Source organism: Streptomyces sp. NPDC002793, assembly GCF_040295485.1.
GTDB lineage: Bacteria > Actinomycetota > Actinomycetes > Streptomycetales > Streptomycetaceae > Streptomyces.
Genome location: NZ_JBEOVL010000023.1, coordinates 1 through 57,671, shown reverse-complemented (window position 1 = coordinate 57,671; position 57,671 = coordinate 1). Strand labels below are relative to the sequence as shown.

The following is a 57,671-nucleotide window of genomic DNA, read 5'->3' as shown; positions in this document are numbered from 1 at the left end:
ATGAACTGCTTGGCGGTGGGGAGGGCTTCGACGGGGTAGCCGACGGAGGTGGCGAGGTCGCCGTCGTTGGCCTCACCGGAGGCGCTGATGAAGGCGGGGTCGTAGATGCCGTCGCCGCCCATGGTGGGGATCTTGGCGCCGGTCTTCTTGATCTGGTCGGAGAGGAGGCCGCCCTCGGGGTACTGGCCGCCGTAGTAGACGGAGTCGGCGCCGGAGCTCTTGACCTTGTCGGCGGTGCTGGAGAAGTCGGTCTCCTTGACGGTGACGTGGTCGGTGCCGACGACCTTGCCGCCGAGGCGCTCGAATTCCGCGGAGAAGATCGCGGCGAGGCCGGCGCCGTAGGTCTGCTTGTCGTCGACGACGTAGACCTTCTTCTTCTTGGCGTCGTTGTAGAGGTACTGGGCGGCGAATTTGCCCTGGACGACGTCGGTGGCGCAGGTGCGGAAGTAGGTCTTGAAGACGCGCTTGGATTCGCCCTTGCCCCAGTTGTCGCCCTGGCTGAGGGCGGGGTTGGTGTTGGCGGGGGAGACCTGGGTGAGGTCGGCCTTCTCGAAGACGCCCTGCATGGACTGGGCGACGCCCGAGTTCAGGGGGCCGACGGCTCCGAGGACGTCCTTGTTGCCGACGAGCTTGGTGGCGTTGGCCTGTCCGGAGGCGGGGACGGCCTGGTCGTCGAGGGCTTCGATCTTGAATTCGATGCCGGGGACTTCGTTGTTCTTGTTCGCGGTTTTGGCCGCGAGGTCCACGGAGTTCTTGATGCCCTGGCCGAGCGCGGAGAGGGAGCCGGTGAGCGGGGCGTCGACGCCGATGACGACGGTGGTCTTGGCGCCGCTGTCGCTGTCGCCGCTCTTGCCGTTGTCGTCGCGTGATCCGCAGGCGGTGAGGGTGAGTGCACCGGTGGTGAGCACGGTGGTGAGTATGAGCAAAGAACGGTGTCGCACGAAAGGTCCTTTCCCTGGCGCGGCCTCCTCTGCTGAGGTGCCGTGACGTTCGCCGGGCCGTGCTGGTCGATACAGGGCCGTGCAGCAGAGGCGCCCGGCGGCGCGGTGACTGGCCGTGACTCTATGGGCAGGTGGGGGGGTGCGGGACGGGTCCGCTGATGATGTGACTGTCTTGTTATGCCATGGGGAACGCTTGGTGGTCGCTGTGTGGACATGTACGGCTTTTCGGCGGGTGCCGAAAAGACCGCATGGTGAGAACGCGCAGCTCTGCTAAGGGGCTTGGGGTGATCTTGGTGCTGTCGGGTGGCTGGGGGTGCAAGGGGTGCGGGGGAGGTCCGCCCGGTGTGCGGGGCCGGGGTGTGCGGCGTTTTTCGTGTATTGCACACATATTACGGAGTGTTACATCTGCGAGAAGTGTTTGAGGCGTCGTGGGGTCGCGTAGCTGTTGAAGCGGGTCTTTGAACGGGCTTGCGAGTCGGGAGTGTTGACCGTGCGTATTCGGCAACTTCCCGGAAATCTCCCGGATATGGGTCTGCCCGGTCCGGAATGCGGTGCGCGTTCCGGGCCGGGCAGTGAGGTGTCGGGGCGGGGCGGGGCGGGGCGGGGCGGTCAGTCGGCGGCGGGGCCGGGTGCGTCGCGGAGCAGGCAGGTGAGGCGGGCGGTGCAGACCCGCTTGTCCTGTTCGTCGGTGATGACGATCTCGTAGGTGGCGGTGGAGCGGCCGCGGTGGACGGGGGTGGCGACGCCGGTGACGAGGCCGTTGCGGACGCCGCGGTGGTGGGTGCAGTTCAGGTCGACGCCCACGGCGAGCTTGCCGGCGCCGCCGTGGAGCATGGAGCCGACGGAGCCGAGGGTTTCGGCGAGGACGGCCGAGGCGCCGCCGTGGAGCAGTCCGTAGGGCTGGGTGTTGCCTTCGACGGGCATGGTGCCGACGACGCGTTCGGCGGATGCCTCGACGACGGTGACGCCCATGCGCTCGCCGAGGTGTCCGGCGGAGAAGAGTGCGGGGAGGTCGACGCCGAGTGCCGCGTACTCGTCGATGATCTCCTGGGGGAACGTGGGTGCGGTGTGCTCGCCCATCGGGTCCGGCTCCGATCGTGTGCGGTCGTTGGTGTGTGCTGTTCCTATCAGACGGCTGAGCGTTCGCTTAGTGGATTCAGGTGGTCTCGAAGCGGACGACGACCGATTTGCTGGTCGGGGTGTTGCTGGTGTCCGCGGTGGCGTCGAGGGGGACGAGCACGTTGGTCTCCGGGTAGTACGCGGCGGCGCAGCCGCGGGCGGTGGGGTAGTGGACGACGCGGAAGCCGGGGGCGCGGCGTTCGACGCCGTCCTTCCATTCGCTGACGAGGTCGGTGTAGGCGCCGTCGGCGAGGCCGAGGGCGCGGGCGTCGTCGGGGTTGACCATGACGATGCGGCGGCCGCCCTTGATGCCGCGGTAGCGGTCGTCGAGGCCGTAGATGGTGGTGTTGTACTGGTCGTGGGAGCGCAGGGTCTGCAGGAGCAGCCGGCCTTCGGGGAGTTCGGGGTATTCGACGGGTGCGGCGGTGAAGTTGGCCTTGCCCGTGGTGGTGGGGAAGCGGCGTTCGTCGCGGGGGCCGTGGGGGAGGCTGAAGCCGCCGGGCCGGGCGACGCGGGTGTTGAAGTCCTCGAAGCCCGGGATGACGCGGGAGATGCGGTCGCGGATGGTGCCGTAGTCCTTCTCGAAGTCCTCCCAGGGGGTGGTGGAGGCGGGGCCGAGGGTGGCGCGGGCCAGGCGGGCGACGATCGCGGGTTCGGAGAGCAGGTGGGGGCTCGCGGGGGTGAGGTTGCCGCGTGAGGAGTGGACGAGGCCCATGGAGTCCTCGACGGTGACGAACTGTTTCTGTCCGGCCTGGACGTCCTTGTCGGTGCGGCCGAGGGTGGGGAGGATCAGGGCGCGGGTGCCGGTGACGGCGTGGGAGCGGTTGAGTTTGGTCGAGACGTGGACGGTGAGGCGGGCGCGGCGCATGGCTGCCTCGGTGACGTCCGTGTCGGGGGTGGCGCCGACGAAGTTGCCGCCCATGGCGAAGAAGACCTTGGCCTCGCCGTCGCGGAGTGCCTGGATGGCCCGTACGACGTCGTAGCCGTGGTGCCGGGGTGAGGTGATGCCGAATTCCTGGTCGAGGGCGTCGAGGAATTCGGTGGAGGGCCGTTCGAAGATGCCCATGGTGCGGTCGCCCTGGACGTTGGAGTGGCCGCGGACGGGGCAGACGCCGGCGCCGGGGCGGCCGATGTTGCCGCGCAGGAGGAGGAGGTTGACCACTTCGCGGATGGTGGGCACGGAGTGCTTGTGCTGGGTGAGGCCCATGGCCCAGCAGACGATGGTGCGTTCCGAGGCGAGGACCATGGCGAGCGCCTGCTCGATGGTGTCGCGGTCGAGGCCGGTGGCGGTGAGGGTCTCGTCCCAGTCGGCGGCGCGGGCGGCCTGGGCGAATTCTTCGTAGCCGTGGGTGTGTTCGGCGACGAAGTCGGTGTCGACGGCTCCGTCGGCCTCGATGATCATTTTGTTGAGGAGGCGGAAGAGCGCCTGGTCGCCGCCGATGCGGATCTGGAGGAAGAGGTCGGTGAGGGCGGCGCCCTTGAGCATGCCGCGGGCGGTCTGGGGGTTCTTGAACCGTTCCAGGCCGGCTTCGGGCAGCGGGTTCACCGAGATGATCTTCGCTCCGGCGGCCTTGGCCTGTTCGAGGGCGGAGAGCATCCGGGGGTGGTTGGTGCCGGGGTTCTGTCCGGCGACGATGATCAGGTCGGCCTGGTGGAGGTCTTCGAGGCTGACGCTGCCCTTGCCGATCCCGATGGTTTCGGTGAGGGCGGAGCCGGACGACTCGTGGCACATGTTGGAGCAGTCGGGCAGGTTGTTGGTCCCGTACTCGCGGGCGAAGAGCTGGAGGAGGAACGCGGCCTCGTTGCTGGTGCGGCCGGAGGTGTAGAAGAGCGCCTCGTCGGGGGAGGAGAGCGCGGTCAGTTCCTCGGCGATGATCTCGAGGGCGCGGTCCCAGGCCACCGGCTCGTACCGGTCGGCGCCCTCGGGCAGGTACATGGGCTGCGTGATGCGTCCCTGCTGGCCGAGCCAGTAGCCGCTGCGGGTGGCGAGGTCGGCGACGGGGTGGGCGGCGAAGAAGTCGGGGGTGACGCGGCGCAGGGTGGCTTCCTCGGCGACGGCCTTGGCGCCGTTCTCGCAGAATTCGGCGGCGTGGCGCTTGTCGCCCTCGGGCCAGGCGCAGCCGGGGCAGTCGAAGCCGTCCTTCTGGTTGACCTTGAGGAGGGTCTGCGCGGTGCGTCGCACGCCCATCTGCTGCTGGGCGATGCGCAGGGTGTGGGCGACGGCCGGCAGGCCGGCGGCGGCGTGCTGGACCGCGTCGATCTGCGGCGCGTCCTGGACCGGGTCACCGGTCGGGGGCTTGGTGGCCATGGTGCTCCCCTTCGAGCCTTCGGTCGCCTCCGCGCGCGTGGGGGCCGCGCGCGTCGCGTCCGTGTGTGGTGTGGCGTTCCGCGGTGTCTGCTGACGCCTTCACTGTCTTTCGATCCTGTCATGCACGTGGGGCGGGGTGTCCGGCGGGAAGGGGAGGGCGGGGTTCCGGTCGGGGGTGCGGGTGCGGGGGCCCGGTCGGTGGCCGGTCCGGATTGTCAGTGGTCCGTGGCAGGATCGGGGGCGTGGCTGAGACGGCATCGAAGAAGACGGCAGACAACCGACCGCGCCTGCTCCTGATGGACGGGCACTCCCTGGCGTACCGGGCGTTCTTCGCCCTGCCCGCGGAGAATTTCACGACGGCGACGGGGCAGCCGACGAATGCCGTGTACGGCTTCATGTCGATGCTGGCGAACACGCTGCGCGACGAGGCGCCCACGCATTTCGCGGTCGCGTTCGACGTGTCCCGTAAGACGTGGCGGGCGAAGGAGTTCCCGGAGTACAAGGCGAACCGTTCGAAGACCCCCGACGAGTTCAAGGGGCAGGTCGAGCTGATCGGCGAGCTCCTGGACGCGATGCACGCGGACAGGTTCGCGGTGGACGGGTTCGAGGCGGACGACGTGATCGCGACGCTGGCCACGCAGGCCGAGGCGGCGGGCTTCGAGGTGCTGATCGTCACGGGTGACCGGGATTCGTTCCAGCTGATCACGGACAACGTGACGGTGCTGTACCCGACGAAGGGTGTTTCGGAGCTGACGCGTTTCACCCCGGAGAAGGTCCAGGAGAAGTACGGGCTCACGCCTGGGCAGTATCCGGACTTCGCGGCGCTGCGCGGTGACCCGTCGGACAACCTTCCGGGTATCCCGGGTGTGGGTGAGAAGACGGCGGCGAAGTGGATCAACCAGTTCGGTTCGTTCGCGGAGCTGGTCGAGCGGGCCGACGAGGTCAAGGGCAAGGCCGGCCAGAATTTCCGGGACCACCTGGACGCGGTGAAGATGAACCGTGTGCTGACCGAGATGGTCCGTGACGTGGAGCTGCCGAAGGTTCCGGCGGAGCTGGAGCGTGCTCCGTACGACCGCACGGCGGTCACGGGGGTGCTGGACGTCCTGGAGATCCGTAATCCGAGTCTGCGTGAGCGGCTGCTCGCCGTCGACCCGGGTGCGGAGGAGGCCGGTCCGCCGGAGCCGGCGGCGGGTGTCGAGCTGGACGGCGCGGTGCTGGGGCAGGGCGAGGTCGCTCCGTGGCTGGAGGCGCATGGCGGGCAGCCGCTCGGTCTGATGAGCGTCGACACCTGGTCGCTGGGTTCCGGGTCGGTCACCGAGATCGCGCTCGCCGCGGCCGACGGAGCCGCGGCCTGGCTGGATCCGGCCGAGCTCGACGAGGCCGACGAGCAGGCGTTCGCCGCCTGGCTCGCGGACGCCGGCCGGCCCAAGGTCCTGCACAACGCCAAGAACGTGCTGCGGGTCTTCCCGGAGCACGGCTGGCGGCCGGCCGGCATCACCATGGACACCGCGCTGGCCGCGTATCTCGTCAAGCCGGGGCGGCGTTCCTTCGCCCTGGACGCCCTGGCGGTGGAGTACCTCGGCCGTGAGCTGGCTCCGGCGCCCTCGGCCGACGGGCAGCTGGCCTTCGGCGCGGACGACCGTGCGGAGGCCGACGCCCTGATGGCGCAGGCCCGTGCGGTGCTGGATCTCGGGGACGCGTTCACGACGCGCCTGAAGGAGGTCGGGGCGACCGGGCTGCTGCACGACATGGAGCTGCCCACCTCGATCATGCTGGCCCGTCTGGAGCGGCACGGCATCGCCGCGGACCGGTCCCATCTGGAGGACATGGAGCAGCAGTTCGCCGGTGCGGTGCAGCAGGCGGTGAAGGAGGCGCACGCCTCGGTGGGCCGTGAGTTCAACCTCGGTTCGCCCAAGCAGCTCCAGGAAGTGCTCTTCGGTGAGCTGGCCCTGCCGAAGACGAAGAAGACGAAGACGGGTTACACGACCGACGCGGACGCGCTGGCCTGGCTGGCGGGGCAGACCGAGCACGAGCTGCCGGTCATCATGCTGCGCCACCGGGAGCAGGCGAAGCTGCGGGTGACGGTCGAGGGCCTGGTGAAGACGATCGGTGCGGACGGCCGCATCCACACCACGTTCAATCAGACGGTCGCGGCGACGGGGCGGCTCTCCTCCACCGACCCCAACCTGCAGAACATTCCCGTCCGTACGGACGAGGGACGGGCGATCCGCCGGGGCTTCGTCGTCGGTGAGGGCTTCGAGACGCTGATGACGGCCGACTACAGCCAGATCGAGCTGCGGGTGATGGCCCACCTCTCCGAGGACGCCGGTCTGATCGAGGCGTTCACCTCGGGGGAGGACCTGCACACGACGGTCGCCTCGCAGGTGTTCGGTGTCGAGAAGTCGGCTGTCGACGCGGAGATGCGGCGCAAGATCAAGGCGATGTCGTACGGGCTGGCGTACGGGCTGTCCGCGTTCGGCCTCTCCCAGCAGCTGAACATCGACGCCGGTGAGGCGCGTGGGCTGATGGACACGTACTTCCTCCGGTTCGGCGGGGTGCGTGACTATCTGCACCGTGTCGTGGAGGAAGCCAGGTCCACCGGGTACACGGAGACGGTCTTCGGCCGTCGCCGTTACCTTCCGGACCTGAACAGCGACAACCGTCAGCGGCGTGAGACGGCCGAGCGGATGGCGCTGAACGCCCCGATCCAGGGGACGGCGGCCGACATCGTGAAGGTCGCGATGCTGCATGTGGACCGGGCGCTGACGGAGGCGGAGCTGACGTCGCGGATGCTGCTGCAGGTCCATGACGAAATCGTTCTGGAGATCGCGAAGGGTGAGCGGGAGCAGGTCGAGGAGATCCTGCGCCGGGAGATGTCCACGGCGGTCGAGCTCCGTGCGCCGCTGGACGTCTCGGTCGGTGTCGGCGCGGACTGGGAGACGGCCGCGCACTGACGGCCGTCCCGGCGACGGAGAGCGGGGCGGCCGTCAGCCCGGCGGTGGGTCCGGCCGGGTCGGAGAGCCACGCTCAGGCGGCGTCCTGGCCTGCCGGGCGGGTCCGTGCGGCGTCCGCACGGGGCTCGTCCGGCGGCCGGACCCCGGACGGTTTCCGCAGCAGCCGCATCCAGGCCCCGTACAGCACCAGTCCGGCCGCCAGGCCCGCCCCGGCGCCGAAGCACGCGGTCGGGATGATGTCGAGGGGTGTGTCGACGCGCCCGAAGTGGGCGTACCAGCGGGCGCACCGGTGGGCGACGCCCAGCAGGACGCACAGCACGAGGAACGCCCCGGCCCACCGGCGTTCGGCCCGGCCCAGCAGTGGCACGGATCCGGGTGCCGAGGTCGCTCCGGTGTGCCGTAGACCGGTGTACGTGAACCAGGCCAGGAGGAGCAGGGCCACGGCCGAACTGCCGTACTGCACGATCTGGAACACCGGGTGGCCGGCGACGGTCCGGTCCAGGACGGGGAAGAGTGCGGTGCCCCACCGGTCGTGGTGCGTGAAGGCGTCCCACACCACATGGGTGCCCGAGCCGATGACGGCGGACAGGACGAACCACAGGACCTCGGGGAGCGAGGGGCCGCCGGGTTCCCGGCGCCGTCCCCGGACGAAGGTGTGCACGCGCCCCTGCGCGGTCCTCGGCAGCAGCGCGACGAGCGGTTCGCGCAGCATCAGCCAGAGCGCCACCAGGGCGCCGGTGACGAGGACGTCCACGGTGAACACCCCCCACAGGGAGTGGGTCACCTCGCCGAACTCCATGGCCCCGGGGACGGCCGTGTCCGCGTAGTAGGTCAGGTCGGGGGCGAACGACCCGGCTACGAGCGCGGAGGCGACGAGGGAGCCACGGCCGGTCCCGGACCTGCGGATTCCCGGGAGGACCGCTGCGGCATGGCTGAGGGTGAAGGGCATGGCGGCAAGTATGCGTGAGCCCGCGTCACCGTCCTGGAACTCCTCGGTGACTTGACGGCAGGGAAGCTGAGAAATGGGTGAGAACCGGTCGGGGACCAGTGTTCGGGCGGCGGGAGTTGTCGTAGGGTCGCCTGAGTCCTCGCGCGGGGAGCGCGGGCAGCCGTCGACGGGGAGGAACCAGATCGTATGGCAGCGCAATTCGGCCGCAGACTGCGCAGGGGGGCCACCACCACCGCGGTGGCGGCGGCTGCCGTGGCGGCGCTCTCCGCCTCCCAGGCTCCCGCCGCACCCCACCCCGACGGTGCCACGGGTGACCGGTCCGCAGCCGGTGCGACACCGCCCGGCGACCGTGCGGCCACCGGCAACTCGCCGTACTACACGGACCTTCCGCCGCTCACCACGCCCGGTGCGCCCGGTGCGTCCGTGGACCTGCCGGCGACCGGCAGCGCGGAAGCGGGCATACCCGCCTCGATCCTGGCCGCCTACAAGAAGGCGGAGCAGGAGATCGCGGTCACCGACGCCGCGTGCCGTCTGCCGTGGCAACTGCTCGCCGCGATCGGCAAGGTCGAGTCGGGCCAGGCCCGCGGCGGCAAGGTCGACGCGAACGGCACCACCCTCTCCCCGATCCTCGGCCCGGCGCTCAACGGCCAGGGCTTCGCGCTCATCAAGGACTCCGACGGCGGGGCGTACGACGGGGACTCGACCCACGACCGCGCCGTCGGCCCCATGCAGTTCATCCCGCAGACCTGGGCCGCCTGGGGCCAGGACGGCAACGGCGACGGACGCAAGGATCCCAACAACATCTACGACGCGGCGCTGGCCGCCGGGCGCTACCTCTGCGCCGGCCCCCGCGACCTGACGCTCGCCACGGACCTCGACCGGGCGGTGCTGAGCTACAACCACTCGACGGAGTACCTGCGCACGGTGCGCTCCTGGTTCGACTACTACAAGCGCGGCACCCACGAGGTCCCGGACGGCACGGGTGTCCTCCCGGTGGACACGAGCACCTCCTCCCCGTCCCCGTCCACGCCGACGCCGACGCCGACGCCCCCTGCCTCGTCCGCCCCGCCGAGCGGCGGTACGACCCCGAGCCCCGGGCCGCAGGAGACGAAGCCCGGCGGCGGCAGCACCCCGAGCCCCGACCCCACACCTCCCCCCACGACGAAGCCGCCGACCACCACGCCGACCCCGCCCGCTGCCTTCGGCAGCCTCGAGAACGCCGGCACCGGCACCCTCGGCGCCACGGCCGGCGAGGCGTTCGGCGAGCGCGTCAGGGTCCGGGCGCGGAACACGCTCGGCGCACCCCTCGCCAAGGCGCCGGTCACGTTCGCCGTCGTCGGTGACACGGACGCCCGTTTCACCGGCGGGAAGCGCATCGTGATCCTGACCACCGGGTCCGACGGCACCGTCACCGCCCCCGTGCTGACAGCCGGCGAGCGGACGGGATCCTTCAAGGTGACGGCCGTAGCCGGCACCACCGAGCAGCGCACCCTCACCTACACGGCGAACGTCACCGCCCGGGTCGCGGACACCCTCGTACGGACCGACGACAAGGTCCTGACGGCCGCCCCCGGAACCGAGTTCGCCGACCGGGTCGCGGTCAGGACGGCGTACAAGGGCACAGGGGTGGCGGACACCGCCGTCACCGCCACGATGATCACCGATGCGGAGACGCCCGCCACGAACGACAAGGGTCCGTACTTCGAGGACGCGGACGGCAACCCCGTCCGCACCCTGGACCTGACGACCGGCCCGGGTGGGCTCCTGGTGCTCCCGAAGATCCACGCCGACGACACGGCGGGCACCTACCGGCTGCGGCTCACCATCGCGAGCGGCGCCACGCTGACCGTCGAGCTGAAGGTCGAGGCACCCGCGGCCTGACCCGCACGGAGGGCGTCCGGCCGTGGGCCGGACGCCCGGCCCGTCAGTCCCGGCGCAGCCGCGCCGAGGTGAAGCGGGTCGCCGCCGTCGTCGTCGGGTCCTCGGGCCAGGGGTGCTTCGGGTAGCGGCCGCGCAGTTCCGCCCGTACGCCCCGGTACCCGTCCCGCCAGAACGACGCCAGGTCCGCCGTCACGGCAGCCGGGCGCCCGGCGGGGGACAGCAGATGGACCAGGACGGGCACCCCGGCCACCCGGGGCGTCTCGCCCAGCCCGAAGAGCTCCTGGAGCTTCACCGCGAGGACGGGCTGCTCGCCGCCGTACTCCACCCGGATCCTGGACCCGCTCGGCACCTCGATCCGCTCCGGGGCGAGCTCGTCCAGCCGGGCGGCGTCGCCCGTCGCCCACGGCAGCAGCCGCCGCAGCGCCTGCCCCGCATCGATCCGCGCCAGGTCCGAGCGCCGCCCGGCCCGTGACAGCTCGGGCTCCAGCCATTCTCCGGCGCACTCCAGCAGCGCCCCGTCCGACACGTCGGGCCACGGCGCCCCCAGCACCCGGTGCAGGAACGCGAGGCGCAGCCGCAGCTGCTCACTGTCCCGCGTCCACCGCAGCAGCCCCGGACCCTCGCGGCGCAGCCCTTCCAGCAGCGCTCCGCGCACCAGTTCCGCGGCGGGCCGGCGCAGTGCCCGCACCGACAGTTCGACGGCGCCGAGGCGTTCCACCGAACGCGCCACCACGTCGCCGTCGGCCCAGCGGACCTCCTCGCCGGAGAACCGCAGGTGTCCGGCGGCCAGCCGCGCCGTGCCCTCGTCGACGACGGCCGCCAGCCGCACCCGGGCCGAGGCGGCGTGGGAGGGCCGGTCGGCGACCGCGACGGCGATCCACGGTGCGCTGCGCAGCCGGGAGCCGTCCCGCAGCTCCGCGCCCGTGCCCGACACCATGAGGAACGCCCCCTCGCCCCGGGCCCGTGCCACCCGCTCGGGGAAGGCCAGTGCCGCCACCAGCCCCACGGCGGCGTCGTCCGGGCCGGTGTCCCGGTCGGTGGCGGAGCCGCCCAGGGACTGGGTGAGCCGCCGCACCTCCTGGCGCCAGCGGGCCGCGTAACCGTCCGCGCCGCGCCGTGCCGTGCGCAGGGCGTGCGCCAGGTCGTCCCCGTACTCCCGGGGCGGTTCCTCACTGAGCAGCGCGACCACCTCCGCGGCGCGGCGCCCGCCGACCTCGCCCGCGCCGTCGAGGAGGGCACGGGCGAGACGGGGGTGCAGGCCGAGCCGGGACATCCGTACGCCCCGGCTCGTCGCGCGGCCCGTGGCGTCCACCGCGCCGACCGCCGTCAGCACCTCCCGTGCCGCGCCCATGGCGCCGGCGGGCGGCGGGTCCAGGAGTGCGAGCCCGGTGGCGTCCGGTTCGCCCCAGCACGCCGCCTGCAGTGCGAACGCCGCGAGGTCGGCCACCTTGATCTCGGGGGAGGGGAACGCGGCGAGCCGCCCGTCCTCGGCCTGCTCCCAGCACCGGTACACGGCGCCCGGGGCCTCCCGCCCCGCGCGGCCCGCGCGCTGGCGTCCGGCTGCCCGGGACGCCCGTACGGTCGTGAGGGCGCCCAGCCCGCGCGCGTGGTCGGTGCGCGGCTCCCTTGCGAGGCCGGAATCCACGACGACCCGGACCCCGGGCACCGTCAGGGACGACTCCGCCACGGACGTCGCCAGCACCACCCGACGCCCGCCCGACGGCCCCGCCAGCACCGCGTCCTGCACCGCCGCCGGGGCGCGCCCGTGCACCTGGAGCACCTCGGCGTCCACGCCCGCGAGCTGTCCCGCCACCCGGCCGATCTCCCCGACACCGGGCAGGAAGCACAGGACGTCGCCGTCCCGCTCGGCGAGGGCGCGGCGCACGACCGAGGCCACGTGCGTCAGCAGGGCCGGGTCCACCCTCATCCCGTGCGGCGGCCGTACGGAACCGGCCGGGGGCGCCCACACCACCTCGACCGGGTGGGACACGCCCTGCGCCTCGACGACAGGGGCGTCGCCCAGGAGCCGGGCCCAGCCCGCGGCGTCCGTCGTCGCCGACGCAGCGACGAGACGCAGATCGGGCCGGATCGTCCCGCGTACGTCGAGGAGGAACGCCGCGGCCGTGTCGGCGTCCAGATGGCGCTCGTGGCACTCGTCGATGATCACCACGTCGACGCCGGACAGCTCCTGGTCGCGTTGCAGCCGCTGGAGCAGCACCCCGGTGGTCACGACCTCCACGACCGTGTCCGGGCCCACCGTCCGCTCGCCGCGCACCGTGAACCCGACCCGCTCGCCGGTCCGTTCGCCGAGCAGCCACGCCATCCGCCGGGCGGCGGCGCGGGCGGCGATCCGGCGGGGCTCGGCGACCAGCACGCGGCGTGCCGGGCCGCCGCCGGTCAGTCCGGCGAGCACCAGGGGTACAAGGGTCGTCTTGCCGGTCCCCGGCGGTGCGCAGAGCACCGCGGCGCCCCGCTCGTCGAGCGCCCGCTCCAGGGCGGGCACAGCGGTGCGTACGGGCAACTGGTCGAGGGCGTCGGTGTGGATCACGCCCCCAGTGTCGTACGCCCGTCCCTCAGGAGGATCGGTGGTCCGGGTCCCTCACGACGGCCGGTGGTCCCGTTCGCAGACGAAGATCGCGGTCCCGGGGATCAGATGGCCGCGCAGCGGGGACCAGCCGCCCCACTCCTGGTCGTTCCACTCCGGCCACTCGGGCTCCACGAGGTCGATCAGCCGGAAGCCGCCCGCGACCACGTCCCGCACCCGGTCGCCCAGCGTCCTGTGATGTTCCACGTACACCGCGTCGCCGCGCTCGTCCTGCTCCACGTACGGCACGCGGTCGAAGTAGGAGGCGGCGACGGAGAGGCCCTCGGGCCCCGGTTCGTCGGGGAACGCCCAGCGGATCGGGTGGGTCACGGAGAAGACCCAGCGGCCCCCGGGCCGCAGCACGCGGTGCACCTCGCGGAACACCTGGACGGGGTCGGCGACGAAGGGCACCGCGCCGTAGGCGGAGCAGGCCAGGTCGAAGGAACCGTCCTGGAAGGGGAGCCGTCCGGCGTCGGCCTCCACCAGGGGGACGTCGCCGCCGATGCGCAGGGCGTGCTGGAGCTGCCGGTGGGAGAGGTCCAGGGCCACCGGGCGGGCGCCCCGGGCGGCGAGCCACCGTGAGCACTGGGCGGCGCCCGCCCCGATCTCCAGGACGTCCAGCCCCTTCAGCTCCGCGGTCGGGCCCAGCAGGGCGGCCTCGGCCTCGTCGAGCCCCTCGGGGCCCCAGACGAAGCGGTCGTCGCCGAGGAACGCCCCGTGGTCGCTCTGGTAGTCGTCGGCGTTCCGGTCCCACCAGCCGCGGCTCGCCCGGCTGCTCTCCGCCTCGTCGGCGGTCCTCCGGGTCGCTTCGGGTTCGGACTCGGACTCGTGGATCTCTTGGCTCATCGTGCCCGTCGTTGTAGTTTGCCTTCACCCGCCTCGCGCGGGTGCCTCCCTGGGCCGTACGGGTGTGTACGGCCGTGTGCGCGCGACACACCGCTGTGGCCGACGTGGCCTCGGTGGACGTGAGTTGTGCCGGGATCGGGGTGTTGTGCCCCGGGTGTGCGCCTTCGCGCATTGACCCTGTCCGGCTGCCCCCGTATGCTACAAGTTGCGCTGCGAGCCTGCGCGCTTCAGACCTAGCAGGCCGCGCTCGCGTCTGTTGCATGTCCCCTCGGTTGTCGAGGCGTCTTCCGGAACATCGGACGGGTGCTTCCCAGGCTGTTCCGGCGTCTGCAGAGGCGATACGGGCTTTCGGCGTAGCAGTACCTACGACTCACTGTCCGTACCGGAGCCCTTACCCACATGACGAGCAGCACCGAGACCACCGCCACCACTCCGCAGGTTGCGGTCAACGACATCGGCGACGCGGACGCGTTCCTCGCGGCGATCGACGAGACGATCAAGTACTTCAACGACGGCGACATCGTTGACGGTGTCATCGTCAAGGTTGACCGCGACGAGGTCCTCCTCGACATCGGTTACAAGACCGAAGGCGTCATCCCGAGCCGCGAGCTCTCGATCAAGCACGACGTCGACCCGAACGAGGTCGTCAAGGTCGGCGACGAGATCGAGGCCCTGGTTCTCCAGAAGGAGGACAAGGAAGGCCGCCTGATCCTCTCGAAGAAGCGCGCTCAGTACGAGCGTGCCTGGGGCACCATCGAGAAGATCAAGGAAGAAGACGGCATCGTCACCGGTACCGTCATCGAGGTCGTCAAGGGTGGTCTCATCCTCGACATCGGCCTCCGTGGCTTCCTCCCGGCGTCGCTCGTCGAGATGCGTCGTGTCCGCGACCTCCAGCCCTACGTGGGCAAGGAGCTCGAGGCCAAGATCATCGAGCTGGACAAGAACCGCAACAACGTGGTCCTGTCCCGCCGTGCCTGGCTCGAGCAGACGCAGTCCGAGGTCCGCCAGACGTTCCTCACGACCCTGCAGAAGGGTCAGGTCCGCTCCGGCGTCGTCTCCTCGATCGTCAACTTCGGTGCCTTCGTGGACCTGGGTGGCGTCGACGGTCTCGTGCACGTCTCCGAGCTGTCCTGGAAGCACATCGACCACCCCTCCGAGGTTGTCGAGGTCGGCCAGGAAGTCACCGTCGAGGTCCTCGACGTCGACATGGACCGCGAGCGCGTCTCGCTGTCGCTCAAGGCGACGCAGGAAGACCCGTGGCAGCAGTTCGCCCGTACGCACCAGATCGGGCAGGTCGTTCCCGGTAAGGTCACCAAGCTCGTTCCGTTCGGTGCGTTCGTGCGCGTCGACGAGGGCATCGAGGGTCTGGTCCACATCTCCGAGCTGGCCGAGCGCCACGTGGAGATCCCGGAGCAGGTCGTCCAGGTCAACGACGAGATCTTCGTCAAGGTCATCGACATCGACCTCGAGCGCCGTCGCATCAGCCTCTCGCTGAAGCAGGCCAACGAGGCGTTCGGTGGCGACCCGGCCTCGGTCGAGTTCGACCCGACGCTGTACGGCATGGCCGCGTCGTACGACGACCAGGGGAACTACATCTACCCCGAGGGCTTCGACCCCGAGACCAACGACTGGCTCGAGGGCTTCGAGGCGCAGCGCGAGGTCTGGGAGACGCAGTACGCCGAGGCGCAGCAGCGCTTCGAGCAGCACCAGGCCCAGGTCATCAAGTCCCGCGAGGCCGACGAGGCTGCCGCTGCCGAGGGCGCTGCCGCCCCGGCCGGCGCTGCCCCGGCTGCCTCCGGTGGCAGCGGTGCCGGCGGTGGCGGTTCGTACTCCTCGGAGTCCGCGGACAACTCCGGCGCCCTGGCGTCGGACGAGGCCCTGGCCGCCCTGCGCGAGAAGCTGGCCGGCGGCCAGAGCTGACGCTCTGACCTCGGTCGCTCATCGGCTGTAGAGCTGTAGGTGAGGCCCGTCCCCTTCGGGGGGCGGGCCTCACTCGTGTGTCCGGTCGGCGCCGGGGGGCGGCGAGCCGCGTGTCGCGGGCGGCTCCGGTCGCGCCGCTCAACAGCCCTCGGGACACGCGTACTTCGCCGGTAGCGGCGCTGCGCGGCGGGTCCTCGCCCGGGCACAGGAGAAGCACCGCGAGCGAAAGCGCGCGGGCGGGAATGCCGTGGCCGGGCCGGGTGTTCTTGTCCAGGAACACGAGGAGGAGCGGTAACCGTGCCTGATCCGCAGAGTTTGTACGAATGGGAGCCGAAGGGCCTGGCCGTCGTCGACATGGCGCTGGCCCAGGAGTCGGCCGGCCTGGTCATGCTCTACCACTTCGACGGGTACATCGACGCGGGTGAGACCGGCGAGCAGATCGTCGACGGCCTGATCGAGACGCTGCCGCACCAGACCGTGGCACGCTTCGACCACGACCGGCTCGTCGACTACCGGGCGCGCCGCCCGCTGCTGACCTTCAGGCGCGACCGGTACACCGCGTTCGAGGCGCCGACCCTGGAGGTGAAGGTCGTCCAGGACGCCACGGGCGCCCCCTTCCTCCTGCTCTCCGGTCCGGAGCCCGACGTCGAGTGGGAGAGGTTCGCCGCCGCCGTCGAGCAGATCGTGGAGCGGCTCGGTGTCCGCCTCGCGGTCAGCTTCCACGGCATTCCCATGGGCGTCCCGCACACCCGCCCGGTGGGCCTCACCCCGCACGGCAACCGCACCGACCTGATGCCCGGACACCGCAGCCCCTTCGACGAGGCGCAGGTCCCCGGCTCCGCCGAGGCACTCGTGGAGTACCGGCTGATGGAGGCCGGGCACGACGCCCTCGGCGTCGCCGCCCACGTGCCGCACTACGTCGCCAGGTCCTCCTACCCGGACGCCGCCCTCACCACCCTTGAGGCGATCACCGCGGCCACCGGGCTCGTCCTGCCGAGCGTCGCGCACACCCTGCGCACCGAGGCGCACCGCACACAGACGGAGATCGACCGGCAGGTCGGCCAGGGGGACGAGGAACTGGTCTCGCTCGTCGAAGGGCTGGAGCACCAGTACGACGCGGTCGCCGGGTCCGAGACCCGGGGCAACCTGGTCGCGGAGCCGGTCGACCTGCCGTCGGCGGACGAGATCGGCCTCGAATTCGAACGCTTCCTCGCGGAGCGTGAGGGCGATTCCTGAGGGGACCTCCGGCCCCCTCCCCGGCCGGAGGCCAAGGACTGTCCCGCAGTTCCCGGCAGGCGCACGACGACAGCCAAGGCGCCTCGCCGCGCTGTCGGAACGCCCGCATACATCCAGTATTCGGGCAGCCCTCCGCCTCGCGATGCACCGCATCTGACGCCGCACGCTGATCTACCAGGAACTGCGGGACAGCCCTTAGGCTCGGCGCATGCTGAAAGTGGGCCTGACCGGCGGGATCGGCGCCGGCAAGAGCGAAGTGTCACGGCTGCTCGCACGCTACGGAGCCGTGCTGATCGACGCGGACCGGATCGCCCGCGAGGTCGTCGAGCCCGGCACGCCCGGGCTCACGGCCGTCGTCGAGGCCTTCGGCCCCGGCGTCCTCACCCCCGACGGTTCCCTCGACCGGCCGGCGCTGGGCTCGATCGTCTTCGCCGATCCCGAACGGCTGGCCACGCTCAACGCCATCGTCCACCCCCTCGTCGGGGCACGGTCCGCGGAGCTGGAGCGGGCCGCCGGCCCCGGCGCGGTCGTCGTCCATGACGTTCCGCTGCTCACGGAGAACGGCCTCGCCCCGCTCTACGACCTGGTCGTGGTCGTCGACGCGAAGCCCGCGACGCAGCTCGACCGGCTCGTGCGGCTGCGCGGCATGACGGAGTCCGATGCCCGCGCCCGGATGGCGGCGCAGGCCACGCGCGAGGAACGGCTGGCCCTCGCCGATCTCGTCGTCGACAACGACGGGCCGCTGGAGGACCTGGAACCCCAGGTCCGCACGGTCTGGTCGGAGCTCACCGCGCGGGGCGCCACCGGCTGACCGGTGGGCGGCCGGAATACGGGTGTCCGGCCTGATGTTGCAGAGCGGAAGGCGAAGGGAAGGATACGACCGTGCCCGAGATGAACCCGGAAACGCATGTCATCGATTTCCGTGCGGCGGAGCAGCTGCTCGCCGCCCGGGACCCGCGGGGTGCGGTCAAGCTGCTCGACTCGGTGATAGCGGCACACCCGGAGAACACGGCGGCCCGGCTGCTGCGCGCCCGGGCCTTCTTCGCAGCCGCGCAACTGCGCCCGGCCGAGCTGGAATTCGAGCTGGTCCTGGAGCGTGAGCCGGACAACGCCTTCGCTCACTTCGCCCTGGCCCGCACCTTCCAGCGGGCCGGTCGGCCCGGGCAGGCCACCCGGCACTTCCGGCTGGCCGCCGCACTCGACCCGAACCCCGAGTACCTGCAGGCGGCCCGCTTCGACGACCGCCCCTGACGGCGCCGGTCAGCGGGGGCGGCGGCGTCGGACGGGTTCGTACGGCGGGACGTCCCGGCCCGGCTGGTAGTGCGGGCCCTGCCGCAGCCGGTGGACGACGACGCACAGGTCCGTGACGGTGACCACCAGCAGCACTCCGCAGGCCGTCGCCCAGCCGACGCGTCCGGCCGTCACGAAGGCCACCAGGCCGAACAGGGCCCACAGCATGCCCCACAGGCTCAGCCAGAGCCGCATCCGCAGGGGGCTGCGCGCGGTGGACGGTTCGCTTCCGGTACGCATCACCATCGCCTCTGCCTCCAGGATGCCACCTCTGCGGAAGCGCCGGACAGCGCGGCGGCAGCAGCCTCCCGTAGGGCTGTTCGTGCTGCTCCGCGGGTGCGGTGCGTGCGCCGCGCGCAGGTCAGTGAACGAAGCTGTAGCTGCGCCAGGGCAGGGCGCGTGGGGCGTTGGTGTCGGAGAGCGTGGTGGCCACGTAGGCCGTGCCGCGGCCGGAGCAGTCGCGGGTGGTGTAGAGGATCATGTCGACCAGCGTCCGGTTGTCGACCTTGCTCGCACCGCCGGGCCCCATCGTGTGGCAGCCCTTCACCGACGGGCTGTGCACGGTGACCACCCCGTCCTGCCCGGTGGTGTAGGAGACCGGCCCCACCGCCGTGCGTCCCAGGCCGGAGCAGCCCGTGGCGGCCAGGGCGAGCAGGGCGGCACCGGCGGCGATGCCGGTACGTCGGCGGAGAGCGCTGGGGGGCGCGGTTACGGACATGGGCGGGTCCTCGTCTGCTCGTCCGGCTCATCGGTACGTCACGGGGACGTGCTGGCCATGGCCACCCTGCCCGGTCGCGTGGGCACCGGCATCCGGTGCGCGTCCGGCCGGGGCCCCGGCACCCGGCCGGAGGTTCGATAGTGTGCAAATCAGGCATATCGTGGTAGTGGAGCGTGATGGGCGGGTGCGGGAACGCACCCCCGGAGGCAGGGGGCCGTGATGGTCCAGGAGCTGTTGGTCGCCTTGGTCGCGGTGCTCTCGGGTGGCCTGCTGTACGCCATGGCCGCGGCCCGGGTGGTCAAGCAGTACGAACGGGGCGTGGTGCTCCGGCTCGGCCGGTTGCACGACGCCGTACGTCCCCCGGGCTTCACCATGATCGTCCCGGGCGTCGACCGGCTCCGCAAGGTCAACATGCAGATCGTCACGATGCCGGTCCCGGCCCAGGACGGAATCACCCGGGACAACGTCACTGTGCGGGTGGACGCCGTCATCTACTTCAAGGTGGTCGACCCGGCGAGCGCCGTGATCCAGGTGGAGGACTACCGGTTCGCGGTCTCCCAGATGGCACAGACCTCCCTCCGGTCGATCATCGGCAAGAGCGATTTGGACGATCTGCTGTCCGACCGCGAGAAGCTGAACCAGGGACTTGAGCTGATGATCGACAGCCCCGCGGTGGGCTGGGGCGTGCAGATCGACCGGGTCGAGATCAAGGACGTCTCGCTGCCGGAGACGATGAAGCGGTCCATGGCCCGGCAGGCCGAGGCCGACCGTGAGCGGCGCGCGAGGGTGATCAACGCCGACGCGGAGCTGCAGGCGTCGAAGAAGCTCGCCCAGGCGGCGCAGCAGATGTCCACCCAGCCGGCGGCGCTGCAACTGCGGCTGTTGCAGACGGTGGTCGCGGTCGCGGCCGAGAAGAACTCCACGCTCGTCCTCCCCTTCCCGGTGGAGCTGCTCCGCTTCCTGGAACGCGCGCAGCAGGGCCCGCACCCGCAGCAGTCCGCTGCGGCGGAGCAGTCGGAGGACGCCCTCGGGCAGCCGGATTCCGGCCGGCCGGAGGACGTGTCCCCGATGGATCCGCCGACTCCGGACCCGCCCCTCGTGGATCCTCCGGACACGGCGCGGACCTTCCTGGACCAGCCGCTGCCGGACGAGCCCCTCGCGCGGGAACCGGACGGCGTGACCGAGTCCGGTCCGGTGCTCCCGGAACCCGATCCGGAACGGCGGCCCGACCGGCTCGGCAGTACCTCCTCCGCCCGGCACTGACATGGTCGTCCGCCTGCCTCACCTGTGGAGACACGGGTGGGGCGGGCGCTGTCACACCCCCCGCCTAGACTCGCGGAGACAGCGGAAGTGCGACAGGACCGAGGCGGGAGGGGGCGATGGACGTGACACGGCAGACGCGGGAAGCCGCCGCCGGCCGGTTGTCGCGGTGTGCCGCGGTCTTCCTGCCGGGGGCGCTGCCCCGCGACGGCCGGATCGCCTTCTGGGACCCCGAGGGGACGGTCGGCCTCGCGGACATCCGCGACGAGCTCGCGGACCCCGGGGCGCCGCCGTGCGTCCCCACCGATCTCACGGTCGTCGTCAGGCACGCCACGGACGGCGCCCGTGCCCGCACCGTGCCCGCCGTGGTGCTCCCCCTCATGGACGCGGTGCCCCTGCTCGCGCGCGCCCGGCACCGCGCCGTGGCCCACCCCGCCACCCGCGCGTGGGGAGCGGCGGCCCTGCACGCCCTCACGCTCGTGGCGCGCGGCAGACTCCTGCCCGGACTGACGGACGGTGACCACGACGCCTGGCGGGCCGGGCCGCGCGACGCGGAGGACATCGCCCACCTGAGGGCCGTCGCCGCCTCGATGCCGCCCGAGGGGCACGCCGTGCCGCTGGACGGCACACCCCTGCGCGTCCCCGAAGCCCGCGCGCTGATCGGCGCGTTCCTCGACGCCGTCGCCGACGCCCTGCCCAGGACACCCGCGGCCGCCCACGCCATGGGCGCGCCGTTCGCCGCCCGCGAGGCACAACACCTGCCGGACGCCCGGGCCTGGGCCGTCGAGGTGGCAGCCGGGCTCGACGCAGGCGTGCGCATCTCGCTCCGGCTCGACCTCTCGGCGTACGACCTCTTCGACTCCTCCGGCTCCGCCGGGGAACCGGCCGGGGACGAGGACCAGGCCGCCACGCGCCACGCCGCCGCGGCCATCACCCAGGTGCACAGCCTCGCCGACCCGACGTACGTCACCGACGCGGCCACCCTGTGGAGCGGCGGGGCGGGCGAGCCCTTCGGGCCGAGGGCCAGGATCGACGCCGTGCTCGCCCTGCGCCGCGCCGCCCGCGTCTGGCCACCGCTGGAGCGGCTGCTGGACCAGCCCGTACCCGACGTGCTCGCCGTCACCGAGGACGAGCTCCTCGAGCTGATCGGCGCGGCCGGAGCACGGCTCGCCGCGGCAGGGGTGGCGGTCCACTGGCCCCGGGAGCTCGCACGCTCGCTCACCGCGGCGGCCGTCGTCCGGCCCGCGCCGGGCTCGGCCACCGACGGCACCTCCTTCTTCGACGCCGAGCAGCTCTTCACGTTCGACTGGCAGCTCTCGCTGGGCGACGACCGGCTCACCGAGGCGGAGATGGACACCCTGGCCGAGGCACACCGGCCGGTGGTGCGGCTGCGCGACCAATGGGTCGTCGTGGATCCCGCCCTCGTCCGGAAGGCGCGCAAGCGGGAGCTCGGCCTCCTGGACCCGGTGGACGCGCTCGCCGTGGCCCTCACCGGCAGCGCCGAGGTCGACGGCGAACAGGTCGAGGCCGTGCCGGCCGGAGCCCTCGCCGTGCTCCGCGCGCGCATCCTCGACGAGGACGCGACCCTTCCCGCGCCGTCCGGCCTCGACGCCACCCTCCGCGACTACCAGCTCCGCGGCCTGGCCTGGCTGGACCGCATGACCTCGCTCGGCCTCGGCGGCTGCCTAGCCGACGACATGGGCCTGGGCAAGACGATCACCGTCATCGCGCTCCATCTGCACCGCGACCGCGCCGCCCCCACCCTGGTGGTCTGCCCGGCCTCCCTCCTCGGCAACTGGCACCGGGAGATCAACCGATTCGCCCCCGGCGTCCCGGTCCGCCGCTTCCACGGCACCGACCGCGACCTGGGCGGCTCCGACGGCGGCTTCGTCCTCACGACCTACGGCACGATGCGCTCCAGCGCGGAGCGGCTCGCCGGGCACACCTGGGGGCTGGTCGTCGCCGACGAGGCGCAGCACGTCAAGAACCCGCACTCCTCGACGGCCAGGGCGCTGCGCACCATCCCCGCCCCGGCCCGTGTCGCCCTGACCGGCACCCCCGTCGAGAACAACCTCTCCGAGCTGTGGGCGCTGCTCGACTGGACGACCCCCGGTCTGCTCGGCCCGCTCAAGGCGTTCCGCGCCCGCCACGCCAGGATCGTCGAGAACACCGGTACGGCCGCCGGTCTGGGCAACGAGGAGGCGGTCGAGCGGCTGTCCCGGCTGGTCCGCCCCTTCCTGCTGCGCCGCAAGAAATCCGACCCGGGCATCGCGCCCGAGCTGCCGCCCAAGACCGAGACCGACCACCCCGTCTTCCTCACCCGGGAGCAGGCCACGCTCTACGAAGCGGCCGTCCGCGAGACGATGGCGTTCATCGAGCAGTCGGAGGGCATCGCCCGGCGCGGACTGATCATGAAGCTGCTGGGTTCGCTCAAGCAGATCTGCAACCACCCCGCGCAGTATCTGAAGGAAGAGCCGACCCGGCTCACGGGACGCTCCGGCAAGCTCGCCCTGCTCGACGAGCTCCTCGACACGATCCTCTCCGAGGGTGCCTCCGTCCTGATCTTCACCCAGTACGTGTCCATGGCCCGGCTGCTCTCCGCCCACCTCGCCTCCCGCGCCATCCCGTCCCAGCTGCTGCACGGCGGAACGCCGGTGCCCGAGCGGGAGCGGATGGTGGACGGCTTCCAGTCCGGCGAGGTACCCGTCTTCCTGCTCTCCCTCAAGGCGGCGGGCACGGGTCTGAATCTCACCCGGGCCGCCCACGTCATCCACTACGACCGCTGGTGGAACCCGGCGGTCGAGGAACAGGCCACCGACCGTGCGTACCGCATCGGCCAGACCCAGCCCGTACAGGTGCACCGGCTGATCGCCGAGGGCACCGTCGAGGACCGGATCAGTGAGCTCCTGGAGTCCAAGCGGGCCCTGGCCGACGCGGTGCTCGGTTCCGGCGAGGCCGCCCTGACCGAGCTCAGCGACCGAGACCTCGCCGACCTCGTCTCGCTCCGGAGGACGCCATGAGCCCCGGTGGGAGCCCTGCGGCCCGCCCGGGCCCCGACGACCTGCGGCGCACCTTCGAAGCGGTGCCCGCCCGTGCCTCCGACGCCGGAGGACCCTTCGCGGACAGCTGGTGGGGCCGGGCCTGGGTGGACGCCCTGGAATCCCTGTCGATGGACGAGGGCCGCCTCGCCCGCGGCCGTTCGTACGCCGACGGGGGCCATGTCGCCGCGATCACCGTCACCCCCGGCCGGGTCATCGCCTACGTCCACGGCAGCCGGCCCCGCCCCTACCGTGCGGAGCTCCGGCTGCGTACGTTCTCGGCGTCCGACTGGGACACGTTCCTGGACGCCGTCGCCGCCCGGCCGGGACACCTGTCCGCCCTCCTCGACAAGGAGATGCCGCACTCCCTGGTCGACACGGCGGGCGAGACGGGGATACGGCTGCTGCCCGCCGCAGGCGATCTGGACCCCGACTGCTCCTGCCCGGACCGCGGCTGGCCCTGCAAGCACGTGGCGGCGCTCTGCTTCCAGACGGCACGGCTCCTGGACAGCGACCCGTTCGTCCTCCTGCTGATGCGCGGCCGGGGCGAGCGTGAACTCCTCGACGAGCTGGGCCGCCGCAACGCCGAGCACTCCGCGCGTGAGCGGCCCGAGACCCCCGCGATGCCCTCGGTCCCGGCGGCCGAGGCGATGGCCGACCGCTTCCTTCCTCCGCTGCCGGCGCCGCTGCCCGTGCCTCCGTACGCCGGCGAGCCGCCGTCCTACCCGGAGCTGCCCGGCGCTCGCGACCCGCTGGGCCTCGACCACCTCGCCACGGACGCCGCGGCGCGCGCCCTCGCGCTGCTCGCCACCGGGGACGACCCGCTCGCCGGGCTGAGCACCTGGCAGGACGCCGTACGCATCGCCGCGTCGCGCCCCACGGCCGGGCTCACCGCCACGACCCGGGCGCTCTACCGCGAGCTGGCCTTCGCCACGGGCCGCAGTACCACGGACCTGGCCCGGGCCGTCGCCGCCTGGAGGCAGGGCGGGGCGGAGGGCCTGGAGGTGCTGGAAAGCGCGTGGGACCCGCCGGCAGGCCCGTTCGACCGGGCGCGGCCGGCCCTCGCGGCAGCCGAGTTCCCCCGCTTCCAGCCCTGGCGCAACCACCTGACCAACGCCGGGGGCACCCTTCAGCTCCGCTTCGGCCACGACAGCCGCTGGTACGGCTACGAATCCGATCCGGGCGAGGACGACTGGTGGCCCCGCGCCGCGCCGGACCCCGACCCGGTCGCCGCCCTCACGGCGCTGAGGAGCTGACGCCCGCGGGTCACTGGCGGTATCCGCTCAGGAAGCGGCCGATGCGGCTGATGGCGGCGTCGAGGTCGTCGGCGTGCGGCAGGGTGAGGATGCGGAAGTGGTCCGGGCGCGGCCAGTTGAAGCCGGTGCCCTGCACCACCTGGATCTTCTCCCGCAGCAGCAGGTCCAGGACGAAGCGTTCGTCGTCGACGATGGGGTGGACCTTCGGGTCGATGCGCGGGAAGGCGTACAGCGCGCCCTTCGGCTTCACGCACGACACCCCGGGGATCTCGTTGAGCCGTTCCCATGCCCGGTCGCGCTGCTCGTGGAGCCTGCCGCCCGGGGCGACGAGGTCCCGGATCGACTGCCGCCCGCCGAGCGCCGCCTGGATCGCGTACTGCGCGGGGGCGTTGGGGCAGAGCCGCATGGAGGCGAGCATGGTGAGCCCCTCCAGATAACTGCGGGCGTGCTGCTGAGGGCCCGACACCACCAGCCAGCCCGAGCGGAATCCCGCGACCCGGTACGTCTTGGACAGCCCGCTGAAGGTCAGGCAGAGCAGGTCGGGCGCCAGTACCGCCACGCTGTGGTGCTCGGCGTCGTCGTAGAGGATCTGGTCGTAGATCTCGTCGGCGAACACCATCAGCCCGTGCCTGCGCGCCAGGTCGAGCATGCCGTCGAGGACTTCGCGGGAGTAGACGGCGCCCGTCGGGTTGTTCGGGTTGATGATCACCATGGCCCGGGTGCGGGCTGTGATCTTCGAGGCCATGTCGGCGAGATCGGGATTCCAGTCGGCGCCCTCGTCGCACGTGTAGTGCACGGCCCTGCCGCCCGCGAGCGTGGTGACGGCGGTCCACAGCGGATAGTCGGGGCTCGGGACGAGGATCTCGTCGCCGTCCTCCACGAGCGCCTGCACGGCCATCGAGATCAGCTCGGACACCCCGTTCCCGAGGAAGATGTCGTCGACGTCGACATCGGTCAGCCCCATCGCCTGATAACGCTGCGCGACGGCACGTCGAGCGGACAGGATGCCGCGCGAGTCGGTGTAGCCGTGGGCCTGGGGCAGCATCCGGATCATGTCCTGGACGATCTCCTCCGGCGCCTCGAAACCGAAGAGCGCCGGATTGCCCGTGTTGAGGCGGAGCACACTGTGGCCCGCCTCCTCCAGGGCGTTGGCCTGCTCGATGACCGGGCCCCGGATCTCGTAACAGACCTCGTTGAGCTTGCTGGACTGCCGGAACTCCATGTGGTGCCTCCCCGACGCGAATTGCGATACTTGGTTTTACCAAGCTCGGGCTTGGAAAGTCCAACAACATGTCTAGACTGCGTCGCATGCCACGTCAGCAGCAGCCCGCACGCCCCGCCCGCCGCCGGAGCTACGACCAGTTCTGCGCCACCGCCCGCGCCCTCGACTCCGTCGGCGACCGGTGGACCCTGCTGATCGTCCGTGAACTGCTGGCCGGGCCCCGCCGTTACACGGATCTGCACGCCGATCTGCCCGGAGTCAGCACGGACGTGCTGGCCTCCCGGCTCAGGGACATGGAACAGGGCGGCCTGGCCGTGCGCCGCCGCCTTCCGCCCCCTGCGGCCGCCGCGGTCTACGAACTGACCGAGCACGGCCGCGGACTGCTTCCGGTCCTCACCGCGCTCGCCCGGTGGGGTGCGCCCGCGCTCGGTGAGCGCCGCCCTACGGACGCGGTCAGGGCCCACTGGTTCGCCCTGCCGCTGCTGCGCGCCCTCGACGGGCTCACGTGCGGCGGGGTCGTCGAAGTGAGGCTCACGGAAGGCGAGTTCCACGTCCGTACCGGTGCGGGGGCAGCGGCCGGTGAGGCCTACGGATTCGGCCCCGCCGACCACCCGGACGCGTGCCTCGTGCTGGACGCGGAGGTCGTCCTGGCGCTCGGGTGCGGTGAGTGCACCCTCGCGGAGGCGGTCGCGCAGGGGCGGGCGGAGGTGCTCGGTGAGGGGCCGCTCGCCGAGGAGATCCGCGCCGGCCGATGCCCGCGCGCCTGACGCCTTTCCCTCAACTCGCCGGTAACGTAGTCGCGTTCACCGGTGCGCTGATGTTGAGGAGTCGGTCATGAGGTTCGACGGCCTGGTCGGTACGAGGACCGGGAAGAGCACGAAGGGGCAAGGGGCGCTGCGCAAGGCCCTGCTCGTGGGCGTGTGCGTGACCGCTCTGGGGCTCGTTCCGGCGGCTGCCGTCGCCACGCCGGGCAGCGGGGTGAGCGGCACCGTCGTCGCCGAGGGAACCTCCGAGGGCCCGCTCAGGATCGATCCGCCCGAGGGCCGTGCGGACGTCACCTTCCGGAAGATCACCGTGCAGCCCGGCGGTTCCACCGGCTGGCACACCCATGAGGGGCAGCTGATCGCCGTCGTCAAGTCGGGGACCCTCACCCGGACCCTGCACGACTGCTCGGTGGAGGTGACGTCCGCGGGGACGTCCTTCATCGAACCGTCCGGGGCGGACCACCGGCACATCGGACGCAACCTGGGGACGGAACCCGTCGTGCTGTGGGTGACGTACCTGCTCCCCGAGGGCAGCGAACTCTCCGACGACGCCGCCGCGGTGGACTGCCCGGGGGCGTAGGCGTCCGTGCCCCCGGAACCGCGCCGGGAGCGGCTCGGTTCCGGGGTGGCGCCCGTGGGGTGCCGATGTCACCCCACTCGCGCTCAGAAGACCGCGTCCGCCACAGCCGCGCCGGCGAAGGAGAGTCCCACCCCCGCTCCGACGCTGAGCAGCAGATAGCCTCCCGCGAGGCCCAGCCTGCGGGCGGAGCCGAGAGTCAGGACACGGGTGACCGTGCGATCCAGATCGGTTCGCACTACCACTTCTTCGAGGTCAACTCGGCCCTCGACTTCGACCGTCAGAAGGCGCTGGGAATGCACCTCAACATTCCCGCCGGCACGTCCGTACGCGTCGAGCCCGGCGGGACCCGCGAGGTCGAACTGTGCGAATACGCCGGAACCGGACGGCTGGTCGGGTTCAGCGGCCTGCTCAACGGCAGCCTCGTCTCGCATCCGGCCCGGGTCGAAGCCGTCCGTAAGGCGATCGAGCGGGGCTTCCAGGGCGCGGCGGACGCCGGCTCCGGAGCGAACACGACAGGGGCCACGAACACCGACGGCCCGAAGGATTCCAAGCAGAAGAAGAAGGGTTCGCGCTGATGCCCATCCTGCCGCGCAAGCAGTACACCGACATGTTCGGTCCGACGGTCGGCGACCGCTTCCACCTCGGGGACACCAACCTCGTCGTCGAGGTCGAGAAGGACTACAGCGAGGGCCAGTACGGGGACGAGGTCCTCTACGGCGGCGGCAAGACCATGCGCGACGGCATGGCTTCCGACCCCCAGGCCACCACCGCACAGGGCGCCCTCGACACCGTCATCACCAACGTCGTGGTCATCGACCCGGTCGTCGGCGTCGTGAAGTGCGACATCGGCATCAAGGACGGCTTCATCGTCGACATCGGCAAGTCAGGCAACCCGCAGACCCAGGACAAGGTCCACGCGGGCCTGATCATCGGACCCGGAACGGAGGCCATCGCGGGCGAGCACCTCATCGCCACGGCCGGTGCCATCGACACCCACGTCCACCTGATCGCGCCCCAGCAGGCCGAGCAGGCCCTCACCAACGGCATCACCACGCTCATCGGTGGCGGCACCGGCCCGACCGACGGTTCCAACGGCACCACCTGCACACCCGGCCCGTTCAACATCGGCCGGCTGCTCCAGGCCGCCGAAGGCTTCCCGGTCAACGTCGGGATCATGGGCAAGGGCAACGGCAGCCTCCCCGAGGCGCTGAACGAACAGGTCACCGCCGGAGCCTGCGCCCTGAAGGTCCACGAGGACTGGGGCGCCACCCCCGCCGTGATCGACAACGCGCTGAACGTCGCCGACGCGCACGACGTCCAGGTCGCCATCCACACGGACAGCCTCAACGAGGGCGGGTTCTTCGAGGACACCCGGTCGGCGATCGACGGTCGCACCATCCACACCTTCCACAGCGAGGGCGCGGGAGGCGGGCACGCCCCCGACATCATGCGTGTGGCGGGCGAGCCGAACGTCCTGCCGTCCTCGACCAACCCGACGCTGCCCTACACCAAGAACTCGGTGGACGAGCTGCTGGACATGGTCATGGTCTGCCATCACCTCAGCCACGACATCCCCGAGGACGTCTCCTTCGCCGACAGCCGTGTCCGTGCCGAGACCATCGCCGCCGAGACGGTCCTGCACGACCTCGGCGTGATCAGCATGTTCTCGTCCGACTCGCAGGCCATGGGCAGGGTCGGTGAATCCGTCACCCGTGCCTTCCAGACCGCCCACCACTGCAAGGACAAGCTCGGCCCGCTGGAGGGCAACTCCGAGCGCAACGACAACCAGCGGGTCCTGCGCTATCTCGCCAAGGTCACCATCAACCCGGCGATCGCCACCCGGAATCTCGGACCATGTCGGCTCGATCGAGAAGGGCAAGCTCGCCGACATCGTGCTCTGGCCCATCCACTCCTTCGGGGCCAAACCGAAGATGGTGATCAAGGGCGGCATCGTCTCCTGGGCGCAGATGGGGGACCCCAACGCCTCGCTGCCGACCCCGCAGCCGGTGATCTACCGTCCGATGTTCGGACAGTACGGCAAGGCCCTGCAGGCCACCCACGTCACCTTCATGTCGCAGGCGGGTATCGCCGCCGGTGTCCCCGCCGAACTGGGGCTGGACCGGCCGGTCCTGCCGGTCCTGCGCACCCGGACCATCGGCAAGCACAACATGGTGCGCAACGACGCGCTTCCGGACATCAAGGTCGACCCGGAGACGTTCAAGGTCACGCTCAACGGCAAGGTCGCCACCATCGACCCGGCCGAGAAGCTCCCCCTCAACCACCTGTTCTTCCTGGTCTAGGCCGATGTACCAGGAAGAGGTCGACATCATGGGCGGCGGCTCCGGGGCAACGGCCACGGGCCCCGGACTCGGGCCCCTGCTGGTCAGCCTCCAGCTGACCGACTCGGCCTTCCCGAGCGGCTTCTACACGCTGTCGCACAGCCTGGAGGGGTTCGCCCAAGCCGGGGCGGTCGACTCCGACTCCCTGCCCCGACTGCTGGAATCCATGGTGCTCCACGGCGTCGGCCCGGCCGACGCCACCGCGCTCGCCCTGGCCCACCGCGCCTGCCGGGCGGGAGACCAGGAAGCCGTGGCCGCCGTCGACGAACACCTCTTCGCCACCAAGCTGGGACGGGAGATGCGCCAGGCCGCCACCCGGACCGGGCGACAGCTCCTCGACCTCGCGAGCGAGGTCTTCGGCCGGGCGGAGATCGGAGACTACTTCGCCCGTGTCGTACGCCGCGAGGCCCCCGGTACCCAGGCGGTGGCGGCCGGGGTCATCTACGCGGCCACCGGAGTGCCGGTCCGTCAGGCCGTCGCCTCGGACCTCTTCGCCTTCTGCGCGAGCTTCGCGGGCGCGGCGCTCCGCCTGCGGCTGACCGACCACCGGAAGGCGCAGGCCCTGCTCCACGGAGCAGCCCCCGTCATCGAAAAGGCCGTCGAGGCGGCGCTGCGCCGGGAACTGCCCGACGTCGGTGCGACCCTCTTCGCCTCGGACATCATGTCGGGCCGTCACGAACGGGCCGAAGCACGCCTCTTCGCCAGCTGAGCACATCTCCCCACACCCACGAACCAGGGAGCACCATGGACGACAACGTACTGCGGGTCGGCATCGGCGGACCGGTCGGATCCGGTAAGACCGCCCTCATCGAGGCACTGGTGCCACTGCTGATCAGGAGTGGCAACCGTCCGTCGGTCGTCACCAACGACATCTACACACAGGAGGACGCCCAGCACATCCGGCGCACCCTCGAGGGGATCCTCGAACCGGAGCGCGCCGTCGGCGTCGAGACGGGGGCCTGTCCGCACACCGCGGTGCGCGACGACCCCACGATGAACCTCGCGGCCGGCGCCGAGATGCTGGAGCGCTTCCCCGACACGGACACGCTCTTCTACGAGTCCGGCGGCGACAACCTCACGCTCACGTTCAGCCCCGCCCTCGTCGACGTCTTCGTCTTCGTCCTGGACACCGCCGAGGGCGAGAAGATGCCCCGCAAGCGAGGACCGGGCATCACCGACTCGGACCTGCTCGTCATCAACAAGATCGATATCGCCAAGTACGTGCGCACCGACATCGGCATCATGGAATCCGACGCCCACCGGGTCCGCGAGAACCGCCCGGTCGTCCTGACGGACTGCCTGACCGGGGTCGGCGTCGACGACGTACTCGGCTTCATCGAATCACGCCGCAAGGTGTTGATCTGACGTGCCGCCCACCCCGCTCCGGCCTCGGCCCGACCGGCTCGACCCCGACTACTACAGCGTCGTCCGTCTCCCTCCCGAGGTGGCGGCCCTGGCCTCCGAGCCGGACACCCTCGGGCCCGGTTCCCCGGCCAAGGTGGGCATCCTCGACCTGGCCTTCGCCGTACGGGGTGGGCGCACCGAACTCGCGGAGCGCTACCAGAAGTCGCCCCTGCAGATCATGCGGCCGCTGTACACCGACCCGGCCATGCCCGGCATGGCCTACGTCTGTCTCATGGCGACCGGCGGCGGTGTCGCCCAGGCGGACCGCTACCGGATGGACTTCCGCTGCGGCCCCGGCAGCGAGGTCCATCTCACCACCCAGGCCGCCACCAAGGTCTTCCGGATGGAGCACGACTACGCGAGCCAGCGCGTGCACATCACGGCGGAAGAGGGCTCCTACGTCGAATACCTGCCGGACCCCGTGATCCCGTTCAAGGACGCCCGTTTCTATCAGCGCACCGAGGTCACGGTCGCGCCCGGCGCCACCGTCGTGGTCGGGGACACCGTCACATCCGGGCGGCTCGCCCGCGGGGAACGCCACGACTACCGGGTCGTCGCGGCGGATCTGCGCCTCGCCCGGCCCGACGGCACGTTGCTCGCCGTCGACACCCTGCGGCTGGAAGCCGGCGGGACGACGGTGGGCGCCGGTGTCGTGGGTCCCGGGGTGTTCTCCGGACACGACCACGTCTCCTCGCTCTTCGTGGTCAGCGACCGGGCCCCGGCCTCCGAGATCGCCGACACCCTGCACACGGCACTGGCCGGGTACGGCGTCCTGTACGGGGTGAGCGTGCTGCCGCGGGAGTGCGGTGCCTGGCTGCGACTCCTGGACGACAGCCCCGTGCGGGTCGCCGCCGCACACACCGCCGCCTGGCACGCCGCACACCGACTCCTCACCGGTCGGCCGGCGCCCGCCACCCGCAAGCCGTAGCGCGCCCCTTCACCCCGCCCCGACGACACCCACGAGGTACCGCCGATGAACACCGCTCCCGCGCCGATGCCACCCGCGTACGACTCCGGGGACACCGCCTGGCTGCTCGCGGCCACCGCCATGGTGCTGCTGATGACGCCGGGACTGGCGTTCTTCTACGGCGGCATGGTGCGTACCCGGCACGTCCTGATGATGATCAAGATGAGCTTCGCCGCGCTCGCCTTCGGCACGCTCGTCTGGTGGTTGATCGGCTACACGCTCGCGTTCGGCCCCGATGTCGGGGGCGCGGGACTCATCGGCAACCTCGACCACGTCTTCATGCGCGACATCGGGCTGACCTCGCTCACCGGCCACATCCCCACCTACGTCTACAGCACGTTCCAGATGGGCTTCGCCGTCATCACCGTCGCGCTGATCAGCGGATCGATCGCCGACCGCGCCACGATGAAGGGCTGGCTCGTCTTCGTCGTCCTGTGGCTGCTCATCGTCTACGTCCCGCTCGCCCACTGGGTGTTCGACGAGGACGGCTGGATCGTCAAGCACCTCGGCGCGCTCGACTTCGCCGGCGGTCTGCCCGTGGAACTCAACTCCGGAGTCGCCGGCCTGGCCGTGGCACTCGTCCTACGGGCACCGCGTGACTTCGCGCGCCGGGAGGAGCGGCCGAACAACATCCCGCTCGTCGTGATCGGCGCCGGACTCCTCTGGTTCGGCTGGTTCGGCTTCAACTCCGGTTCCGCGCTCAGCGACCAGGGCACGGCCTCCGCCGCGTTCATCAACACGCAACTGGGCGCCGCGGGAGCCATGGTCACCTGGCCGCTGGTCGAGAAGTGGCGCACCGGCAAGGTGACCACGATGGGGGTCGTCTCGTCCGCCGTGGCGGGCATGGTCGCCATCACTCCCGCCTGCGGTGAGATCGACACTCTGGGCGCCGTGATCACCGGGCTCGTCGTCGGTGCGGTCTGCGCCTTCGCGATCACGCTCAAGTACCGCTTCAACGTGGACGACACCCTCGACGTGGTCGGGGTGCACGGTGTCGGCGGGTTCATCGGACTGATCATGGTCGGTCTGTTCGCGACCGCGCGGATCAGCGGCCAGAAGGGGCTCTTCGAGGGCGGCGGCTGGGCACTGCTGGGTAAACAGCTCGTCGCGATCGTGTCCGTCATCGCGTTCTCCTTCATCCTGACCTGGCTCATCGCGAAGGCCGTCGACCTGACCGTCGGATTCCGGACGAAGGAGGAGTACGACAACGTCCCCGGCGAGGAGGAGGAGCGGGCCTACGACTTCCGCACCGCCGAGCAGATCGACGAACTCGTGTCCGCCACCGCTCCCGGCACCACCGCTCCGCGCACCCCCACGCCCGGCTCGGCCACGAAGAACGACGCGGAACTCGTCCGGAAGATCACCGAGCTGCTCCGGGCCAGGGGCACACGGCTCTGACCGTCGACGCACCGGGCCATGATGGACACGTGCGATTCGAACCGATCACCTGGGAACGGCTGGCCGAAACCCTCGCCGTGCACGCCGACGGGCTGGTGCCGTCGGACGGCGGACCGTGGCTGAAGGTGGGTGTCGACGGCGCTCCGGCTGCCCGGCCCGAAGAGCCCGCCGCACACCTCGCCGAAGCGCTGCGGGCCCGCGGGCGCCCGGTGCTCACCGTCTCCACGGGCGGCTTCCTGCGCCCGGCGAGCCTGCGCTACGAGTACGGCAAGGAGGACCCGGACTCGTACGCCGACAGCTGGTTCGACACGGGAGCGCTGTGGCGGGAGGTGTTCCGGCCGCTGGAGCCCGGCGGCAGCGGCCGGGTGCTGCCGGACCTCTGGGACCCCGCGACCGACCGGGCCACCCGCAGCCCGTACCGGGTGCTGCCCGAGGGAGGGGTACTGATCCTGCACGGACCGCTGCTCCTCGGGCACTGGTTCCCGTTCGACCTCGGCGTGCACCTGAGCCTCTCGCCGGGCGCACTGCGACGGCGCACCGGGGAGAGCGAACGGTGGACGCTGCCCGCCTTCGCACGGTACGAGGACGAGACCGCCCCGGCCGGACGCGCTGACGCGGTCGTACGGGCCGACGATCCGCGCCACCCCGCGTGGACCGGACTCGGCGGCGGACACGGGGGAGCGGCGCCCTAGAACAACGGCTGCGGAAGTATCCCCTCGAGTGCCAGCAGCTGACGCTTGGTCTCCAGCCCGCCGCCGAACCCGCCGAGACCTCCGCCGCTCTCCACCACCCGGTGGCACGGAACCACCACCGGCAGCGGGTTGGCGCCCATGGCCGCCCCCACGGCCTGGGCGCCGCCCGGTTCACCGACCCGGGCCGCCAGGTCCCCGTAACCCACGACCGTCCCGTAGGGCACACCGGAGGCCAGCTCGCGGAGAACCGCGCGGTGGAAGCCGGAGCTCAGCGACCAGTCAAGAGCGAGCGAGAACTCCCGCAGCCCTCCGGCGAAATACGCCGCGAGCTGACGCACCGGCTCCGCCAGCAGCGCGGAGTCCCGGGCCTCCACGGGTTCCGCGCCCAGCCGGGTCCGCAACTGTCCGAGCGCCCTGTCCCGGACAGCGGGGCGCGCGTGGAAGGCCACGGTCACCAGACCCGCGCGGGTCGCGGCGAGCAGGAGCGGGCCGATGCCGCTCGGCACGACGGACCACTCCACGACCTGCTCGCTGCTCTCCATGCGGCCCACCGTACGGCGGGGTACTGACAACGCCGGCCCGACGGACTGCTCAGCGGGTGGCGTCCCGGACGGTGTCGGGGTTGTTGGTGATGATGCCGTCCACGCCGAAGCCGGCCACCTCGGCCGCCTTCGCCGGGTCGTTCACCGTCCAGGTGTTCACCTTGAGCGGCTTGCCGTGGACGCCCTTCAGCTTCTGCACCGCGGCGACGTAGTCGGCGCTGATCGTCGTGTACGACGGATTGATCTGGTCGGTGAAGGCCGCGTACGACGGCAGATCGGCCACCGCGGGGGTGCCGAGGAAGCCCGTGACGACGTCCGGACGCTGGGCGTGGACAGTTTTCACACTCTCTGCACCGAAGCTCTGGATGATCAGTTTGCTCTTGACGTGACCGCGGTCGAGCCACCCCTCCGCGCGCAGGACACGGAGGGTCTCCTTCTCGATCCCCGGGTAGGTCGCCGGGCTCTTGATCTCCAGGAGCAGCTTCTGCCGATTGCGCTCGACGCGGTGCAGGTACTGCGTGAGCGTCGGCACCCTGGCCCCCTCGAAGCCGGCGCCGAACCAGCTGCCCGCGTCCAGCTTCGCGATCTCCGCCGCGGTGAAGTCCTTGACCGCCCAGGGCGCGCGGTCGGGGAAGACCTCCTCGACGTCGGTGGTCCTGCTCAGGGTGGTGTCGTGCACGACGACCAGTACGCCGTCCTTGGTGAGCTGCACGTCGTTCTCCACCCAGGTGATGCCCAGGTCATCGGCCGCGTCCACAGCCGCCAGGGTGTTCTCCGGGGCGTAGGCGGACGCTCCGCGGTGGGCGTAGACGACCGGGCCGTCCTGGGCGGCCGAGGCCTGCGCCTGGGTGGCGGGCAACAGAACGCAGGCGCCGAGCAGGGCGGCGACGGCGCCGGAGGCGGTTGCTGTGCGTACGGACACGTGTACTCCTCGCGTGGAGATGCGGACAGGCCGAGACTCGCATCCGCTCCCCAACAGACGGGAGGGGGATGATGGCCGTGTTGTGAACGGAATGTTGGCTGCCGGATCCTCCGGGGGCCCGGAGACCGCTAAAATGCCGTCCTTATGTTTGCTTGCCGGGCCTTGCCCTTTAGGGTCACCCCGAACCCGGGCACACCGCGAAGGGCGTACCAGCATGCAGGGCACAGTTGACGGATTCACCTACGGCCTCGTGACCCCCGTCACGGCGTTCCTCATGGCGTGCCTCGGTGCCGCCCTGGGGCTTCGCTGCACCGCGAGGTCCCTGCGTACCCGAGGCGCCTCCAGAGCCGGCTGGCTGGCCCTCGGAGCGACGTCCATCGGTTCCGGTATCTGGACGATGCACTTCATCGCGATGCTGGGCTTCACCGTGCGGGAGGCGCCGGTGAGCTACGACAGGCCCCTCACCTTCGCCAGCCTCGCCGTGGCCATCGTGATGGTCGGGATCGGGATCTTCCTCGTCGGCTACCGCGGCGCCACCCGGATGGCACTGGTCACCGGCGGGACGATCACCGGCCTCGGGGTCGCCTCCATGCACTACCTGGGCATGGTCGGGATGATCTTCGAGGGGCTGTTCGAGTACAACACGCTCACCGTCGCGTTCTCCGTGGTCATCGCGGTGGTGGCCGCGACCGCCTCGCTGTGGGCGGCCGTCTCCGTCCACGGCTTCCTCCCCAGCCTCGGCGCCAGCGTCGTCATGGGTGTGGCCGTGAGCGGGATGCACTACACGGGAATGGCCGCGCTCCAGGTGCACCTGCACCCGGACGCCGCACCGGCACCGCCCGGCGAGTCCCCCACCTCGCTGCTCCTGCCGATGATGATCGGACCGGGCTGCTTCCTGCTGCTCGCCGCCGTGATCGTGATGATCGACCCCCTGGTGGTGACCGGTGCGCCCGGGGAGGCACGCCGGCTGCCCGGTCACCCTTCCAGGCGCGGGGGGCCGGTGAACGCGATCCCCGTCCAGCGCCGCTACACCCCGCCGTACGAGTCCGTCTCACGCAGGGAGTACCGGCAGCCGCGGAACCGCTGATCCCCGCCGTTGTCAGTGGGGGGTCGTACGGTGGTTGCATGCGGCCAGTCTCGAAGATCGAACGTTCGGTGGCGCCTTTCGAGGTCGTCAGTCCCTACCAGCCCAGCGGTGACCAGCCCGCGGCCATCGCCGAACTGGAGCGTCGCGTCCGCCGGGGCGAGAAGGACGTGGTCCTGCTCGGCGCCACCGGCACGGGCAAGTCGGCGACGACCGCCTGGATGATCGAGAAACTGCAGCGCCCCACCCTGGTGATGGCGCCGAACAAGACGCTCGCCGCCCAGCTGGCCAACGAGTTCCGGGAGCTCCTCCCGAACAACGCCGTCGAGTACTTCGTCTCGTACTACGACTACTACCAGCCCGAGGCGTACGTCCCGCAGTCGGACACCTACATCGAGAAGGACTCCTCGATCAACGAGGAGGTCGAGCGGCTGCGGCACTCCGCCACGAATTCGCTGCTCACCCGGCGCGACGTCGTCGTGGTCGCTTCGGTCTCCTGCATCTACGGCCTGGGCACCCCGCAGGAGTACGTGGACCGGATGGTCCAGCTCAAGGTCGGCGACGAGATCGACCGTGACCAGCTGCTGCGCCGCTTCGTCGAGATCCAGTACACCCGCAACGACCTCGCGTTCACCCGCGGCACCTTCCGGGTGCGCGGCGACACGATCGAGATCTTCCCGGTGTACGAGGAGCTCGCCGTCCGCATCGAGATGTTCGGTGACGAGATCGAGGCCCTCTCGACCCTCCACCCGCTCACCGGCGAGGTCATCAGCGAGGACGCCTCGCTCCACGTCTTCCCCGCCAGCCACTACGTGGCGGGCCCCGAGCGTCTGGAGAAGGCGGTCGGGGGCATCGAACAGGAGCTGGAACAGCGCCTCGCCGAGCTGGAGAAGCAGGGCAAGATGCTGGAGGCCCAGCGGCTGCGCATGCGCACCACGTACGACATCGAGATGCTGCGTCAGATCGGCAGCTGCTCCGGTGTCGAGAACTACTCGATGCACTTCGACGACCGCTCTCCCGGCACCGCCCCCAACACCCTCCTCGACTACTTCCCCGAGGACTTCCTCCTCGTCCTGGACGAGTCGCACGTCACGGTGCCGCAGATCGGCGCGATGTACGAGGGCGACGCCTCCCGCAAGCGGACCCTCGTCGACCACGGCTTCAGGCTGCCGTCGGCCCTGGACAACCGCCCGCTGAAGTGGGAGGAGTTCCTCGGCCGGATCGACCAGACCGTCTACCTCTCCGCGACACCCGGGAAGTACGAGATGTCCCGGGGAGACGGGTTCGTCGAGCAGATCATCCGGCCCACCGGGCTCGTCGACCCCGAGGTCGTCGTCAAGCCCACCGAGGGCCAGATCGACGACCTGGTCCACGAGATCCGCAAGCGGACCGAGAAGGACGAGCGCGTCCTGGTCACCACCCTCACCAAGAAGATGTCCGAGGACCTCACGGACTACTTCCTCGAGCTCGGCATCCAGGTCCGCTACCTCCACAGCGACGTGGACACCCTGCGCCGCATCGAGCTGTTGCGTGAACTGCGCTCCGGTGAGTACGACGTCCTGGTCGGCATCAACCTCCTGCGTGAGGGACTCGACCTGCCCGAGGTGTCACTGGTGGCCATCCTCGACGCGGACAAACAGGGCTTCCTGCGCTCCGGCACCTCGCTGATCCAGACCATCGGACGTGCCGCCCGTAACGTCTCGGGGCAGGTCCACATGTACGCCGACAAGATCACCCCGGCGATGGCGCAGGCCATCGACGAGACCAATCGCCGCCGTGAGAAGCAGATCGCCTACAACACCGAGCGCGGGGTCGATCCGCAGCCGCTCCGGAAGAAGATCAACGACATCGTCGCGTCCATCGCGCGCGAGGAGGTCGACACCGAGCAGTTGCTCGGCACCGGCTACCGGCAGGCGAAGGACGCCAAGGCCCCTGTTCCCTCGCTGGGAGGCAAGGCCGCCGCGGGGGGCAAGGCGCCGAAGGGCGGAGCGGTGGTCACCGACCGGCCCGCCGCGGAGCTCGCCGGGATCATCGAGGAGATGACGGACCGCATGCGGGCGGCCGCCGCCGACCTGCAGTTCGAGGTGGCGGCCAGGCTGCGCGACGAGGTGGGGGAGCTGAAGAAGGAGCTGCGGCAGATGAGGGAGGCGGGGCTGGCCTGATCCCGTGGGGCCCGCAGTGTTGCAGGACCGACACAGAAACGGCCCACCCCTGCTTATCGCCCGCGCCGACTGCGTAGGGTGCGGGGAAACCGCACACTGACGGGTGCGGGGCAATGCGGAGAGGGGACAGCGCGTGACGGTCAACATGACCAAGGGCCAGGCCATCAGCCTGCAGAAGAGCGACGGGGGGACCCTGACCGCGGTACGGATGGGGCTCGGCTGGCAGGCGGCCCCGCGCCGCGGGCTGTTCGGTTCGCGCACCCGGGAGATCGACCTTGACGCCTCGGCGGTGCTCTTCGCCGACAAGCAGCCCGTGGACGTCGTGTTCTTCCGCCACCTCGTCAGCGACGACGGCTCGGTCAAGCACACCGGCGACAACCTGGTCGGCGGCGCCGGCTCGGGCGGCGACGACGAGGCGATCCTGGTCGACCTGCAGCGGGTCCCGGTCCACATCGACCAGATCGTCTTCACGGTGAACTCGTTCACCGGCCAGACGTTCCAGGAGGTGCGGCACGCCTTCTGCCGCATCGTCGACGAGACCAACGGCCAGGAGCTCGCCCGCTACACGCTGGACGGCGGCGGACAGTACACGGCACAGATCATGGCGAAGGTGCACCGGGCGGGCAGCGGATGGCAGATGACCGCCCTCGGCAACCCGGCCAACGGCCGGACCTTCCAGGACCTGATGCCGTCGATCCTGCCGCACCTGTAGGCGGGGCAGGGGCACGGGCGGCGCCGCCCGGTCCACACATGCGTACGAGCAGCTCCCGGAGGCATTCGCCGCCGGGAGCTGCGCCCATGGCAGGGCACCACACATGGCAGGGCACCACACCGAACGTCGAGGGGACAGGGCGATGACGGCCGAGCTGGTCCGGGGGCAGAACCACACCTTGCCCCAGACCCGTCTGGAGATCAGGGTGTCGGCGGCCTCGCCCGTCGTGGCCGGGGCCACGCTCGGGGACGAGCGGGGCACGGTCCGCGGCGCCGAGTGGATCGCCCATCCCGCCTCGCACCGGGTGCCGGGCCTGGAGGTGTCCAGGCAGGCGGCGGCCGATCACCGGCTGGCCGTGGACCTGGACGCGTTGCCCGACGCGGTGCACCGCGTCACCGTGCTCCTCGCCCTGCCCCTGGGGCCAGGACGGCCGGGCAGGTTCGGCGCGGTCGCCGCGCCCTTCGTCGCCGTCACCGGACTCGACGGTGCCGAGATCGCCACGTTCACCCTCACCGGCCTGGACACCGAGTCCGCCGTTTCGGCGCTGGAGCTCTACCGCCGCCAGGGCGTATGGAAGGTCCGCGCCGTGGGCCAGGGCTACGCCGCGGGGCTCGCCGAGATGCTCGCGGACCAGGGTGTGGCGGAGGCCGCTGAGCTGGCCGCCTCCATACAGGAGGCCGTGGCCACGGGACTCGCCCGCTCCGTGCCGCCGCCGCCCCGCGCTCCCGGCGGCGAGCGGGTGGCACACTCCGCGGGCCACACCGCTTCCGAAGGGCCCGCCGCCTCCGCCACCGCCTCCGCCGGTCCCGGCCGGCCGGCCGCCTCCGCGGAGTCCTCCGAGTCGCCGGCCGCCCCCAACCCCCCGCGCGCGGACACTCCGGGCGGCCCCGTCAGCTACGCGCACCCGCGGCGTCAGACCTCGGCGCCGCCCCCGCCGCCCCCGACCGCTCCGTCCACCACCCCGGGGCAGCCCGCCCCGCCCGTCGCCGGTGACGCCGCCGGCTGGTCCATGGACGAGCGGCTCTACAACCAGATCTGGGGCATGTTCGAGGACCTCGCCCGCACCGTAGCCGCCTACCGCAGCGCGGCCGACTTCGCCGAGTCCCGGATGGACCAGGAGCTCGACCGGGTCCTGTCGGACCCGCGCAGCCGGATCGGCGGGTCGGGTGACCGCGCCCGGGAGGAAGCCCGGGCGAAGCGCGACGAGCTCACCGGCCGGGCGCGGGAGGCGCTCGAGCGCGACCTCGCCCAGCTCGCCGCCGAGTCCGCCGTCGTCGAACCGGCCCTCCCCGCCGCGTACGCGGGCTGGGAGAACCCTGTCTGGCACGGCTACCGGGTACCGACGGAGATGCCGATGGCCCTGCGCATCGGCGACGTCCATCTGCCCGAGGGCGTCGGCCTGCGCATCCCGCTCCTGGTGCGGCTCCCACTGGAACGCGGGATCTGGGTCGACAGCGGCCGTACCGCCTCCGGGGCGTCCGGCGCGACGGACGGGGACCAGCTGCGCGGGGCGGCCATGGAGACGGCGGTCGCGATGGCCGCGAGGCTGCTCGCCGTACACCCGGCGGACGAGTTCTCCGTCCACGTCATCGACCCGGCCGGCGCGGCCGCTGGTCCGCTCGCGCCCCTGGTCGGCCCCGGAGTGCTCGCCGGGCCGCCCGCCACCGGGGCGCACGGGGTGTCCTCGGTCCTCGCCCACCTCACCCGGCGCGTCGACCTGGTGCAGATGGCGGTCAGGGCCGGCGCCGCGGACGCGCTGCCCCCGGACCTCGACACGGGGGAGCATCTGCTGATCGTCAACGACTTCCCGCACGGCTTCGACGACAAGGCCGTCACCCAGCTGCGCTACCTCGCCGACGAAGGCCCCGCGGTGGGCGTGCACCTGCTGATGGTGGCCGACCGAGAGGACGCCCGCGCCTACGGACCGGTGCTCGACCCGCTGTGGCGTTCCCTGCTGCGGATCACCCCGGTGGCCGACGACCACCTCGCCGATCCCTGGGTCGGCCACGCGTGGACGTACGAGCCGCTGAGGGCGCCCGGGGGCAGTCGTGTCCTGGAGCAGGTCCTCGCGAGGGTGGCCGCGGCCCGGCGTGCCGGTTACCGCTGAGCCGGATGACGGAAAGTCAGATGTGCTCCACATAGGCCCTGAACTGGCATTTTGATCACGCCTTGGTGAGGACTTTACTGTTTCTTGGTGCTTCATGTACTGTTCTTTGTGCGGAGGGGAGTACTCCCGATCGCGGCGTTCCCGTCAGTACGGACTGTGACCGGTCCCGGGGCGTCGGCCCGACACGCATCCCGCATGTCCTGGGTGGAAGAGACCTCCGGCAGCGACGACGCTGATCTATAGCCGTAGCGAACTGCCGGAGGCGCAGTGGACGTATCATGGACTCTCTGGGTGCTGACCATTCTTGGTCTGGTCGCCCTCATCGCTGTCGACTTCTTCATCGGGCGCAAGCCCCATGACGTGTCGACCAAGGAAGCCGGAATCTGGACCGTCGTCTGGATCGCGCTGGCCGTCCTCTTCGGGCTAGGCCTGCTGGTCTTCGGCGAGAGCCAGGCATCGGGCGAATTCTTCGCCGGCTTCATCACCGAGAAGTCGCTCAGTGTCGACAACCTCTTCGTCTTCATCCTGATCATGGCGAAGTTCTCGGTGCCCTCCCACCTCCAGCAGCGTGTGCTGCTCATCGGTGTGCTGATCGCTCTGGTGCTGCGTGCGATCTTCATCGCGGCCGGTGCAGCGGTCATCGCCAACTTCTCGTGGATCTTCTACATCTTCGGCGCGTTCCTGATCTACACCGCCTGGAAGCTGATCCAGGAAGCGCGAGCCGACGATGACGAGGAGGACTGGGAGGAGAATCGCCTCCTGAAGTCGATCGAGCACCGCTTCGGTGTCGCCGACAAGTACCACGGGACCAAGCTCTTCATCCGTAACAACGGCAAGCGCGTCATGACCCCGCTGATGGTGGTCATGCTCGCCATCGGCAGCACCGACATCCTGTTCGCGCTGGACTCGATTCCGGCGATCTTCGGTCTGACCCAGGACCCGTACATCGTCTTCACCGCCAACGCCTTCGCCCTGATGGGCCTGCGGCAGCTGTACTTCCTCATCGGCGGTCTGCTGAAGAAGCTGGTCCACCTCAGCTACGGGCTCTCGGTGATCCTCGGGTTCATCGGCGTCAAGCTGGTGCTGCACGCCCTGCATGAGTCCGGGGTGCACGTCCCGGTCATCTCCATCCCGTTCTCCCTCTCCGTCATCTGCGGCGTCCTGGTGATCACCACGATCACCAGCCTGATCGCCAACAAGAAGACGGCGGCCCTGGAGGCCGAGAAGAAGAAGGACGACAGCGAGAACGCCGGCGTCGAGAAGTAACGCCGGACGGACGGACCGACGGCCGGGGCCCCGCGAGGGGCACCCGGCCGTCGGGTTTTTCGGCGGTTCACCAGCCGCGCAGGCGCCACTCCGGCAGGTGCGGCCGCTCGGCACCGAGCGTGGTGTCGTGACCGTGGCCCGGGTAGACCCACGTCTCGTCCGGCAGGCGGTCGAAGAGCTTGGTCTCCACGTCGTGGAGGAGGCTCGCGAACGCCTCCGGGTCCTCGTGCGTGTTGCCGACCCCGCCCGGGAAGAGGCAGTCCCCGGTGAACAGGTGCGGGGCCCCGTGCGGATCGTCGTAGACCAGGGCGATGGACCCCGGCGTGTGGCCGGTCAGATGCCGGGCGGTCAGTGACACCCGTCCCACCCGGACCGTACCGCCGTCCTCGACGGGCTCATCGGTCGGGACCGGGATGCCCTCGGCGTCGTACCTCCCGGCGTAGGTCCGTGCGCCGGTGGCTGCCACCACCTCACCGAGAGCCTGCCAGTGGTCGCCGTGCCGGTGCGTGGTGACGACGGACGTGATGCCGTCCTCACCGATCAGCCGCAGCAGGGTCCCGGCCTCGGCGGCCGCATCGATCAGGAGCTGCTCGCCGGTGGCCCGGCAGCGCAGCAGATACGCGTTGTTGTTCATCGGGCCGACGGCGACCTTGGAGATCATCAGGTCCGTCAGCTCGTGCACATCGGCAGGTCCGCCGACCTTGACCGTTCCGCTGTACGTCATGTGACGCAGCCTATAGCGGGGGCAGCGCGGGAAGGCTGCCGCCTTCGACGACGAGCGCGGAACCGTCACGGCGTCCGCAGAGCCAGCCGAGGATGTCGGGGGCCGTGCCCCGGACGGTGACCGGAGCGCCCTCGGCCCCGCCGCCCGTGGTCCACAGCCGGCCGTCCGCGGTGACCGCCGTCGTGGGGACGACCTCGGGGTGCCCGGCGAACCGCTCGGCCAGGAAGTCGTTCGCCCGGATCACGAACTCCTCCGGCAGATCCTCCAGCTCGTATCCCACCCCGAGGTCCACGTGGTGCAGCTCGACCTCGGTCCAGCGGCGGAAGGGGATCCGGGATGCCGAGTCCGTCACACCGTTGCGCATCGCTACCGTACGTGACCAGTCGGCCGGCTCCTCCGCCGCGGCCAGGAACGCCGCTCCACTCCCGCGCAGGTCGGTGAGGTGTTCGGCCAGGGGCCGCGTCGCGTCCCGTTCGATGTCGGCGTCCCGGGTTTCGCTGCTCGCGTACATCGGGCGCCCCTGGAGAACATTTACGAGGGCGTCGGCGTTACGTGACAGGTGGGCGAGAACATGGCCGCGGCTCCAGCCCGGCAGGCGCGACGGCTCGGCGACGGCGCCGTCGTCCATCCCGCCCGTCGCACCGAGCAACCGCTCGGTCGCCTCACGTACCGCTTCCAGGTCGCGCGCTTGATCAGTCATGGACCGAGCGTAGACCCCACCACTCATTCGGGTGATGGAGTCTTCGGACGTCCGTAAATCGAATGCGCGTGCTATACGCTCGGAGTCGAAAGCTCCGTACATCGCTGAAGCGCCCCCCATACCCTGGGACCAGGGGCTCAGTTCCCCCACTTCTCTCCAGAAAGGTGCGGACCGGCGTGGCCGACCGTCTCATCGTCCGTGGCGCGCGCGAGCACAACCTGAAGAACGTCTCGCTCGATCTCCCCCGTGACTCCCTCATCGTCTTCACCGGGCTCTCCGGATCGGGCAAGTCCTCGCTCGCGTTCGACACGATCTTCGCCGAGGGGCAGCGGCGCTACGTGGAGTCGCTCTCCTCGTACGCCCGGCAGTTCCTCGGCCAGATGGACAAGCCGGACGTGGACTTCATCGAAGGCCTCTCGCCCGCCGTCTCCATCGACCAGAAGTCGACCTCGCGCAACCCGCGCTCGACGGTCGGAACCATCACCGAGGTCTACGACTACCTCAGGCTGCTCTTCGCCCGGATCGGCAAGCCGCACTGCCCCGAGTGCGGCAGGCCCATCGCGCGTCAGTCGCCGCAGGCCATCGTCGACAAGGTGCTCGGCCTGCCCGAGGGCAGCCGTTTCCAGGTCCTGTCCCCCCTGGTGCGCGAGCGCAAGGGCGAGTTCGTCGACCTCTTCGCCGATCTCCAGACGAAGGGGTACAGCAGGGCACGCGTCGACGGCGAGACGATCCAGCTGTCCGAGCCGCCCAAGCTGAAGAAGCAGGAGAAGCACACCGTCGAGGTGGTCATCGACCGCCTCACGGTGAAGGACAGCGCCAAGCGCCGGCTGACCGACTCCGTCGAGACGGCACTGGGCCTCTCCGGCGGCATGGTCGTGCTCGACTTCGTCGACCTGGACGCGGACGACCCCGAGCGTGAGCGGATGTACTCCGAGCACCTCTACTGCCCGTACGACGACCTCTCCTTCGAGGAGCTGGAGCCCCGCTCCTTCTCCTTCAACTCCCCCTTCGGCGCCTGCCCCGACTGCACGGGCATCGGCACGCGGATGGAGGTCGACCCGGAGCTGATCGTCCCGGACGAGGACAAGTCCCTCGACGAGGGGGCGATCCACCCCTGGTCCCACGGCCACACCAAGGAGTACTTCGGCCGCCAGATCACCGCCCTGGCCGACGCCCTCGGATTCCGCACGGACATCCCCTGGGCCGGACTCCCGGCGCGTGCGAAGAAGGCCCTGCTCCACGGCCACAAGATCCAGACCGAGGTGCGCTACCGCAACAGGTACGGGCGCGAGCGCGCCTACACCACCCCCCGCTTCGAGGGCGCCGTCCAGTACGTCAAGCGGCGGCACTCCGAGGCGGAGAGCGACTCCAGCCGGGAGCGCTACGAGGGCTACATGCGCGAGGTGGCCTGCCCGACGTGTGAGGGCACCCGGCTCAAGCCGCTGGTCCTCGCGGTCACGGTGATGGAGAAGTCCATCGCCGAGGTCGCAGCGATGTCGATCAGCGAGTGCGCCGAATTCCTCGGCCGCCTCAAGCTGAACGCCCGTGACAAGAAGATCGCCGAGCGGGTCCTCAAGGAGGTCAACGAGCGGCTGCGGTTCCTCGTCGACGTCGGCCTGGACTACCTCTCGCTGAACCGTGCCGCGGGCACCCTGTCCGGTGGTGAGGCGCAGCGCATCCGGCTCGCCACCCAGATCGGCTCCGGGCTCGTCGGTGTGCTCTACGTGCTGGACGAGCCGTCCATCGGCCTGCACCAGCGCGACAACCACCGGCTGATCGAGACCCTGGTGCGGCTCCGGGACATGGGCAACACGCTCATCGTCGTCGAGCACGACGAGGACACCATCAAGGTCGCCGACTGGGTGGTCGACATCGGCCCCGGCGCGGGCGAGCACGGCGGCAAGGTCGTCCACTCCGGTTCACTCGAAGAGCTGCTGGCCAACAAGGAGTCGATCACCGGTCAGTACCTCTCGGGCAAGAGGGTGATCGAGATGCCGGACGTCCGGCGTCCCGTCGACCCGAAGCGCCGGCTCACGGTGCACGGTGCCCGGGAGAACAACCTCCAGGACATCGACGTCTCCTTCCCGCTCGGCGTGCTCACCGCCGTCACGGGGGTCTCCGGTTCGGGCAAGTCGACCCTGGTCAACGACATCCTCTACACCCACCTGGCGCGCGAACTCAACGGCGCCAAGTCGGTTCCCGGCCGGCACACCCGGGTCGACGGCGACGACCTGGTCGACAAGGTCGTCCACGTCGACCAGTCGCCGATCGGCCGTACACCGAGGTCCAACCCGGCCACGTACACCGGGGTCTTCGACCACGTCCGCAGGCTGTTCGCCGAGACGATGGAGGCGAAGGTGCGCGGCTATCTGCCGGGCCGCTTCTCCTTCAACGTCAAGGGCGGCCGCTGCGAGAACTGCTCCGGCGACGGCACGATCAAGATCGAGATGAACTTCCTGCCCGACGTGTACGTCCCGTGCGAGGTCTGCCACGGTGCGCGCTACAACCGGGAGACGCTGGAGGTCCACTACAAGGGCAAGTCCATCGCCGAGGTGCTGGACATGCCGATCGAGGAGGGCCTGGAGTTCTTCGAGGCCGTTCCGACGATCGCCCGCCACCTCCGCACGCTCAACGAGGTGGGCCTCGGGTACGTCAGGCTCGGCCAGTCCGCGCCGACGCTCTCCGGCGGTGAGGCTCAGCGGGTGAAGCTCGCGAGCGAGCTGCAGAAGCGCTCCACCGGCCGCACGGTCTACGTCCTGGACGAGCCGACGACCGGTCTGCACTTCGAGGACATCAGCAAGCTCATCGCGGTGCTGTCGGGCCTGGTCGACAAGGGCAACACGGTGATCGTCATCGAGCACAACCTCGATGTCGTCAAGACCGCCGACTGGGTCGTCGACATGGGCCCCGAGGGTGGCAACGGCGGCGGCCTGGTCGTCGCCGAGGGCACCCCGGAGCACATCGCCTCGGTACCCGCCAGCCACACCGGGAAGTTCCTCCAGGAGATCCTGGGTGCGGACCGGATCGGTGAGAGCACGACGCCCGCGGCCCGCAAGGCGCGCAGGGCGCCCGCGAAGAAGACCGTGGCCGCGAAGGCGACCACGGCCAAGAAGGCCGTCCGCGCACGGAAGGCCTGACCCGGTCCGGCAGGGCGGTCCCGTAAGGGTGGTGCCCCCCTGCCGTACCGGCCTGACGACGTGGCCGGCCCGTCCGCCCGCCCCGGTACTCCCGGGGCCGGTCGAGGGGCCGGCCGTCTCCGTCGGTATCGTCGGGTCTGTCGCCCATGCCACCGGATGCGGCCGGTGCCCCGAGTCCGTGGCACCCGGAGCCCCGGACGGTGACGGCGGCTCTCTGTCCCCCCGACCCGTGGAGACCGCATGTCCGGCCTGCCCGCCGCCCGCCGTACCGTACTGAAGGGCGCCGCTCTCGCCGGTGCCGCCGGGCTGGGAGCGGCAGCCTGCTCGACCGATTCGAAGCTCGGTCACGCGCAGACGCCCACCCCCACCGCACCCGTGGAACTCGGGGCCGCGGACGAGGTGCCGGTCGGCGGGGCGAAGCTCTACCGGGAGCAGCGGGTCGTGGTGAGCTGCCCGGCCGCCGGCGAGTACAGGGCGTTCAGCGCGCAGTGCACCCACGCGGGCTGCCTGCTGGACAAGGTCGAGGGCAACGAGGGCAACTGCCCCTGCCACGGCAGCCGCTTCGACATGACCACGGGCAAGGCGCTACAGGGTCCTGCCACCGTGCCGCTGCCCTCCGTCCCGCTGAAGCTCGAGGGCGGAAAGCTCGTCGCGGGCCCCGGGGCCTGACCGGCGGGCGAGCCCGTCACGGGCTCCCGCGGTCCGGGAAATGCCGCTCTGTCACTGCCCGCCAGTAGGGTGTGAGACATGGCAGACCCCTCCAGCTACCGCCCCAGGCCGGGACAGATCCCCGACTCCCCGGGGGTCTACAAATTCCGCGACGAGCACCGCCGGGTGATCTACGTCGGGAAGGCCAAGAACCTGCGTCAGCGCCTGGCCAGCTACTTCCAGGACCTGGCGGGCCTGCACCCGCGCACCCGCACGATGGTCACCACGGCCGCCTCCGTGGAATGGACCGTGGTCTCCACCGAGGTCGAGGCACTTCAGCTGGAGTACTCCTGGATCAAGGAGTACGACCCCCGGTTCAACGTCAAGTACCGGGACGACAAGAGCTATCCCTACCTCGCGGTCACGCTCAACGAGGAGTTCCCGCGCGTCCAGGTGATGCGCGGCGCCAAGAAGAAGGGCGTGCGCTACTTCGGTCCGTACGGGCACGCCTGGGCGATCCGCGAGACCGTCGACCTGATGCTCCGGGTCTTCCCCGTGCGGACCTGCTCCGCGGGCGTCTTCAAGAACGCCGAGCGGACCGGCCGGCCCTGCCTCCTCGGCTACATCGGCAAGTGCTCGGCCCCGTGCGTCGGACGGGTCACCCCCGAGGAGCACAGGGACCTGGCCGAGGAGTTCTGCGACTTCATGGCAGGCCGCACCGGGACGTACATCCGCCGCCTGGAGAAGGACATGATGCGGGCGGCCGAGGACATGGAGTACGAGCGGGCGGCCCGGCTGCGCGATGACGCGGGAGCGCTGAAGCGGGCCATGGAGAAGAGTGCCGTGGTCCTCGCCGACGCCACCGACGCCGATCTGATCGCGCTCGCCGAGGACGAGCTGGAGGCGGCCGTGCAGATCTTCCACGTCCGCGGCGGCCGGGTGCGGGGCCAGCGGGGCTGGGTCACCGACAAGGTGGAGGCCGTCGACACGGCGGGCCTGGTGGAGCACGCGCTCCAGCAGCTGTACGGGGAGGAGTCGGGCGACTCCGTCCCCAAGGAAGTCCTGGTCCCGGCGCTCCCCGAGGACCCCGAAGCCGTGTCCCAGTGGCTCGCGGGCCGCAGGGGGTCCCAGGTCAGCCTGCGCATCCCGCAGCGGGGCGACAAGAAGGACCTGATGGGCACCGTCCAGCGCAATGCCCAGCAGGCGCTGGGGCTCCACAAGACCAAGCGCGCCTCCGACCTCACGACGCGCTCCCGCGCTCTGGAGGAGATCGCCGAGGCGCTCGGCCTCGACGCCGCTCCGCTGCGCGTCGAGTGCTTCGACATCTCGCACCTCCAGGGTGACGACGTGGTCGCGTCCATGGTGGTCTTCGAGGACGGGCTCGCGCGCAAGAGCGAGTATCGCCGCTTCCAGATCAAGGGCTTCGAGGGGCAGGACGACGTCCGGTCGATGCACGAGGTCATCGGCCGCCGCTTCAAGCGCTACCTCCATGAGAAGGAGCGGACGGGGGAGTGGGAGGAGACCCCGGCCCCGACAGGCGCGGTCCCGGCCCCCACAGGCGGCCCCGCCCCGGCCCCCACAGGTCCGGCCCCCACAGGTCCGGCCCCCACAGGTCCGGCCCCCGCCCTCGTGGCGCCGGACCTCGACCCCGCCCGCGAGGAGCCCCGCGAGGACGACGGCCGCCCCAAGCGCTTCGCCTACCCCCCGCAGCTCGTGGTCGTCGACGGCGGGCAGCCCCAGGTGGCCGCCGCCAAACGCGCTCTGGACGAGCTGGGCATCGACGACATCGCCGTCTGCGGTCTCGCCAAGCGTCTCGAAGAGGTCTGGCTGCCCGACGACGACGATCCGGTGGTCCTGCCCCGATCCAGCGAGGGCCTCTATCTCCTTCAGCGCATCCGGGACGAAGCCCACCGCTTCGCCATCACCTACCAGCGGGCCAAGCGGGCCAAACGCATCCGCAGCAGCCCCCTGGACGACGTCCCGGGCCTCGGTGAGACCCGGAAGCACGCGCTGATCAAGCATTTCGGTTCCGTCAAGAAGCTGAGGCAGGCGACAATCGAAGAGATCTGCGAGGTGCCGGGGATAGGGCGCAGGACCGCGGAATCGGTGGCCGTCGCCTTCGCCGCGGCCGCCCCGGCCGCACCCGCCGTGAACACCGCCACTGGAGAGATCATCGAAGACGACGACGGGGGCAGCAGGACATGACCGAGCACACGCAGGAACACCAGGACGACAGCGGTCGAGCAGACGGAGCAGCAGACATGAGCACGGGAAGCACCGCGGAGAAGGCCGAGGCCACGTCGCCCGCCATCCCCGAGCTGGTGATCATCTCCGGAATGTCGGGTGCCGGGCGCAGCACCGCCGCCAAGTGTCTGGAGGACCTCGGCTGGTTCGTCGTCGACAACCTGCCGCCCGCGCTGATCCCCACGATGGTGGAGCTTGGCGCCCGGTCCCAGGGCAACGTCGCCCGCATCGCCGTCGTCGTCGACGTGCGCGGACGGCGCTTCTTCGACAACCTCCGGGAGTCCCTCGCGGACCTGGAGGCCAAGCACGTCACCCGGCGGATCGTCTTCCTGGAGTCCTCCGACGACGCCCTCGTACGCCGTTTCGAATCCGTCCGCCGTCCGCACCCGCTCCAGGGTGACGGCCGTATCGTCGACGGGATCGCGGCCGAGCGTGACCTGCTGCGTGAGCTGCGGGGCGATGCCGACCTGGTCATCGACACCTCCAGCCTCAACGTGCACGAGTTGCGGGCCAAGATGGACGCCCAGTTCGCCGGGGACGAGGAGCCCGAGCTGCGGGCGACCGTGATGTCGTTCGGCTTCAAGTACGGGCTGCCGGTCGACGCCGACCTCGTCGTCGACTGCCGCTTCCTGCCCAATCCGCACTGGGTCCCGGAGCTCCGCCCCTTCACCGGGCTCAACCAGGAGGTGTCCGACTACGTCTTCGACCAGCCGGGCGCCAAGGAGTTCCTCAACCAGTACACGGAGCTGCTGCAGCTCATCGCCGCCGGTTACCGCCGTGAGGGCAAGCGGTACGTGACCATCGCCGTCGGGTGCACGGGCGGCAAGCACCGTTCCGTCGCGATGTCGGAGAAGCTGGCCGCACGACTGGCCACCGAAGGGGTCGAAACCGTCCTCGTCCACCGGGACATGGGGCGAGAGTGACCAGTCGCAATCTGCGTCTGCGGCGGTTGAGCAGGGCCACGGCCACGCTCTCCGGCCGCAACCGCGGTACACCCAAGGTCGTCGCCCTCGGCGGCGGCATGGGCCTGTCGGCGTCGCTCACGGCGCTGCGCAGGATCACCGGCGACCTCACGGCCGTGGTGACCGTCGCCGACGACGGCGGCTCCAGCGGCCGGCTCCGTGAGGAGCTCGGCGTCCTCCCGCCGGGCGATCTGCGCAAGGCCCTGGCCGCGCTCTGCGGGGACGACGAATGGGGCCGGACCTGGGCCCAGGTCATCCAGCACCGCTTCGAGTCCAAGGGTGATCTGCACGAGCACGCGGTGGGCAATCTGCTCATCGTCGCCCTCTGGGAACAGCTGGGCGACCACGTCCAGGCCCTCGACCTGGTCGGCAAGCTGCTCGGGGCGCACGGCAGGGTACTGCCGATGTCCGCCGTGCCCCTGGAGCTCCAGGCGCTCGTGCGGGGACACGATCCGGAGCGCCCGGCGGACACGGTCACCGTGCGCGGGCAGGCGACGGTGGCGCTGACCCCGGGGGAGGTGCAGTCGGTCCACGTCGTGCCGGCCGACCCGCCGGCGGTCCCCGAGGCGGTTGCGGCCGTCCTGGACGCCGATTGGGTGGTTCTTGGCCCAGGGTCCTGGTTTTCCTCGGTGATTCCGCATCTGCTGGTGCCGGAGCTGCTCGACGCACTGGTGACCACGAAGGCCCGTAAGGTCCTCTCGCTGAACCTCGCACCACAGCCCGGTGAAACAGAAGGGTTCTCACCGCAGCGTCATTTGGAGGTTTTGGGACGACACGCCCCTAAACTCGCCATGGACGTGGTGCTGGCCGACGAGGCCGCCGTGCCCGACCGCGAGTCCCTCGCCGACGCCGCACAGCGGCTCGGAGCCGCGGTCGAGCTGGCCCCCGTGGCCTCACCCGACGGCGTTCCGATTCATGATCCGGAGCTGTTGGCCGCCGCGTACGACCGTATTTTTCGGATGCATGGAAGGATCGGCCCATGGCGATGACGCCAGCGGTGAAGAACGAAATCTCTCATCTTCCCGTGACCCGCACCTGCTGCAGAAAGGCAGAGGTCTCGGCGATCCTTCGGTTCGCGGGTGGGCTGCACCTGGTGAGCGGCCGGATCGTGATCGAGGCCGAGCTGGACACGGGGAGCGCGGCGCGCAGGCTCAAGCGGGACATCCTGGAGATCTTCGGGCACAGCTCGGAGCTGATCGTGATGGCCCCCGGCGGACTGCGCCGCGGCTCCCGCTATGTCGTGCGCGTCGTGGCGGGCGGCGACCAGCTGGCCCGCCAGACCGGTCTGGTGGACGGCCGTGGCCGTCCCATCCGCGGGCTGCCCCCGCAGGTGGTCTCGGGGGCCACCTGCGATGCGGAGGCCGCTTGGCGCGGAGCCTTCCTGGCCCACGGTTCGCTCACCGAGCCGGGGCGCTCCTCCTCCCTGGAAGTGACCTGTCCCGGCCCGGAGGCGGCCCTCGCCCTGGTCGGCGCGGCCCGCAGGCTCTCCATCGCCGCCAAGGCCCGCGAGGTGCGGGGGGTGGACCGTGTCGTCGTCCGTGACGGTGACGCGATCGGCGCCCTGCTGACCCGGCTGGGAGCACACGACGCGGTGCTCGCCTGGGAGGAGCGCCGGATGCGGCGCGAGGTCCGGGCGACGGCCAACCGGCTCGCCAACTTCGACGACGCCAACCTCCGCCGCTCCGCCCGCGCCGCGGTCGCAGCGGGTGCCCGTGTGGGGCGCGCGCTGGAGATCCTGGGCGAGGAGGTCCCGGAGCACCTCGCCGCGGCCGGACGGCTGCGGATGGAGCACAAGCAGGCCTCCCTGGAGGAGCTGGGTGCGCTCGCCGACCCGCCGCTGACCAAGGACGCGGTCGCGGGCCGGATCAGACGCCTGCTGGCGATGGCCGACAAGCGGGCCCAGGACCTCGGGATCCCGGGCACGGAGTCGACGCTGAGCGAGGATCTGGCCGACGGTCTCGTGGGCTGAGACCGCCGGAGGCCACTGGCCGCCCCTCCTGGGCAGGGCAGGGGCCCCGTCCCGGCCGGCGGGGAGGGGTTTTCCTTCGGGCCGGGCTCCATTCCGGAATTCGGCCGAGCCTCTTTTTCGGAATGGGCCGGGCGGCCACGCCCGGGGATTGATTGAGCGCCGCCCCGCACGATTGAGCGGGGCAGGTTCCATAGTTCCGTCGCCCCCGCACCGCGAAAATATGCACCCGGCACTTCTTATCGATTGAGTGCCGCTCCGCCCAATTGAGCGAGGCCCCGTCGGGTGGTTTTCCGCGGTACTCGCGCCGGGGGGGGGACACCCGTGCGCGCCGAGCCGGCATGGGCGGACGCCGGTGGTGACTGCCGGTGACCGCGGGCGGGTCGTGGTCGGCGCCCGTCCTGTTCCCGTAAAGGGCCCGGGCTCGCCGGGAGTTGACGCTCGGTGGCGATGTGGCGCGCCGTGACCGCCGGCGAGGTCCGCTGCGGCCGAATTTCCATGCTCCTGCTCGGAAGTAGGGAGATCTCTCTCCGCGGCGTCCCTCTCGATGTCACCCCGGAGCCTTCGGAGAGGTAGGGTCGGAGGCGGTCGGGGACATCCCTATAAAACTCGCCGGCATCGAAACCGGCGTTCCTAACGAGGAGATCGGTTCGTGACGATCCGCGTAGGCATCAACGGCTTTGGCCGCATCGGTCGTAACTACTTCCGCGCGCTGCTGGAGCAGGGTGCGGACATCGAGATCGTGGCTGTCAACGACCTGGGTGACACTGCGACCACGGCTCACCTGCTGAAGTACGACACCATTCTGGGTCGTCTCAAGGCCGAGGTCAGCCACACCGCCGACACCATCACCGTCGACGGTCACACCATCAAGGTGCTCTCCGAGCGCAACCCGGCCGACATCCCCTGGGGTGAGCTGGGCGTCGACATCGTCATCGAGTCGACCGGCATCTTCACCAAGAAGGCCGACGCCGCGAAGCACATCGCCGGTGGCGCCAAGAAGGTCCTCATCTCGGCTCCGGCCAAGGACGAGGACATCACCATCGTGATGGGCGTCAACCAGGACAAGTACGACGCGGCCAACCACCACGTCATCTCCAACGCCTCCTGCACCACCAACTGCGTGGCGCCGATGGCCAAGGTTCTCGACGAGAACTTCGGCATCGTCAAGGGCCTGATGACGACGGTCCACGCGTACACGAACGACCAGCGCATCCTGGACTTCCCGCACTCGGACCTGCGTCGCGCCCGCGCCGCCGCCGAGAACATCATCCCCACCACGACGGGCGCCGCCAAGGCGACCGCCCTGGTCCTCCCGCAGCTCAAGGGCAAGCTCGACGGCATCGCGATGCGTGTCCCGGTCCCGACCGGTTCCGCCACCGACCTCGTCGTGACGCTGCAGCGCGAGGTCACCAAGGACGAGGTCAACGCCGCCTTCAAGAAGGCCTCCGACGACGGCGACCTCAAGGGCTTCCTGACGTACACCGAGGACCCGATCGTCTCCTCGGACATCGTCGGCGACCCGTCGTCCTGCACCTTCGACTCCTCCCTGACCATGGTCCAGGAGGGCAACACGGTGAAGATCCTCGGCTGGTACGACAACGAGTGGGGTTACTCCAACCGCCTCGTCGACCTGACCGTCTTCGTCGGCGGCCAGCTCTGATCCTAGGATCGACAGGCATCCAGGTGTGATGTGAGGGGCTCGGACGGCGCAACGCGGCGCCGTTCGAGCCCCCTTGCATGCTCATCAGTCCTTCCAAGGAGTAGAGGAACAGATGAAGACGATCGACGAACTTCTCGCCGAAGGGGTCGCGGGCAAGCGGGTTTTCGTCCGCGCCGACCTCAACGTGCCGCTGGACGGCACCACGATCACCGACGACGGCCGGATCCGCGCCGTCCGGCCGACGGTCGCCGAGCTCGCCGCAGCCGGCGCGCGGGTCATCGTCGCCTCGCACCTCGGCCGCCCGAAGGGGGCCCCGGACCCGGCCTTCTCGCTGGCTCCCGCCGCCGCGCGCCTGGGTGAACTGCTCGGTGCCGAGGTCGCCTTCGCGACCGACACCGTCGGCGAGTCCGCCCGCGCCACGGTCGCCGCCCTCACCGACGGCCAGGTGGCCGTCATCGAGAACCTCCGCTTCAACGCCGGCGAGACGTCGAAGGACGACGCCGAGCGCGGCGCCTTCGCCGACCGGCTCGCCGAACTCGCCGATGTGTACGTCGGGGACGGCTTCGGTGCCGTCCACCGCAAGCACGCCTCGGTCTTCGACCTCCCGGCCCGGCTGCCCCACGCCGCCGGCGGTCTGATCGCCACCGAGGTCGGCGTCCTGAAGAAGCTCACCGAGGACGTCGCGCGCCCGTACGCCGTGGTCCTCGGCGGCGCCAAGGTCTCCGACAAGCTCGGCGTCATCGACCACCTGCTGGAGAAGGCCGACCGCATCCTGATCGGCGGCGGCATGGCGTACACCTTCCTCAAGGCCCAGGGCCACGAGGTGGGCATCTCGCTGCTCCAGGAGGACCAGGTCCCCGCCGTCCAGGGGTACCTCAAGCGGGCCGAGGAGCTCGGTGTGGAGTTCGTGCTCCCCGTCGACGTCCTCGTCGCCGGAGAGTTCCCGGACCTGAAGACCAAGGCCCCGGCCCACCCCACCACGGTCGCCGCCGACGCCATCCCGGCCGACCAGGAGGGCCTGGACATCGGCCCCGAGACCCGTGCGCTGTACGCGGCGAAGCTCGCCGACGCGGCCACCGTCTTCTGGAACGGCCCGATGGGTGTCTTCGAGCACCCCGACTACGCCGAGGGCACCAAGGCGGTCGCCCAGGCCCTCGTCGACTCCCAGGCCTTCAGCGTCGTGGGCGGCGGGGACTCCGCGGCCGCCGTCCGTATCCTGGGCTTCGACGAGAACGCATTCGGCCACATCTCGACCGGTGGCGGCGCCAGCCTCGAATACCTCGAGGGCAAGACGCTTCCCGGCCTCGCCGCACTGGAGGACTGACCCTTAATGAGCACCCGCACCCCGCTGATGGCGGGCAACTGGAAGATGAACCTCAACCACCTCGAGGCCATCGCGCACGTCCAGAAGCTCTCCTTCGCCCTGTCCGACAAGGACTACGACGACGTCGAGGTCGCCGTCCTGCCGCCCTTCACGGACCTGCGTTCCGTGCAGACGCTGGTCGACGGCGACAAGCTGAAGATCAAGTACGGCGCCCAGGACATCTCGGCGCAGGACTCCGGCGCGTACACCGGCGAGATCTCCGGCCCCATGCTCGCCAAGCTGAAGTGCACGTACGTGGCCGTCGGCCACAGCGAGCGCCGCCAGTACCACGGCGAGAACGACGAGGTCTGCAACGCCAAGGTGAAGGCCGCGTACAGGCACGGCCTGACCCCGATCCTCTGCGTCGGCGAGGGCCTGGACATCCGCAAGGCCGGTGACCAGGTCTCCTACACCCTCGCGCAGCTCGACGGCGCACTGAAGGACATCCCTGCCGAGCAGGCCGAGTCCGTCGTGATCGCCTACGAGCCGGTCTGGGCCATCGGAACCGGCGAGGTCGCCACCCCCGAGGACGCCCAGGAGGTCTGCGGCGCGATCCGCCGCCGGCTGGCCGAGCTGTACTCCCAGGAGCTGGCCGACGCCGTCCGTATCCAGTACGGCGGCTCGGTGAAGTCCGGCAATGTCGCGGCCATCATGGCGCAGCCCGACGTGGACGGCGCCCTGATCGGCGGCGCCGCGCTCGACGCCGACGAGTTCGTCAAGATCGTCCGCTTCCGCGACCAGTGAGTATGCGCTAGCGCGGATCCGTCGTACCCTTGCGGGGGCCGAGGGGGGTCTCCCCCAGGCCCCCGCTGTTCGTACACACAGTCCAAGGAATTCCGGAAAGTAGGGACCAGCCGTGATTTTGGCGTTCGAGATCGCCCTGATCGTCTTCAGCCTGCTGCTGATGCTGCTGGTGCTGATGCACAAGGGGAAGGGCGGCGGCCTCTCCGACATGTTCGGTGGTGGAATGCAGTCCTCCGTGGGTGGCTCCTCGGTCGCCGAGCGGAACCTCGACCGCATCACCGTCGTCGTCGGTCTGGGCTGGTTCGCGTGCATCGTCGTCCTCGGTCTGCTCATCAAGCTGGACAGCTGACCCGTCGTCGGCGATTCCCGGTGAGGGTGTAACTCCTTTCACTGGACGCGCGTTGGGCCTTACGTAGACTGGGGCATCTTCGAGCACCATCACGCAGGGAGTTACGACCGTGGCAAGTGGCAACGCGATCCGGGGAAGCCGGGTCGGAGCGGGGCCGATGGGGGAGGCCGAGCGAGGCGAGTCCGCGCCGCGCCTCCGCATCTCCTTCTGGTGCTCGAACGGGCACGAGACGCAGCCGAGCTTCGCCCATGACGCGCAGGTACCGGAGACCTGGGACTGCCCGCGCTGCGGCTTCCCGGCCGGACAGGACCGGGACAGCCCGCCGGCCCCGCCGCGCACCGAGCCGTACAAGACACACCTGGCGTACGTGCGTGAGCGGCGCAGCGACGCGGACGGCGAGGCGATCCTCGCCGAAGCCCTCGCGAAACTCCGCGGCGAGATCTAGGGCGTGTTTCGAAGGACCCGCCTGCCTGGCGGCGTCTGGCACGCACGCCCGCCGCGTTGTCGATCACCCCGATATATCCAGTATCGGGGCGACCCTCCGCCTTGCGATCGCACGCACCGGACGCCGCCAGGCCCGCCCTTCGGGCGGACGGCGCTACTTTCGAAACACGCCCTAGCTTGATCTTTAACCTCGGGGTCCGAACGGTCCGTCGTACTTGATCACTCGGGCTGGTAACTGCGGTACACGCAGGCGGCCTTCGGCTGAG

46 protein-coding genes and 1 pseudogene (1 of these 47 running past the window's edge) are annotated in these 57,671 nt (G+C 70.7%); 34 read left to right on the top strand and 13 right to left on the bottom strand.

The genetic code is table 11. The annotated features are described in order from the left end of the window. From ABT001_RS22455 to ABT001_RS22445, 3 genes are all read right to left on the bottom strand, one after another. A protein-coding gene (locus ABT001_RS22455) for a branched-chain amino acid ABC transporter substrate-binding protein (protein ID WP_351280274.1) crosses the window boundary here: on the bottom strand, positions 1–941 show its 5' portion. The gene continues 298 nt to the left of window position 1, outside the view; 941 of the gene's 1,239 nt are visible here — the first part of the coding sequence; its start codon is at positions 939–941; its stop codon lies beyond the left edge, outside the window. 609 nt (positions 942–1,550) lie between these two features. Beyond that, positions 1,551–2,021, bottom strand: a complete 471-nt coding sequence (locus ABT001_RS22450) for a PaaI family thioesterase (RefSeq protein WP_351280271.1) — start codon at positions 2,019–2,021, stop codon at positions 1,551–1,553. A 76-nt stretch (positions 2,022–2,097) separates the two neighbouring features. After that, positions 2,098–4,368, bottom strand: coding sequence for an FdhF/YdeP family oxidoreductase (locus ABT001_RS22445; protein WP_351280269.1), 2,271 nt, complete (start codon positions 4,366–4,368; stop codon positions 2,098–2,100). Positions 4,369–4,610: 242 nt separating this feature from the next. On the opposite strand from ABT001_RS22445, the gene polA reads away from it, so the two are divergent. After that, entirely contained in the window at positions 4,611–7,322 is a 2,712-nt protein-coding gene (gene polA, locus ABT001_RS22440) for a DNA polymerase I (RefSeq protein ID WP_351280266.1), read from the top strand. A gap of 73 nt (positions 7,323–7,395) precedes the next feature. Here the strand turns inward: polA and ABT001_RS22435 are convergent, their stop codons facing one another. Then, positions 7,396–8,271 (bottom strand): DUF4184 family protein, encoded by an 876-nt coding sequence (locus tag ABT001_RS22435; protein WP_351280263.1) that lies wholly within the window; start codon positions 8,269–8,271, stop codon positions 7,396–7,398. Positions 8,272–8,457: 186 nt separating this feature from the next. On the opposite strand from ABT001_RS22435, the gene ABT001_RS22430 reads away from it, so the two are divergent. Next, on the top strand, positions 8,458–10,152 hold the full coding sequence (locus ABT001_RS22430) for a lytic transglycosylase domain-containing protein (protein WP_351280261.1): 1,695 nt from the start codon (positions 8,458–8,460) through the stop codon (positions 10,150–10,152). A gap of 43 nt (positions 10,153–10,195) precedes the next feature. Here the strand turns inward: ABT001_RS22430 and hrpB are convergent, their stop codons facing one another. Together hrpB and ABT001_RS22420 are read right to left on the bottom strand one after the other, a co-directional pair. Then, positions 10,196–12,700: an ATP-dependent helicase HrpB gene (gene hrpB / locus ABT001_RS22425; protein WP_351280258.1), complete on the bottom strand. Its 2,505-nt coding sequence runs from the start codon at positions 12,698–12,700 to the stop codon at positions 10,196–10,198. 51 nt (positions 12,701–12,751) lie between these two features. After that, positions 12,752–13,582, bottom strand: a complete 831-nt coding sequence (locus ABT001_RS22420) for a class I SAM-dependent methyltransferase (protein ID WP_351280256.1) — start codon at positions 13,580–13,582, stop codon at positions 12,752–12,754. Between the two features lie 399 nt (positions 13,583–13,981). On the opposite strand from ABT001_RS22420, the gene rpsA reads away from it, so the two are divergent. The 4 genes from rpsA to ABT001_RS22400 all read left to right on the top strand — a co-directional run bounded on the left by rpsA (position 13,982) and on the right by ABT001_RS22400 (position 17,989). Beyond that, positions 13,982–15,502 (top strand): 30S ribosomal protein S1, encoded by a 1,521-nt coding sequence (gene rpsA / locus ABT001_RS22415; RefSeq protein ID WP_351280253.1) that lies wholly within the window; start codon positions 13,982–13,984, stop codon positions 15,500–15,502. 297 nt (positions 15,503–15,799) lie between these two features. Then, positions 15,800–16,738, top strand: a complete 939-nt coding sequence (locus ABT001_RS22410) for a PAC2 family protein (protein ID WP_351280251.1) — start codon at positions 15,800–15,802, stop codon at positions 16,736–16,738. Between the two features lie 208 nt (positions 16,739–16,946). Further along, positions 16,947–17,549: a dephospho-CoA kinase gene (gene coaE, locus ABT001_RS22405; protein ID WP_351280248.1), complete on the top strand. Its 603-nt coding sequence runs from the start codon at positions 16,947–16,949 to the stop codon at positions 17,547–17,549. Positions 17,550–17,620: 71 nt separating this feature from the next. Then, positions 17,621–17,989 carry a tetratricopeptide repeat protein gene (locus ABT001_RS22400; protein WP_351280246.1) on the top strand — a complete coding sequence of 123 codons (369 nt, stop codon included), beginning with the start codon at positions 17,621–17,623 and terminating at the stop codon, positions 17,987–17,989. 9 nt (positions 17,990–17,998) lie between these two features. Here ABT001_RS22400 and ABT001_RS22395 read toward each other — a convergent pair whose 3' ends face one another. After that, positions 17,999–18,268, bottom strand: coding sequence for a DUF6343 family protein (locus ABT001_RS22395; RefSeq protein WP_351280244.1), 270 nt, complete (start codon positions 18,266–18,268; stop codon positions 17,999–18,001). 121 nt (positions 18,269–18,389) lie between these two features. Continuing rightward, positions 18,390–18,746 carry a hypothetical protein gene (locus ABT001_RS22390; protein WP_351280242.1) on the bottom strand — a complete coding sequence of 119 codons (357 nt, stop codon included), beginning with the start codon at positions 18,744–18,746 and terminating at the stop codon, positions 18,390–18,392. A gap of 219 nt (positions 18,747–18,965) precedes the next feature. Between ABT001_RS22390 and ABT001_RS22385 the strand changes: the two genes are divergently transcribed. The 3 genes from ABT001_RS22385 to ABT001_RS22375 all read left to right on the top strand — a co-directional run bounded on the left by ABT001_RS22385 (position 18,966) and on the right by ABT001_RS22375 (position 24,300). Then, positions 18,966–20,009 carry a slipin family protein gene (locus tag ABT001_RS22385; protein WP_351280239.1) on the top strand — a complete coding sequence of 348 codons (1,044 nt, stop codon included), beginning with the start codon at positions 18,966–18,968 and terminating at the stop codon, positions 20,007–20,009. A gap of 116 nt (positions 20,010–20,125) precedes the next feature. Further along, a complete protein-coding gene (locus ABT001_RS22380; protein WP_351280236.1) occupies positions 20,126–23,026 on the top strand; it encodes an SCO1167/SCO6262 family helicase in 2,901 nt (966 codons plus the stop codon). Then, positions 23,023–24,300 carry an SWIM zinc finger family protein gene (locus ABT001_RS22375; protein WP_351280233.1) on the top strand — a complete coding sequence of 426 codons (1,278 nt, stop codon included), beginning with the start codon at positions 23,023–23,025 and terminating at the stop codon, positions 24,298–24,300. The genes ABT001_RS22380 and ABT001_RS22375 overlap by 4 nt, the downstream gene beginning before the upstream one ends. A 10-nt stretch (positions 24,301–24,310) precedes the next feature. On the opposite strand, the gene ABT001_RS22370 is transcribed toward ABT001_RS22375, so the two are convergent. After that, the gene (locus ABT001_RS22370) at positions 24,311–25,522 is read right to left on the bottom strand and encodes a pyridoxal phosphate-dependent aminotransferase (RefSeq protein WP_351280231.1); all 1,212 of its coding nucleotides are present in this window, start codon (positions 25,520–25,522) and stop codon (positions 24,311–24,313) included. 68 nt (positions 25,523–25,590) lie between these two features. Between ABT001_RS22370 and ABT001_RS22365 the strand changes: the two genes are divergently transcribed. From ABT001_RS22365 to ABT001_RS22325, 9 genes and pseudogenes are all read left to right on the top strand, one after another. Continuing rightward, on the top strand, positions 25,591–26,289 hold the full coding sequence (locus ABT001_RS22365; RefSeq protein WP_502967502.1) for a winged helix-turn-helix transcriptional regulator: 699 nt from the start codon (positions 25,591–25,593) through the stop codon (positions 26,287–26,289). 67 nt (positions 26,290–26,356) lie between these two features. Continuing rightward, on the top strand, positions 26,357–26,866 hold the full coding sequence (locus ABT001_RS22360; RefSeq protein ID WP_351280226.1) for a cupin domain-containing protein: 510 nt from the start codon (positions 26,357–26,359) through the stop codon (positions 26,864–26,866). Positions 26,867–26,931: 65 nt separating this feature from the next. Further along, positions 26,932–27,441 (top strand): urease subunit beta, encoded by a 510-nt coding sequence (gene ureB, locus ABT001_RS22355; protein WP_351280223.1) that lies wholly within the window; start codon positions 26,932–26,934, stop codon positions 27,439–27,441. Continuing rightward, positions 27,441–29,166: pseudogene (gene ureC / locus ABT001_RS22350) on the top strand (urease subunit alpha). The gene ureB and the pseudogene ureC overlap by 1 nt, the downstream one beginning before the upstream one ends. 4 nt (positions 29,167–29,170) lie before the next feature. After that, positions 29,171–29,914, top strand: a complete 744-nt coding sequence (locus tag ABT001_RS22345) for an urease accessory protein UreF (protein WP_351280220.1) — start codon at positions 29,171–29,173, stop codon at positions 29,912–29,914. A gap of 35 nt (positions 29,915–29,949) precedes the next feature. Continuing rightward, on the top strand, positions 29,950–30,570 hold the full coding sequence (gene ureG / locus ABT001_RS22340; protein WP_351280218.1) for an urease accessory protein UreG: 621 nt from the start codon (positions 29,950–29,952) through the stop codon (positions 30,568–30,570). A gap of 1 nt (position 30,571) precedes the next feature. Next, positions 30,572–31,537, top strand: coding sequence for an urease accessory protein UreD (locus tag ABT001_RS22335; RefSeq protein WP_351280215.1), 966 nt, complete (start codon positions 30,572–30,574; stop codon positions 31,535–31,537). Between the two features lie 45 nt (positions 31,538–31,582). Continuing rightward, positions 31,583–32,974, top strand: a complete 1,392-nt coding sequence (locus ABT001_RS22330; protein WP_351280212.1) for an ammonium transporter — start codon at positions 31,583–31,585, stop codon at positions 32,972–32,974. A 29-nt stretch (positions 32,975–33,003) separates the two neighbouring features. Then, positions 33,004–33,666: a nucleoside/nucleotide kinase family protein gene (locus ABT001_RS22325; protein WP_351280210.1), complete on the top strand. Its 663-nt coding sequence runs from the start codon at positions 33,004–33,006 to the stop codon at positions 33,664–33,666. Here ABT001_RS22325 and ABT001_RS22320 read toward each other — a convergent pair. Then, on the bottom strand, positions 33,663–34,208 hold the full coding sequence (locus ABT001_RS22320; protein WP_351280207.1) for a methylated-DNA--[protein]-cysteine S-methyltransferase: 546 nt from the start codon (positions 34,206–34,208) through the stop codon (positions 33,663–33,665). The genes ABT001_RS22325 and ABT001_RS22320 overlap by 4 nt on opposite strands. 49 nt (positions 34,209–34,257) lie before the next feature. After that, positions 34,258–35,130 carry a glycerophosphodiester phosphodiesterase gene (locus ABT001_RS22315; protein WP_351280204.1) on the bottom strand — a complete coding sequence of 291 codons (873 nt, stop codon included), beginning with the start codon at positions 35,128–35,130 and terminating at the stop codon, positions 34,258–34,260. 214 nt (positions 35,131–35,344) lie between these two features. Here ABT001_RS22315 and ABT001_RS22310 point away from each other — a divergent pair, with 214 nt between their 5' ends. The 5 genes from ABT001_RS22310 to ABT001_RS22290 all read left to right on the top strand — a co-directional run bounded on the left by ABT001_RS22310 (position 35,345) and on the right by ABT001_RS22290 (position 42,461). Continuing rightward, positions 35,345–36,217 carry an MHYT domain-containing protein gene (locus ABT001_RS22310; RefSeq protein WP_351280201.1) on the top strand — a complete coding sequence of 291 codons (873 nt, stop codon included), beginning with the start codon at positions 35,345–35,347 and terminating at the stop codon, positions 36,215–36,217. Positions 36,218–36,255: 38 nt separating this feature from the next. Next, positions 36,256–38,376 (top strand): excinuclease ABC subunit UvrB, encoded by a 2,121-nt coding sequence (gene uvrB / locus ABT001_RS22305; RefSeq protein WP_351280198.1) that lies wholly within the window; start codon positions 36,256–36,258, stop codon positions 38,374–38,376. Between the two features lie 133 nt (positions 38,377–38,509). Then, positions 38,510–39,088, top strand: coding sequence for a TerD family protein (locus ABT001_RS22300; protein WP_015607863.1), 579 nt, complete (start codon positions 38,510–38,512; stop codon positions 39,086–39,088). A gap of 142 nt (positions 39,089–39,230) precedes the next feature. Continuing rightward, positions 39,231–41,195, top strand: a complete 1,965-nt coding sequence (locus tag ABT001_RS22295; protein WP_351280195.1) for a TerD family protein — start codon at positions 39,231–39,233, stop codon at positions 41,193–41,195. A gap of 267 nt (positions 41,196–41,462) precedes the next feature. Beyond that, a complete protein-coding gene (locus tag ABT001_RS22290; protein ID WP_351280192.1) occupies positions 41,463–42,461 on the top strand; it encodes a TerC family protein in 999 nt (332 codons plus the stop codon). A gap of 67 nt (positions 42,462–42,528) precedes the next feature. Here the strand turns inward: ABT001_RS22290 and ABT001_RS22285 are convergent, their stop codons facing one another. Continuing rightward, positions 42,529–43,185: an MBL fold metallo-hydrolase gene (locus ABT001_RS22285; RefSeq protein WP_351280189.1), complete on the bottom strand. Its 657-nt coding sequence runs from the start codon at positions 43,183–43,185 to the stop codon at positions 42,529–42,531. 10 nt (positions 43,186–43,195) lie between these two features. Continuing rightward, positions 43,196–43,885, bottom strand: coding sequence for a maleylpyruvate isomerase family mycothiol-dependent enzyme (locus tag ABT001_RS22280; RefSeq protein ID WP_351280186.1), 690 nt, complete (start codon positions 43,883–43,885; stop codon positions 43,196–43,198). Between the two features lie 176 nt (positions 43,886–44,061). Between ABT001_RS22280 and uvrA the strand changes: the two genes are divergently transcribed. The 11 genes from uvrA (at position 44,062) to ABT001_RS22225 (ending at position 57,406) form a co-directional block, all read left to right on the top strand. After that, positions 44,062–47,022: an excinuclease ABC subunit UvrA gene (gene uvrA, locus ABT001_RS22275; protein WP_351280184.1), complete on the top strand. Its 2,961-nt coding sequence runs from the start codon at positions 44,062–44,064 to the stop codon at positions 47,020–47,022. A gap of 240 nt (positions 47,023–47,262) precedes the next feature. After that, positions 47,263–47,691 carry a Rieske (2Fe-2S) protein gene (locus ABT001_RS22270; RefSeq protein ID WP_351280181.1) on the top strand — a complete coding sequence of 143 codons (429 nt, stop codon included), beginning with the start codon at positions 47,263–47,265 and terminating at the stop codon, positions 47,689–47,691. Between the two features lie 78 nt (positions 47,692–47,769). Continuing rightward, on the top strand, positions 47,770–49,875 hold the full coding sequence (uvrC, locus tag ABT001_RS22265; RefSeq protein ID WP_351280178.1) for an excinuclease ABC subunit UvrC: 2,106 nt from the start codon (positions 47,770–47,772) through the stop codon (positions 49,873–49,875). Next, the gene (rapZ, locus tag ABT001_RS22260) at positions 49,872–50,837 is read left to right on the top strand and encodes an RNase adapter RapZ (protein WP_351280175.1); all 966 of its coding nucleotides are present in this window, start codon (positions 49,872–49,874) and stop codon (positions 50,835–50,837) included. Before uvrC ends, rapZ begins: the two co-directional genes overlap by 4 nt. Further along, the gene (locus ABT001_RS22255; RefSeq protein ID WP_351280172.1) at positions 50,834–51,865 is read left to right on the top strand and encodes a gluconeogenesis factor YvcK family protein; all 1,032 of its coding nucleotides are present in this window, start codon (positions 50,834–50,836) and stop codon (positions 51,863–51,865) included. The genes rapZ and ABT001_RS22255 overlap by 4 nt, the downstream gene beginning before the upstream one ends. Beyond that, a complete protein-coding gene (gene whiA, locus ABT001_RS22250; RefSeq protein ID WP_351280169.1) occupies positions 51,856–52,845 on the top strand; it encodes a DNA-binding protein WhiA in 990 nt (329 codons plus the stop codon). The genes ABT001_RS22255 and whiA overlap by 10 nt, the downstream gene beginning before the upstream one ends. A 649-nt stretch (positions 52,846–53,494) precedes the next feature. Further along, on the top strand, positions 53,495–54,505 hold the full coding sequence (gap, locus tag ABT001_RS22245; protein ID WP_136328654.1) for a type I glyceraldehyde-3-phosphate dehydrogenase: 1,011 nt from the start codon (positions 53,495–53,497) through the stop codon (positions 54,503–54,505). Positions 54,506–54,617: 112 nt separating this feature from the next. Further along, positions 54,618–55,829, top strand: coding sequence for a phosphoglycerate kinase (locus ABT001_RS22240; protein WP_351280166.1), 1,212 nt, complete (start codon positions 54,618–54,620; stop codon positions 55,827–55,829). Positions 55,830–55,835: 6 nt separating this feature from the next. Further along, positions 55,836–56,612 (top strand): triose-phosphate isomerase, encoded by a 777-nt coding sequence (tpiA, locus tag ABT001_RS22235; protein WP_351280163.1) that lies wholly within the window; start codon positions 55,836–55,838, stop codon positions 56,610–56,612. Between the two features lie 112 nt (positions 56,613–56,724). Next, a complete protein-coding gene (secG, locus tag ABT001_RS22230; RefSeq protein WP_307127593.1) occupies positions 56,725–56,961 on the top strand; it encodes a preprotein translocase subunit SecG in 237 nt (78 codons plus the stop codon). A gap of 109 nt (positions 56,962–57,070) precedes the next feature. Beyond that, positions 57,071–57,406, top strand: a complete 336-nt coding sequence (locus ABT001_RS22225; RefSeq protein ID WP_078598194.1) for an RNA polymerase-binding protein RbpA — start codon at positions 57,071–57,073, stop codon at positions 57,404–57,406. Positions 57,407–57,671 lie beyond the last annotated feature (265 nt).

What these genes read in the sequence shown, in the direction of transcription:
- ABT001_RS22365 (WP_502967502.1), top strand. Translation starts at nt 25,591, where the DNA reads ATGTCTAGACTGCGTCGCATGCCACGTCAGCAGCAGCCCGCACGCCCC.
- uvrC (WP_351280178.1), top strand. Translation starts at nt 47,770, where the DNA reads ATGGCAGACCCCTCCAGCTACCGCCCCAGGCCGGGACAGATCCCCGAC.
- rpsA (WP_351280253.1), top strand. Translation starts at nt 13,982, where the DNA reads ATGACGAGCAGCACCGAGACCACCGCCACCACTCCGCAGGTTGCGGTC.
- ABT001_RS22240 (WP_351280166.1), top strand. Translation starts at nt 54,618, where the DNA reads ATGAAGACGATCGACGAACTTCTCGCCGAAGGGGTCGCGGGCAAGCGG.
- ABT001_RS22395 (WP_351280244.1), bottom strand. Translation starts at nt 18,268, where the DNA reads ATGCGTACCGGAAGCGAACCGTCCACCGCGCGCAGCCCCCTGCGGATG.
- ABT001_RS22435 (WP_351280263.1), bottom strand. Translation starts at nt 8,271, where the DNA reads ATGCCCTTCACCCTCAGCCATGCCGCAGCGGTCCTCCCGGGAATCCGC.
- whiA (WP_351280169.1), top strand. Translation starts at nt 51,856, where the DNA reads ATGGCGATGACGCCAGCGGTGAAGAACGAAATCTCTCATCTTCCCGTG.
- ABT001_RS22285 (WP_351280189.1), bottom strand. Translation starts at nt 43,185, where the DNA reads ATGACGTACAGCGGAACGGTCAAGGTCGGCGGACCTGCCGATGTGCAC.
- ABT001_RS22320 (WP_351280207.1), bottom strand. Translation starts at nt 34,208, where the DNA reads ATGGAGAGCAGCGAGCAGGTCGTGGAGTGGTCCGTCGTGCCGAGCGGC.
- ABT001_RS22445 (WP_351280269.1), bottom strand. Translation starts at nt 4,368, where the DNA reads ATGGCCACCAAGCCCCCGACCGGTGACCCGGTCCAGGACGCGCCGCAG.
- ABT001_RS22270 (WP_351280181.1), top strand. Translation starts at nt 47,263, where the DNA reads ATGTCCGGCCTGCCCGCCGCCCGCCGTACCGTACTGAAGGGCGCCGCT.
- ABT001_RS22295 (WP_351280195.1), top strand. Translation starts at nt 39,231, where the DNA reads ATGACGGCCGAGCTGGTCCGGGGGCAGAACCACACCTTGCCCCAGACC.
- rapZ (WP_351280175.1), top strand. Translation starts at nt 49,872, where the DNA reads ATGACCGAGCACACGCAGGAACACCAGGACGACAGCGGTCGAGCAGAC.
- ABT001_RS22330 (WP_351280212.1), top strand. Translation starts at nt 31,583, where the DNA reads ATGAACACCGCTCCCGCGCCGATGCCACCCGCGTACGACTCCGGGGAC.
- ABT001_RS22375 (WP_351280233.1), top strand. Translation starts at nt 23,023, where the DNA reads ATGAGCCCCGGTGGGAGCCCTGCGGCCCGCCCGGGCCCCGACGACCTG.
- coaE (WP_351280248.1), top strand. Translation starts at nt 16,947, where the DNA reads ATGCTGAAAGTGGGCCTGACCGGCGGGATCGGCGCCGGCAAGAGCGAA.
- ureG (WP_351280218.1), top strand. Translation starts at nt 29,950, where the DNA reads ATGGACGACAACGTACTGCGGGTCGGCATCGGCGGACCGGTCGGATCC.
- ABT001_RS22420 (WP_351280256.1), bottom strand. Translation starts at nt 13,582, where the DNA reads ATGAGCCAAGAGATCCACGAGTCCGAGTCCGAACCCGAAGCGACCCGG.
- ABT001_RS22380 (WP_351280236.1), top strand. Translation starts at nt 20,126, where the DNA reads ATGGACGTGACACGGCAGACGCGGGAAGCCGCCGCCGGCCGGTTGTCG.
- ABT001_RS22430 (WP_351280261.1), top strand. Translation starts at nt 8,458, where the DNA reads ATGGCAGCGCAATTCGGCCGCAGACTGCGCAGGGGGGCCACCACCACC.
- ABT001_RS22280 (WP_351280186.1), bottom strand. Translation starts at nt 43,885, where the DNA reads ATGACTGATCAAGCGCGCGACCTGGAAGCGGTACGTGAGGCGACCGAG.
- uvrB (WP_351280198.1), top strand. Translation starts at nt 36,256, where the DNA reads ATGCGGCCAGTCTCGAAGATCGAACGTTCGGTGGCGCCTTTCGAGGTC.
- ABT001_RS22385 (WP_351280239.1), top strand. Translation starts at nt 18,966, where the DNA reads ATGGTCCAGGAGCTGTTGGTCGCCTTGGTCGCGGTGCTCTCGGGTGGC.
- ABT001_RS22310 (WP_351280201.1), top strand. Translation starts at nt 35,345, where the DNA reads ATGCAGGGCACAGTTGACGGATTCACCTACGGCCTCGTGACCCCCGTC.
- ureB (WP_351280223.1), top strand. Translation starts at nt 26,932, where the DNA reads ATGTCACCCCACTCGCGCTCAGAAGACCGCGTCCGCCACAGCCGCGCC.
- tpiA (WP_351280163.1), top strand. Translation starts at nt 55,836, where the DNA reads ATGAGCACCCGCACCCCGCTGATGGCGGGCAACTGGAAGATGAACCTC.
- ABT001_RS22370 (WP_351280231.1), bottom strand. Translation starts at nt 25,522, where the DNA reads ATGGAGTTCCGGCAGTCCAGCAAGCTCAACGAGGTCTGTTACGAGATC.
- ABT001_RS22390 (WP_351280242.1), bottom strand. Translation starts at nt 18,746, where the DNA reads ATGTCCGTAACCGCGCCCCCCAGCGCTCTCCGCCGACGTACCGGCATC.
- ABT001_RS22360 (WP_351280226.1), top strand. Translation starts at nt 26,357, where the DNA reads ATGAGGTTCGACGGCCTGGTCGGTACGAGGACCGGGAAGAGCACGAAG.
- ABT001_RS22450 (WP_351280271.1), bottom strand. Translation starts at nt 2,021, where the DNA reads ATGGGCGAGCACACCGCACCCACGTTCCCCCAGGAGATCATCGACGAG.
- ABT001_RS22345 (WP_351280220.1), top strand. Translation starts at nt 29,171, where the DNA reads ATGTACCAGGAAGAGGTCGACATCATGGGCGGCGGCTCCGGGGCAACG.